Below are 45,718 nucleotides of genomic sequence, written 5' to 3'. Positions count from 1 at the left end.
CCCGTCGTTCGCGCGGGCGGTTTCACGACGGGTACGCGAGTTTCGCCAAGGTGGGCGGCCGGATCTGTCGGACCTCCGGTCGAAACTGGGCGCATGCTGCTGGACCTGATCCTGCCGCTGGAGTGCGGCGGCTGCGGTGCGCCCTCGACGCGGTGGTGTCCGGCCTGCGCGGGGATGCTGGTCGCGGGCGCGGCCGAGCCACGCCTGGTGACACCGCGCCTGGACCCCGGGGTGCCGGTGCTGTCGCTGGGCCGGTACGCCGCCGCGCGCCGGCAGGCGATCGTCGCGGTCAAGGAACACGGCCGGGCCGATCTGATCGCGCCACTGGCCGGCGCCCTGCACACCGGCCTGGCCCGACTGCTGGACTGGGGACTGCTCGGCGCACCGCTGACGGTGGTGCCCGCCCCGACCCGGCGGATGGCCGCGCGCCGACGCGGCGGTGACCCGGTGACCCGGATGGCACTCGCGGCGACCGTGGATCTCCCCRGCATCACGGTGGTGCGTGCACTGCGGCTGACCGGTTTCGCCCGGGACTCCGTGGGGCTGTCCAGCGCGGACCGGCAACGCAATCTGGCGGGGCGGGTGCGGCTGACACGGCCGGTCACCGGACCGGCGGTGGTGGTCGACGACGTCGTCACCACCGGCGCGACCGCCTGTGAGTCGGTGCGCGCCCTGCAAACAGCGGGTGTGGACGTGCACGCGGTGCTGGCGCTGACCGATGCATGAAACGGCCGGGAAATCAGCCTGCTCTATTGCTGGCAGATGAAGACTTCAAAACAGGTCTGCGAAATTGGTGGCACAGTCAGGTGAACACGGACTACCGTCGGGTCCAACAACCCGTGTTTCTCACGGCGGCACCCGGTACGGGCGCCCGTGCGATACCGGGACTGCCTAGTGCGGTTGGAGGTGATTACTCGACACCTGACGCCGGCGGGCGCAGCGACATGCAACGTCCCGACGGCGTATTTGTGACGATCCGGGCACGTGATGCGCGTGCGACTTCCGACAGAAACGAGTTGTCAAGCATGTCAACGAATTCCGTGGAAACCAACAGCTCCACCATGGTCCTCGACGACCACGACCGATCGACCGATGCGCCGGTGCTCAACGCCGACGTCGTCGTCAAGGGACGCAACGTCGAGGTTCCCGACCACTTCCGGGTCTATGTCTCGGAGAAGTTGTCGCGGCTGGAGCGTTTCGACAGAACCATCTACCTGTTCGACGTCGAACTCGATCATGAGAAGAACCGGCGCCAGCGCAAGAACTGTCAACACGTCGAGATCACCGCACGCGGGCGCGGCCCGGTGGTGCGTGGCGAGGCGTGCGCAGACAGCTTCTACGCGGCCCTGGAGTCGGCGGCAAGCAAACTCGAAGCACGACTGCGCCGCAGCAAGGATCGTCGCAAGATCCACTACGGGGACAAGACACCCGTCTCGGTACACGAGGCCACCGCGGAGCTGGCAGCAGTCGACGAACCCGCACCGCACGACCCGTTCGCCGTCGAACCCGCCCACGAACCCGGGCGCATCGTGCGCACCAAGGACCATGAAGCCACGCCCATGAGCATCGACGACGCTCTCTACGAGATGGAACTCGTCGGGCACGACTTCTTCCTGTTCCACGACAAGGAGACCGACCGGCCGTCGGTGGTCTACCGCCGGCACGCCTACGACTACGGACTCATCCGGCTGGCCTGAGCCGCCGCCCATGCACGAGCCCTCGGCTGCGAAGCCGGGGGCTCGTCGCATGTCCTGGCGCGCCCGCAGCAGACTTTCAGGCAGCGATTTCGGCGGGTCGCCTACGATGGATTAGCGGCAGGTAGGTGTGCAGCGACCACGTTCGGTCCGTTGCGTCGACCCGCCGACACTATTCATCAACCCACAGGGGAAATAGCGTGCTCGATAAGTTGCTCCGTCTCGGTGAAGGCCGCATGGTCAAGCGGCTGAAGAAGGTGGCTGACTACGTCAACACCTTGTCCGACGATGTCGAGAAGCTGTCAGACGCCGAACTGCGCGCCAAGACCGACGAGTTCCGCAAGCGGGTCGACGGCGGCGAGGACCTCGACGACCTGCTGCCCGAGGCATTCGCGGTGGCCCGCGAGGCGGCCTGGCGGGTGCTCGGCCAGAAACCCTTCGACGTCCAGCTGATGGGCGGCGCGGCGCTGCACTTCGGCAATGTCGCCGAGATGAAGACCGGCGAGGGCAAGACCCTGACCGCCGTGCTGCCCGCCTACCTGAACGCCCTGTCCGGCAAGGGCGTGCACCTGGTCACCGTCAACGACTACCTGGCCAAACGCGACAGCGAGCAGATGGGCCGTATCCACCGGTTCCTGGGCCTGGAGGTCGGCGTCATCCTGTCCGGCCTGACCCCCGACGAGCGTCGCGTCGCCTACGCCGCCGACATCACCTACGGCACCAACAACGAATTCGGCTTCGACTACCTGCGCGACAACATGGCCCACTCCGTGCAGGAGATGGTGCAGCGCGGCCACAACTACGGCATCGTCGACGAGGTCGACTCGATCCTCATCGACGAGGCCCGTACCCCGCTGATCATCTCGGGCCCGGCCGACGGCGCCTCGCACTGGTACAGCGAGTTCGCCCGGCTGGCCCCGCTGATGGAGAAGGACGTCCATTACGAGGTGGACCTGCGCAAGCGCACCATCGGCGTGCACGAGCTGGGCGTGGAGTTCGTCGAGGATCAGCTCGGCATCGAGAACCTCTACGAGGCCGCCAACTCGCCGCTGGTCAGCTACCTGAACAACTGCCTCAAGGCCAAGGAACTCTTCCTGCGCGACAAGGACTACATCGTCCGCAACGGGGAGGTCGTCATCGTCGACGAGTTCACCGGCCGCGTGCTGGTGGGCCGGCGCTACAACGAGGGCATGCACCAGGCCATCGAGGCCAAGGAGCACGTCGAGATCAAGGCCGAGAACCAGACGCTGGCCACGATCACGCTGCAGAACTACTTCCGGCTCTACGAGAAGCTCGCCGGGATGACCGGTACCGCCCAGACCGAGGCCTCCGAGCTGCACGAGATCTACAAGCTCGGTGTGGTGTCCATCCCCACCAACCGGCCGATGATCCGCCAGGACCAGTCCGACCTGATCTACAAGACCGAGGAAGCCAAGTACATCGCGGTCGTCGACGACGTGGTGGAACGCTACGAGAAGGGCCAGCCGGTCCTGATCGGCACCACCTCGGTGGAGCGGTCGGAGTACCTGTCCCGCCAGTTCGCCAAGCGCAAGGTGCCGCACAACGTCCTCAACGCCAAGTACCACGAGTCCGAGGCCAACATCATCGCCGAGGCCGGGCGGCGCGGCGCCATCACCGTCGCCACCAACATGGCCGGCCGCGGTACCGACATCGTGCTCGGCGGCAACGTCGAGTTCCTCGCCGACCTGCGGCTCAAGGAGCAGGGTCTGGATCCGGTGGCGACGCCGGAAGAGTACGAAACCGCCTGGGAACCGACGGTCAGCAAGATCAAGGCCGAGGCCAAGGCGGAGGCCCAGGAGGTCATCGCCGCCGGCGGTCTGTACGTGCTGGGCACCGAGCGTCACGAGTCCCGGCGTATCGACAACCAGTTGCGCGGCCGCTCCGGCCGCCAGGGCGATCCGGGCGAGTCCCGCTTCTACCTGTCGCTGGGCGATGAATTGATGCGGCGTTTCAACGGCGCGACCCTGGAGACGCTGCTGACCCGGCTGAACCTGCCCGAGGATGTGCCGATCGAGGCCAAGATGGTCACCCGGGCCATCAAGAGCGCGCAGACCCAGGTCGAGCAGCAGAACTTCGAGGTCCGCAAGAACGTCCTGAAATACGACGAGGTGATGAACCGTCAGCGCACGGTGGTCTACAAAGAGCGCCGGATGATCCTCGAGGGCGAGAACCTGGCGCAGCAGGCCCACGACATGATGGTCGACGTCATCACCGCTTACGTGAACGGTGCGACGGCCGAGGGCTACTCCGAGGACTGGGACCTGGAGAAGCTGTGGGAGGCGCTCAAGACGCTGTACCCGGTCGGTATCGATCACAACGACCTGATCGACTCCGATGCCGTCGGTGAGCCGGGCGAACTGACCCGCGACGAGCTGCTCGACGCGCTGGTCAAGGACGCCGAGCGGGCCTACGCCGCCCGCGAGGAGCAGATCGACGCGATCGGCGGCGACGGTGCGATGCGCCAGCTGGAGCGCAACGTGCTGCTCAATGTGATCGATCGCAAGTGGCGTGAACATCTCTACGAGATGGACTACCTCAAGGAGGGCATCGGCCTGCGCGCGATGGCCCAGCGCGATCCGCTGGTCGAGTACCAGCGCGAGGGCTACGACATGTTCGTCGCGATGCTCGACGGCCTCAAGGAGGAGTCGGTCGGCTTCCTGTTCAACGTCGCAGTCGAGGCCGCGCCGCAGACGGCTCCGGTGGTCGCGCCCATGTCGCAGGGACTGGCCGAGTTCGCCGCCGCTGCAGCGCAGAAGGCCGAAAGCCAGGTGGCCACCAAGGAACGCCCGACGGGCGTGCAGGCCAAGGGCATCGGCGGCAGCGGCAAGCCCGCGCTGACGTACTCCGGTCCTGCCGAGGACGGATCCGCCGAGGTGAAGCGCTCCGGCGGAGCCGCCGCAGCCACCACCGGCGGGACCCGCAAGGAACGCCGCGAGGCGGCGCGCAAGGGCCGCAAGCGCTAGCCGATCTGTAGCGCCACCACCTGCCACCGTCCCGCGACGAGTTCGACGCGGGCGGCGATGGCCCGCACCCGAGGCCCGCGCGTATAGGTGGCGAACACCTCGGCGGCGTTCACCTCCCCGTCCGCCGGCGCACCGACGCTGCGCAGCCGGATCCGGCGCAGCACCGCCGCGCCGCCGGCCTGCGGGACCCGCGCCAGCGTTTGCGCCATGTCGATCAACGACGGTGCCAGCAAGCCGCGCAGCTGGGTCACCGGACGGCGCCGGTCCACCACCTCCAGCACGCGGCGCAGGGTGGCATCGGCGAACATCACCGCCGCGGGCGGCGCCGCAACCTCACCGACAACCGCGGGCAGTCGCGGCTGCCGGGGCGGGCGCGGGCGCAGGGTGGGTGGATGCGGCGCCGGGCGTCCGGCACCGCGCACCGGGGGCTCGCAGTCGATGATCGGCGATGTCACCGCGGGATGCGCGGCGGCGGCTACCTGGCGGATGGGGTTGCTGACATGTGACACGGGCTCTCCAGCGGGCACGGAAACGGACGGGACGGCTGCTGGAGAGGCACAGTCATATTGATGATCGCACGGCTGGACGGGGCTCCCGTGCACCCGTGATGCGCGCAGTGGACGATGGCGGATACGGTGACGGGGAATCCGCACCGGGTGAGGGGAGGACGCTGTCGCGATGGTGACGAGACTGTCGGCATCCGACTCGGCGTTCTACCGCTTGGAGAACAGTTCGACCCCCATGTACGTCGGGTCGCTGTCGATCGTGCGCAAGCCGCGCGGCGGGCTGAGCTACGAGTCGGTACTGGCCACCGTCGAACGGCGGTTGCCGCAAATTCCGCGCTACCGGCAGAAGGTTCGCGAGGTCAGCCTGGGGTTGGCCCGTCCGGTCTGGATCGACGACACCGAGTTCGACATCACCTATCACGTCCGGCGTTCGGCGCTGCCCTCGCCGGGAAGCGATGCGCAACTGCATGATCTGATCGCCCGGATCGGCTCCCGGCCGATGGACAAGTCCCGCCCGCTGTGGGAGATGTACATCGTCGAAGGCCTGACCCGCAACCGGATCGCCATCTACACCAAGTCGCATCAGGCACTCGTCAACGGCATGTCGGCACTGGAGATCGGGCACGTCATCGCCGACCGCACCCCGAAGGCGCCGGAATTCGGTGAGGACATCTGGATCCCCGCGCGCGAACCCAGCGATTCGCAGCTGTTCGTGGCCGCACTCGGGGAGTGGGTCACCCGGCCCACCGCGCAGGCCGCCGCGGTGCGCGCGTCGGTGCAGGAGATGGCCACCAACGCCGGCGCGCTCGTCGACGCCGGGCGCCGTATCGCGGACGTGGCGCGCACGGTGGCCCGCGGCACCGCGCCGAGCAGCCCGCTGAACGCCACGGTGTCCCGCAACCGCCGGTTCACGGTTGCTGCGCACCCGCTGGAGGATTACCGCGCGCTGCGGGCGCGCTACGAGTGCGATGTCAACGATGTGGTGCTGGCGGTGGTGGCCGGCGCGCTGCGCAACTGGCTGCTGTCGCGCGGCGAGCCGGTGACCGCGACGTCGACGGTCCGCGCGATGGCCCCGAACTCGGTGTATCCCGATGCCGAGATCGACTCGGCCGGGCCGGGTCAGGCCATCAGCGAGGTGTCGCCGTTCCTGGTCGATCTGCCGATCGGGGAGGGCAACGCGGTGGTGCGGCTGTCCCAGATCGCGCATGCCACCGAATCGCATTCCACCGCTGCAAGTTTGGTCGACGCCCGCACCATCGTGACGCTGTCCGGATTCGCGCCGCCGACCCTGCACGCCATGGGTATCCGGGTGGCGACCAGTTTCTCGGCCCGCCAGTTCAATTTGCTGATCACCAACGTCCCCGGCGCGCAGAAGCAGATGTACATTGCCGGGACCAAGCTGCTGGAGTCCTACGCGGTACCGCCGCTGCTGACCAACCAGGTGCTGGCGATAGCGGTGACCTCCTACAACGGCATGCTGTACTTCGGTATCAACGCCGATCGGGACGCCATGAGCGACGTGGATGTGTTGCCGGCATTGCTGCGCGAATCTCTGGACGAATTGCTGGAATCAACGCGCTGACGCCCGGCGCGGAAGTTGACTCGGTCCGCCGATCGCGATGTGATGGATCGACCATGTCTATTAATTCGCCTAGCGAAGAAGCCGATGTCAAGCCCGAGCTTGACGTCATACCGCACCCGATTCTCGACGTGCCGATCGACGAGGAGGCGCTGGCCAAAGAGGGCCGCCTGGACCTCGTGGTCTTCGGTGTCACGGCGGCCATCGCCGTCGGATTCCTGGTCTGGGGGTTCCTCGACACCGCGTCGCTGGCCTCCGCATCCGGTAACGCCCTCGGGTGGGTGATGTCCAACACCGGGTGGCTGTTCACCCTGATGGCGTCGGCGTTCGTGCTGTTCGTGCTGTGGATCGCGCTCGGTAAGTTCGGCAACATCCCGCTCGGCCGCGACGACGAGGAACCCGAGTTCCGCACGGTGTCCTGGATCGCCATGATGTTCAGCGCCGGTATGGGTATCGGTCTGATGTTCTTCGGTGTCTCCGAACCGCTTTCGCATCTGGTGTCACCCCCGCCGGGTACCGGCGCGGAGGGCAACCCCGAGGCCGTCCAGAAGGCAATGGCCACCACGCTGTACCACTGGACGCTGCACCCGTGGGCGATCTATGCGGTGGTCGGGCTGGCCATCGCCTACGGCGTGTACCGCAAGGGCCGGTTCCAGTTGATCAGCGCGGCGTTCGAGCCGCTGATCGGCGATCGCGCGCACGGCGGCTGGGGCAAGGTCATCGACATGCTGGCGATATTCGCCACGCTGTTCGGGTCGGCGGCGTCACTGGGCTTGGGCGCGTTGCAGATTCGCAGCGGCCTGCAGATCGTCGGCGGCATCGGCGAGGCCGGCAACGCGGTCCTGATCGGCATCATCGCGGTGCTCACCTGTGCGTTCGTGCTGTCCGCGGTCTCCGGTGTCGCGCGCGGCATCCAGTGGCTGTCCAACTTCAACATGGTGCTGGCCCTGCTGCTGGCGACGTTCGTATTCATCATCGGGCCAACGGTTTTCATCCTCAACCTGATTCCGACGTCGATCGGCAGCTACTTCCAGGACCTGGCGATGATGTCGGCCCGTACCGGTGCCGAAGGCGCCGAGACGGAGGCCTGGCTGGGTTCGTGGACCGTCTTCTACTGGGCCTGGTGGATCTCCTGGACGCCGTTCGTCGGCATGTTCATCGCGCGGATCTCGCGTGGGCGCACCATCAGGCAGTTCGTGACCGGGGTGCTGCTGGTGCCCAGCCTGGTGTCGCTGGTGTGGTTCTGCGTGTTCGGCGGCGCGGCGATGAAGGCTCAGCAGGAAGGGGCCGACCTGGCCGGTGAGGGCACTGTCGAGGGCCAGCTGTTCGGGTTGCTCGCCGAGTATCCGCTGGCCACCGTCTCGACCGTGGTGGTGATGTTGCTGGTCGCGGTGTTCTTCGTCTCCGGCGCCGACGCCGCGTCCATCGTGATGGGATCGCTGTCCGAACGCGGCACCATCGAGCCCCACAAGAAGACCGTCGTCTTCTGGGGTGTCGCCACCGGTGCCGTCGCCGCGGTCATGCTGCTGGTGGGTGGCTCCGACGCGCTGACCGGGCTGCAGACCATCACCATCGTGGCGGCGCTGCCGTTCGTGCTCGTGATGATCGGGCTGGCGGTGGCGTTGGTGAAGGACCTGCGCCAGGACCCGATGATGGTGCGCCGCCAGTACGCCGCGGCCGCGGTGAACTCGGCGGTGATCGCCGGTGTCACCGCGCACGGTGACGACTTCGTCATCTCGGTGGAGAAGGATCCCGACGCCGACCCGGACGCCGAGGACGCCGAGACGACCGTGGCTCCGAAGGAGCGCGCCGACGGCTAACCTCGCCTGGTGCGTGTCTACATACCGGCCACCCTGGCGATGCTGGCGCAGTTGGTGGCCGACGGGCTGATCCATGCCCGCAGCGGCACCGCGTTCGCGGTCACCCCGGCGCTGCGCGAGTCCTATGCCGAAGGCGATGACGACGAGCTGGCCGAGGTGGCCCTGCGTGAGGCCGCGCTGGCCTCGCTGCGCCTGCTGGCCGCCGAGGGGGAGTCGAGTCTGCCGCCCCGGCGTGCGGTGCTCGTCGTCGATGTCGCCGAGGCGACGGCCCGGCCCGATCTCGACGACGCGGTGGTGCGCCTGGCCGGTCCGGTGCCCGTGGCCGACGTCGTCGCCGCCTATGTGGACAACGCCGCGGCGGAGCCCGCGGTGCTGACCGCCGTCGGGGTGGTCGACGAAGCCGACCTCGGAGACGAGGATGCGGAGCTTGCTGTGGGTGACGCTCAGGACCACGACCTGGCTTGGTACGCCCCGCAGGAGTTGCCATTCCTGCTCGAGCTGCTGTGACGTAAGTCGCATCCAACCTGGGCATAAATTCACTACGCGTGCGTAAGTTACGGTACCGTAGGTTGCGTGGCCAAGAGTGAAATAAAGGTCTCGGCGAAAGTTGCCGACACCGTCCGCCCCACCATCGCGGGGGCCGATCGTCACCGCGGTTGGCATGCGMTGCGCACCATCGCCGGCCGCATCACGACGCCGCTGCTGCCGGATGACTACCTCAAGCTCGCCAACCCGCTGTGGTCGGCACGCGAACTGCGTGGCCGGGTCATCGAGGTGCGCCGCGAGACCGAGGACTCGGCGACGCTGGTCATCAAGCCGGGCTGGGGCTTCTCGCTGGACTACGAGCCCGGCCAGTACGTCGGTATCGGCCTGCTGGTCGACGGCCGCTGGCGCTGGCGTTCCTATTCGCTGACCTCGACCCCGCTGCGCGGCGGTCAGGACAAGCGCGGTGCACGCACCATCACCATCACCGTGAAGGCCATGCCGGAAGGCTTCCTGTCCACCCACCTGGTCGGTGGCGTGGAGCCCGGCACGATCGTGCGGCTGGCCGCACCGCAGGGCAACTTCGTCATGCCCGACCCGGCGCCGGCTTCGGTGCTGTTCCTGACCGCGGGGTCGGGCATCACCCCGGTCATGTCGATGCTGCGCACCCTGCAGCGCCACGACCAGATCACCGACATCGTGCACGTGCACTCCGCGCCCACTGAGTCCGACGTGATGTTCGCCGACGAGCTCAAGCAACTGCACGACGCGCACCCGGGCTACCGGATGGAACTGCGCACCACGCGCACCCAGGGCAGGCTGGATTTGTCCCGCCTGGACGAGGTGGTGCCCGACTGGCGTGACCGCCAGGCCTGGGCGTGCGGCCCGGAGGCCATGCTCAACGACGCCGAGAGGGTCTGGACCGAGGCGGGTCTGCCCACGCATCTGCACCTGGAGCGTTTCGCGGTCACCCGCGCCGCACCGCACGGCACCGGCGGCACCGTCACCTTCGAGCGCAGCGGCAAGAGCGTGACGGCCGACGCCGCGACATCGCTGATGGAAGCCGGCGAGGGCGCGGGCATCCAGATGCCGTTCGGCTGCCGGATGGGTATCTGCCAGTCGTGTGTGGTGGGTCTGGTCGAGGGCCATGTGCGTGACCTGCGGACCGGCGTCGAACACGAACCGGGGACCAGGGTGCAGACCTGCATCTCCGCGGCATCCGGCGACTGCAAGCTGGACGCATAGACTTTACTGGCAGGTAACCTACGGTTGCGTAGGTTACGGTATCGTAGGAACGGAAGGAGGGCCGATAAGTGGCTATTACCGACGTACCGGCGTTCACGCATCTCACCGATGCGGACATCGAAACGCTGGGTGCTGAGCTCGACGCGATCCGTCAGGACATCGAAGATTCGCGGGGCGCCAACGATGCGCGCTACATCCGCCGGACGATCGCGGGTCAGCGTGCGCTGGAGATCGCAGGCCGCCTGCTCCTTGCCGGAAGCTCGAACCGGGCCGCCTGGTGGGCGGGGGCGTCGACCCTGGGCGTGGCCAAGATCATCGAGAACATGGAGATCAGCCACAACGTCATGCACGGTCAGTGGGATTGGATGAACGATCCCGAGATCCACTCCTCGACCTGGGAGTGGGATACCACCGGGGCATCGAAGCACTGGCGTTTCACCCACAACTTCATGCACCACAAGTACACCAACATTCTTGGCATGGACGACGATGTGGGCTACGGCGTCATCCGGGTTACCCGCGACGCGCGGTGGAAGCCGATGAACCTGGGAAACCTGTTCTACAACACCATGCTCGCGGTGCTGTTCGAGTGGGGTATCGGTCTGCAGCACCTGGAGCTCGGCAAGATCTTCATGGGCCGCGACGACCGCAAGGCGACGATGGTCCGGGTCAAAGAGTTCGGTGTGAAGGCCGGCCACCAGGTGGCCAAGGACTACGTGCTGTGGCCCGCGCTGACCTCGCTGTCGCCGGGAGCAACCTACAAGTCCACGCTGAAGGCCAACGTCGTGGCCAACATCATCCGCAACATCTGGACCAACGCGATCATCTTCTGCGGCCATTTCCCGGACGGCGCAGAGAAATTCACCAAGACCGACATGGTCGGCGAAAGCCGCGGCCAGTGGTACCTGCGCCAGATGCTGGGCAGCGCCAACATCAGTGGCGGCCGGGTGCTGGRCTTCATGAGCGGCAACCTGTCCTACCAGATCGAGCACCACCTGTTCCCGGACCTGCCGAGCAACCGGTACCGAGACATCTCGATCAAGGTGCGCGCGCTGTGCGACAAGTACGACCTGCCCTACACCACGGGGCCGTTCCTCGTGCAGTACGGCAAGAGTTGGCGCACCATCGCCAAGCTGTCGCTGCCGGACAAGTTCCTCACCGACACCCGCGACAACGCGCCGGAGACCCGCAGCGAGCGGATGTTCGACGAGTTGGAAGGTTTCGGTGTCACCGATCCCGCCACCGGTAAGCGCCGCGGTCTGAAGACCGCGATCGCCACCGTGCGGGGCTGGCGGCAGGGCAAGATCGCCGCATAAATTATCTACCCTTACCGCGAGCGTGCGTGTCTGTTCCAGATATGCCGCTCGCGGTTCGGCGTTTACGCACCCTCGCGATCAATAACCGGCCTCGTTGAGGGTGGCGAGCAGCAGCCGGGCCGCGGCGACACGTCCCGCGGCGGGCCCGGTCAACGTGTCCAGCGCGCATTCCGGATCGGCCGGCGGGCCCAGATGCCCACAGCCGCGCGGACATTCGTCGACGGCCTCGGCCAGGTCGGAGAAGGCCTGCACCACGTCATCGGCGCTCACATGAGCCAGGCCGAACGACCGGATGCCCGGCGTGTCGATCACCCAGCCGGATTCCAGCAGCGGTAACGCCACCGACTGGCTCGACGTGTGCTTGCCCTTGCCGACTCCGGACACGTCCCCGGTGGCCCGTTCCGCTGCGGGCACAAGACGATTCACCAGGGTGGACTTACCCACCCCGGAATGCCCCAGCAGCACGGTCACTTTCCCGGTCAGCAACGGCGCCACCACGTCGAGCGGGTCGTCGCGCCCGGCCGTCACCACCTGGAGATCCAGGTCGGCGAACTGCGCCGCGAACGGTTCCGGGTCGGCCAGATCGGATTTCGTCAGGCACAGGATCGGTGCCAGCCCACCGGTGTACGCGGCGATCAGCGCTCGCTCCACGAACCCGGTGCGCGGCGGCGGATCGGCCAGCGCCACCACGATCAACAGTTGATCGGCGTTGGCCACCACCACCCGCTCGGCGGGGTCGGTGTCATCGGCGGTGCGGCGCAACACCGTTCGGCGCTCGCCGCGGCGCACGATGCGGGCCAGGGTGTCCGGCTTGCCGGACAGGTCACCGACGATGCTCACCTCGTCGCCGACGACGATGGGGGTGCGGCCCAGCTCCCGGGCACGCATCGCCGTCACATGGCGTTCCGGGTCGCCGCCCAGCGCGCAGCCCCACCGGCCGCGGTCCACGGTGACGACCATCGCCTCGGCCGCGTCGGCATGGTCGGGCCGGGTCTTGGTGCGCGGACGCGACCCCTTGCCCGGGCGGACCCGGACATCGGACTCGTCGTACTCGCGAGATTTCAAATCGTGCCCAGCATGTCGGTCCACATCCCCGGGAAGTCGGGCAGTGTCTTGGACGTCGTCGCTATGTCCTCGACTTCCACACCGGCGACCCGCAGCCCCACGATCGCGCCGGCGGTGGCCATCCGGTGATCGGCGTAGGACCGCCACACCCCGGCGTGCAACGGTGTCGCGGTGATCTGCAGACCGTCCGGCGTCTCCACGCAGTGCCCGCCCAGCCCGTTGATCTCGGCGCTCAGCGCCGCCAGCCGATCGGTCTCGTGACCGCGCAGGTGGGCGATACCGCGCAGCGTGGACACCGAACCGGCAGTGGCGAGCGCGGCCAGCGCGGCGACCGCCGGGGCCAGCTCGCCGATATCGTGCAGGTCGATGTCGATGCCGCCGTAACTCGGTGCGCCCTGCACCTGCAGGTACGAATCGGTGTGCTCGGCAACGATATTCACCCGGGACAGCAGATCCAGGATCGCCCCTGAGGGCTGGATGCTGTTCGCGGGCCAGCGGCTGATCCGCACGGTGCCCGCGGTGACGGCGGCGGCCGCCAGGAACGGCACCGCGTTGGACAGGTCGGGTTCGATGTCCCAGTGCCGGGCGGCGACAACGCCCGGGGCGACCCGCCAGCGGTTGGGCGTGCCGTCGTCGACGGTGACACCGGCACTGCGCAGCATCGACACCGTCATCGCGACGTGCGGCGCCGACGGCACCGACTCGCCGGTGTGCACGACGCTCAGGCCGTCACGGAAGGTGGTCCCGGCCAACAACAGTCCCGAGACGAACTGCGATGACGCCGACGCGTCGATGCGGACCTCACCGCCGGGCACCGAACCGTCACCGCGCACCTCGAACGGCAACCCGTCGCCGTCGATGCGGACCCCGAGGCCGCGCAGCGCGTCGAGCAGCGGGGCGATCGGGCGGGCCCGGGCCTGCTCGTCGCCGTCGAAGACGACGGTCCCGGTGCTCAGCGCGGCGACGGCGGGCAGGAACCGCAGCACGGTGCCGGCCAGCCCGCAGTCGATGCGGGTGCCCGCGGCCGGGGAGATGGCGCCGCCGGCGGTCAACTCGGTGCCGTCACCGGTCACGCTCACCCCGAGCGCCCGGACCGCATCGATCATCAGGTCGGTGTCGCGGCTGCGCAATGCGCCGCTGATGGTGGTCGTCCCCTGGGTGGTGGCCAGCGCGGCCAGCACCAGAGCGCGGTTGGTCAGCGATTTCGACCCGGGTACCGCCACCGTGGCGTTCACGGGTCCGGTCGTCGTGGGTGCCGGCCAGTTGTTCACGGCCTCTATCCTGCCTGGTATGTGTGGGCGATTTGCGGTGACCACCGACCCGGCGTTGTTGGCGGAGAAGATCAAGGCGCTCGACGAGACCGTCGAGGCGGTCAAGGACGGCGGACCCAACTTCAACGTGGCCCCGACCACGACCATCAGCACCGTGGTCAGACGGCACGATCATTCCTCCCCGTCGCTTCGCTCGCCTCAGGGCGAACCCGATGGCGAGGCGACCCGCCGGCTACGTTCGATGCGCTGGGGCCTGATTCCGCCCTGGGTCAAGACCGGCGAGGACGGCGGCCCCGACACCAAGAAGGGCCCGCTGCTGATCAACGCGCGCTCCGAGACGCTGACCACCTCACCGGCGTTCCGAGGGTCGGCCAAGAGCAAGCGGTGCCTGGTCCCGATGGACGGCTGGTACGAGTGGAAGCCCCACCCCGCCGGGGACGGCAAGAAGGCGTCCAAGACGCCGTTCTACATGTTCGCCGCCGACGGCGAGCCGCTGTTCATGGCGGGGCTGTGGTCCACCTGGCGGCCCAAGGACTCCGACAAGGACGTGCCGCCGCTGGTGAGCTGCACCATCATCACCACCGACTCGGCCGCGCAGCTCTCCGATATCCACGACCGGATGCCACTGACCATCAGCGCGCCGGACTGGGACCGTTGGCTGGATCCCGATGCCCCGATCGACGAGGGCCTGTTGCGCGGGCACGGCGATCTGGACCGCATCGAGATCCGGGAGGTGTCGCGGTTGGTGAACAGCGTCCGCAACAACGGCCCGGAACTGATCGAGGCTGTCGAGCCCGAAGCGGGACTGTTTTGACCCTCGGCCCGGTGGTGCTCGACGCCCTGGGCGCCGATCTGCGGGCGGCCGGTTACACCGTGGACGGTGTCGCCGAACTACTCGGCGCCGACGTGCACGCCGCTCTGGGCCGGGGTGTGTGGTGGCCGGCGTTGCGGGCGACCGGGACGGACCCGTTGTCGACGCTGGTGCGGCTGTTCCTGCTCGGCGCCGAGGTGCCCAGGGGGCATCTGCACGAGGTCTTCACCCGGGTACCGCTGGACGCGTTGGTGGCCGGTGGCGTGCTGGAGGTGGCCGACGGCACCGTGCGGGCGGCACTGGACATCCGCCCGCATTCCGACGGCGCCCGCGACTTCCTGGTCGTCTCCGATCAGGACGCCGCCCTGCGCGGCGCACCGCTGCGGCGCGACCACGTGCTCGGGATCGGCGGCGCCTCGATGTCGCTGGCCCGCGCCGTCATCCGCACGCCGGTGCGCCGCGCCCTGGATCTGGGCACCGGCTGCGGAATTCAGGCCCTGCACCTGGACGGGCACTGCGACGAGATCGTCGGCACCGATACCAACGAGCGGGCGCTGAAGCTGGCCGCGGCCACCGCACGCCTCAACGGGATGTCCTGGGATCTACGGTCCGGCAGTCTGTTCGAGCCGGTGGCGGGGGAGCGTTTCGACCTCATCGTGTCCAACCCGCCGTTCGTGATCGGCTCCGGTGTCAGCGACTACATCTACCGCGATTCCGGTGTGGCCGGGGACGGTTTGTGTCGCAGTCTGATCGAACAGGTCGGTGACTACCTCAACCCCGGTGGCACGGCTCAGATCATGGCGAACTGGATTGTCCGCGAGGGTGATTGGCGCGACCGTGTGCGGGACTGGCTGGCGGACACCGGCCTGCACGCCTGGGTGGTGCAGCGCGAGCTGGCCGACCCGGTGAGTTACGTGTCGTTGTGGCTGGCCGATGCCGGGGAGAGCCCGGACCAGACGGCGCGGCGCGGCGGTGCCTGGCTGGACTGGTTCGCCGAACAGGGCATCACCGGGATCGGCATGGGCCTGATCTCGCTGCGGAGGCCCCGCGACGGCGAGGCGCCCGAGCAGATCCTCGAAGAGATCACCGGTGCAGACGAACTCGTCACCGGCACCGAGGTGGAGGCCTTCTTCGCCCGCCGCGACTACCTACGCGACACCGGCGACGAGGCCCTGCTGGCGGCACGGTTGTCCACGGCGCCGGTCTTTTTGGAGCAGCAGTTCCTGCCGGGGCCCGAGGGCTGGCAGCAGGTCGGCGCCGCGGTGCGGCGACCGGGTGGGCCCGGCGCGGTGATTGGTGTCGACGAGGTGCTCAGCGCACTGCTGGCGGGCTGCCGCGGGGAAGTGCCGTTGGGCACCCTCATCGCCCTGCTCGCCGCGCACCACGGCGTGGACGCCGACGCGCTCGCCGAGGCGGCGCTGCCCGAGGTCCGCGACGCGATCGGTCGCGGGATCCTCCATCAGGCGCAGTGATCAGCGGCGCCGCGCCGCCACCACCGCATAGGACGCGTCGAAGGTGACTCCGTCGGCGGTGGCGTAACGCTCGAACGCCGCGGTGAACGCCTCGGTCAGTCGCACGCAGGTTTCCTCGTCGGAGCGGGTGAACAGGTCCACGTGCATCGGGGACTCATCGGTGACGAACACGACGGCGTCCTGCACCGAGCCGAATTCCCACGCGTGCTTGCCGTTTTCGATGAAGATCTCGTCGAAATCATCGCTCAGCCGGGTGGTGACGATATCGGGTTCGCCCCACTGATCGGGGCTGTACTGCGCGGCCGGCGGCGTACCCAGCACATCGATGATCGGGTTGAAGAACGGATTGTCGGTGTCGCGCACCCAGGTGGAGAACCCGAGAAAGCCACCCGGGCGCAGCAGCCGCGCGATCTCGGCGACCTGGCTGACCGGTTCCACGAAGATGATGCCCATGTTGGACACCACCGCATCGAAACCCGCGTCGGGCAACCCGGTGGCCGAAGCGTCCGCGGCGACCCACTGCACCGCGTCGCCGCCGGCCTTGTCGGCGGCGATGGCCAGCAGCTCGGGGGTCAGGTCCACACCGGTCACCTGCGCGCCCGCCGCGACCGCGGCCAGCGCGGCGTTACCGGTACCGCAGGCCAGATCGGCGACGACGGCACCGTCGAGCGGGCGCAACCGGTCCACGGTCTCGATCAGCTGGGCGGAGATGGGAGCGATGCGTTGGGCGACGGCCTCATACCGTCCCGCAGACCAGATTGACACCCGGCCAGCCTATGCCACGATGACGGAGTGGCCGGTCTTTCCGTCGTCGCACCACCGCTGCCGCGGCCGGTGCTGGTCGGCCAGTTCTGGGGTGATCTGACCTTCCTGCATTGGCCGGTACGCCCGGATGCCGTGGCGCACCTGTTTCCGGAGGGGACACGTCCGGACGTCTTCGACGACGGTTTCACCTACGTCGGGCTCATCCCGTTCGTCATGCGCCGCACCGCACTGGGGGACCGGGTGCCGCTGCCGTATTTCGGCGCCTTCGCCGAGACCAACGTCCGGTTGTACTCGGTGGATGACGCCGGGCGGCATGGCGTGCTGTTCCGCTCGCTGGAGACCCAGCGGCTGGCTGTGGTGCCGCTGACGCGGATCGGGCTGGGGGTGCCCTACACATGGGCCAAGATGCGGGTGACCCGCACCGGTGACCGGATCAGCTACGCGAGCGTGCGACGTTGGCCGCGAAGGGGATTGCGCAGCACGCTGAACGTGACCATCGGTGCGCCGCTGCAGCCGACGCCGCTGCAGGTGTGGCTGACCGCGCGGTGGGGTGCGCACACCCGCAAGGCGGGGCGCACCTGGTGGGTGCCCAACGACCATCCCGAGTGGCCGCTGTACGAGGCCGAGATCGACCATCTGCGTGACGATCTGGTCGTTGCGAGCGGTGCCGGGCCGGCCGGTGCCCGACTGCCGGCGATGTTCTCACCCGGGGTGGCGGCCCGGTTCGGTAAGCCCGTGCCGGTGCGCTAGGAGTTCTCCAGCAGTTCCAGCACGGCCGGGGTCACCTCGTCGGCGCCGGCCGCGAACTCGTCGTGCTTTTCGATGAACTTCGCCACGAACGGGCATACCGGCACGATGCGCAGGCCGGCGTTCGACGTCTCGGTCAGGGCGGTCTGGATCAGCTTGCTGGCCAGTCCCTTTCCGCCGAACTTCTCGCCGATCTCGGTGTGGTGGAAGATGCGCTGCCGGTCGTGGTCGACGTATTCGGCGAAGCCGGCGATCTCGTCGCCCTCATAGATCTCGAAGCGGTTCAGCGCCGGTGCGTTCCTGACGATGTCGGTCATGGTGTCCTCACGGCCCGGTGTAGCCGGGCGGGTTGGGGGTGTCCACCCACAGGTCGACACCGAGCTCGGAGCCGGGCACACAGTCGTACACCGACAGGTCGGTGACCCCGGCGTCGAGCAGCACGTCCTCGCACAGCAGGCTCTGGCCGGTGTATTCACGCGCCGGACGGGTGAACACGGCGTAGGCGGCATCGGCGTACACGTCGGGCTTGCGGGCCCGGCCCATCGCCTCGTCGCCGCCGAGCAGGTTCTGCACCGCCGCGGTGGCCACCAGGGTCCGCGGCCACAGCGTGTTGGAGGCGATCCCGGCCTCGCGCATCTCCTCGGCGATGCCGAGCGCGCACAACGTCATCCCGAACTTGGCCATCATGTAGGCGGTCGGCGTGAGCCATTCGGACTCCAGCCTGATCGGCGGGGACAGCGTGAGGATGTGCGGGTTGGTGCGACCCTTCATGTGCGGGATACAGGCCTGCGAGACGGCGTACGTGCCGCGGATCTGGATCCCGTTCATCAGGTCGAAGCGCTTGAGGGGCACCTCCTCGATCGAGCCCAGGTTGATGGCCGAGKCGTTGTTCACGCACAGGTCGATACCGCCGAATTGAGCCACGGCTTGATCTACTGCGGAGGCCACCGAGTCACCGTCACGCACATCACCGACGATGGGGAGCGCCTGACCGCCGGCGTCCTCGATCTCCTTGGCCGCGGTGTAGACGGTGCCTTCCAGCTTGGGGTGCGGTTCTGCCGTCTTGGCCAGCAGCGCGATATTGGCGCCGTCGGCGGCCACCCGCTTGGCGATGGCCAGACCGATGCCCCGGCTGGCCCCGGAGATGAACATGGTCTTTCCTGACAGCGGAGCTTCACCCATGGCCCAACCTTAGATCGCCCGGATATCTGCCACGACGCCTTCGGTGAGCCGGACGAGGTCACCGGGCGCCAGCGCGACATCCCAGCCACGCTTGCCCGCGCTGCACAGCACCCGGTCCCATTCCAGCGCCGAGGAGTCGATCACCGTCGGCAGCGCGCGGCGCTGGCCCAGCGGAGAGATGCCGCCGAGCACATAGCCGGTGGACCGTTCGGCCGCGGCCCGGTCGGCCATGGCGGCCTTCGGCACGCCGAGGGCGGCGGCCGCGGCCTTCAGCGACAGTTTCGAGGGCACCGGCAGCACCGCCACCGCCAGCCCGTGCGGGACGGCCAGCACCAGCGTCTTGAAGATCTGTGCGGGGGCGAGGCCATGTGCCGCGGCCAGTTCGGCGACCGCCTCGTCGCCGAAGGACGCGGCGCGCGGGTCGTGCTGGTAGCGCAGGATCTCGTGGTCCGCGCCGTCGACGAGCAGCGCGGCGATCGCGGGGGTCGCTGCTCCTGCCACCCGGCCAGACTAGTGCGGGAATGCAGACCCACCGGGCCGCCGTTGTTGCTTGCATCGACGGAGTCGGGCGCCCTGCGCCCGGGCGATGTCGGTCATTGCCTTTAGGATCGTCAGATAGGGGATTTTGGTGCCAACGGCCTGCCTGGATCGTCCGGTGTTCACACTGGAGCTGTTCGGTGATGCCGCAACAGAAGGGACGGTGTCTCCCGCGATGACCGATATCGATGAGGCGGCTCGTGCCGCAGAGACAGATGCCGAGCTGACCGCCCGGTTCGAACGCGATGCCATCCCACTGCTCGACCAGCTCTACGGCGGTGCCCTGCGGATGACCCGCAATCCGGCCGACGCCGAGGATCTGCTGCAGGAGACGATGGTCAAGGCCTATGCCGGCTTCCGATCGTTCCGCGCCGGCACGAACCTCAAGGCGTGGCTGTACCGGATTCTGACCAACACCTACATCAACAGCTACCGCAAGAAACAGCGGCAGCCTGCCGAGTACCCGACCGAGGAGATCACCGACTGGCAGCTGGCGGCCAACGCCGAGCACTCGTCGACCGGTCTGCGTTCGGCCGAGGTGGAGGCGCTGGAGGCGCTGCCCGACACCGAGATCAAGGCGGCGCTGCAGGCCCTGCCCGAAGAGTTCCGGATGGCGGTGTACTACGCCGACGTCGAGGGATTCCCGTACAAGGAGATCGCCGAGATCATGGACACGCCGATCGGCACCGTGATGTCGCGGCTACACCGCGGTAGAAAGCAGTTGCGTGAGTTGCTGGCCGATGTGGCCAGGGACCGTGGATTCATCCGAGACCCACAGCTCGGTGCGCCCGAGGAGGTTTCGTCATGACCCAGTCACCCGAGGATGAGCGCTGGTCGCCGCCGGTCGGCCCGGTCGATCCCGAGCACCCCGAATGTGCCGCGGTGATCGCCGAGGTGTGGACGCTGCTGGACGGCGAATGCACCGCCGAGAGCCGTGACAAGCTCAAGCAGCACCTCGAAGAATGCCCGACCTGCCTGCGCGTCTACGGAGTGGAGGAGCGGGTGAAGAACCTGATCGCCAGCAAGTGCCGTGGTGAGCGGGCACCCGAGGGCCTGCGGGCACGGCTGCAGATCGAGATCAGCCGRACCACCATCATTCGGGGCTGAGCGCCCCGTACACAGCACAAAACAACCGCCCGGGCTCTCTTGTGAGAGCTCGGGCGGTTTGTTGCGTGCAGCCCCGTGGGGGCCATGACAACGCGTCAGGCGTTGGGACGACGGCCGTGGTTGGCCTTCGAGTGCTTGCGGTCGCGCTTCTTGCGGCCTCGCTTGGCCATGGTGAACCTCCGGATCAGATGAATACTTGAGGCCCAGTATCTCATGCCGCAGGGACTGCTTTTCCCGCGTGGTATTCGATGCGTCTTTTCCGGTTGTGGTTCGATATAGGCCGGTAGGCGGAACAGCAGCCAGCCAAAGCGACGTGAGTGGGGTGAAGATGGCCGAGGATGTTCGCGCAGAGATCGTGGCCAGCGTGCTGGAGGTCGTTGTGCAGAAGGGCGACCAGATCGGTGCGGGCGACACCCTGGTGCTGCTGGAGTCCATGAAGATGGAGATCCCGGTGCTGGCAGAGGTCGCGGGCACCATCACCGAGGTGAGCGTCTCGGTGGGTGACGTCATCCAGGCCGGCGACCTCATCGCGGTGATCAGCTAGCTCGGCTGCGGTAACGGCTCATGTCGACTCTCGGCGATCTGCTCGCCGAGCACACCGTCCTTCCCGGTAACGCCGTCGACCATCTGCACGCCGTGGTCGGCGAGTGGCAACTGCTGGCCGACCTGTCCTTCGCCGACTACCTGATGTGGGTGCGCAGCGATGACGAGGTCCTCGTGTGCGTGGCGCAGGTGCGGCCCAACACCGCCTCCACCATGCTGCTGGCCGACGCCGTCGGCACCGCCACCGCCGCCGCGGAGATGCCGGTGGTGCGCGCCGCGTTCGACTCCGGTGCGATCGGCCGCGAGAGCGATGTCAGCCAGCCCCGCGGGGACGGCCAGTGGTTGAACGTGGAGGCCGTGCCGGTGCGGCACGCCGATCGCGTCGTCGCCGTGCTCACCCATCAGACCGCGCTGGCCGAGGGCCGGACGTCCAGTCCGCTGGAGCGCGCCTACCTCGACTGCGCCGCCGACCTGCTGCACATGCTCAGCGACGGCACCTTCCCGAACGTCGGTGACCTGCCGATGTCGCGGTCCAGCCCACGCGTCGGCGACGGCTTCATCCGGCTCGGGGTGGCCGGGGAGGTCGCGTTCGCCAGCCCCAACGCCATTTCCGCCTATCACCGGATGGGCTTCGCCGCCGAACTCGAGGGGCACAACCTCGTCACGGTCACCCGCCCGCTGATCTCCGATCCCTTCGAGGCCCAGGAACTGGCCGAACATGTGCGTGACTCGCTGGCGGGCGGATCGAGCATGCGCATGGAGGTCGACGCCGGCGGTGCCGCGGTGCTGCTGCGCACCATCCCGCTGCAGGTGGGCGGCGCGGCCGCCGGCGCGGCGGTGCTGATCCGTGATGTCACCGAGGTCAAACGGCGCGACCGCGCCCTGTTGTCCAAGGACGCGACGATCCGCGAGATCCACCACCGGGTGAAGAACAACCTGCAGACCGTCGCCGCGCTGCTGCGCCTGCAGGCCCGCCGGACCAACAACGCCGAGGGGCGGGAGGCGCTCATCGAGTCGGTGCGCCGGGTGTCGTCCATCGCGCTGGTGCACGATGCGCTGTCCATGTCGGTCGACGAAGAGGTCAACCTCGACCAGGTGGTGGACCGGATCCTGCCGATCATGAACGACGTCGCCTCGGTGGACACCCCGATTCGGATCACCCGCGACGGCGACCTCGGCGTGCTCGACGCCGACCGGGCCACCGCGCTGATCATGGTGATCACCGAACTGGTGCAGAACGCGTTGGAACACGCCTTCGACGGCGATGTGAAGAAGGGGTCGGTGACCATCCGGGCCGAGCGTTCGGCGCGCTGGCTCGACGTCGTCGTGCATGACGACGGCCGCGGGCTACCGGAGGGTTTCAGCCTGGAGAAGTCCGACCGGCTCGGCCTGCAGATCGTGCGCACGCTGGTCTCGGCGGAACTGGACGGCTCGCTCGGCATGCACGATGTGGACTCCGGCGGTACCGATGTGGTGCTGCGGGTGCCGATCGGGCGGCACCGCAGAGCCGCGATCTAGTGGCTTAGCGCCGCGAATTGTGATGCGGCGCACAATGTCTGGTGGCTCACAATCGGGCCCATACGCAAAAAGACTGCGGCCCCGACAGTTGCTGTCGGGGCCGCAGTCGATGTCTTGCGGGGGACCTAGACGCTGGTGCGTGCCTTGGTCCGCGCGTTGCGACGCTTGAGCGCGCGACGCTCGTCCTCGCTCATGCCACCCCACACGCCGGCATCCTGACCGGACTCGAGTGCCCAGCTCAGGCACTCGGTGGTTACCGGGCAACGGTTGCAGACGAGCTTCGCATCGGCGATCTGGGCGAGTGCCGGGCCGCTGTTTCCCACCGGGAAGAACAGTTCCGGATCCTCATCGCGACAGACCGCCTTGTGACGCCAATCCATGCTTCCATCTCCTAATCAAGTCGTTACAGTGGCGCTACAAAGACACCCTGAGTTTTTTCGGCTGTTAACGCGCACACATCAAATGTTTCTGCGCTGTTGCGTCCAATGCTTTCACAGGCTGAACAGATGTCAATAGAAGTGCGTTAACACGTGGGCAATGTCACTGCGGTACCGGGTTACCAGTCCGCTCGCTCGTTTGTACTACACTCAACTCACTTGCGCTCTAAATTTATGCTGCTCACAGCGAATTCGCAGGTCAAGCGGTTTCGGCAGTGGGCGCCACCACGCACAGCGCGTCCGGAACCGCAGTAAAAGTCATCGCATCACGTAATCCGATGTAGTCGCCGTCGATCTGGCAAGCCACCGGTGTGTCACTGGTCACCCGCAGCCACGCCAGGTCGTCTTCCCGGATCAGATGGGGTGCTTCGATATTCGGTTTGGCCGACAGCATCCGGCGCACCAGGCCGAGATTGCGCCATACATTCATATTGGTGATCGCGAATACCCCGAGCCCGGTCTCGAAGGTCGTCCCCGGGTTCGTCCACACCGGCCGGGCGTTCGCGTACGTCCACGGGCTGGAATTCGACACGAACGCGAAGTGCACGCCGGACTGGGCCTCGCGGCCGGGCAGTTCGACGGTCAGCAGCGGCTCTCTGCGCGCACTGGCCAGCATTTCGCGAATCGCCACCTTGATGTACCGGGATGCGGTCACGGTGCGGCCCTTGGCCCGCTGAGCCTCCACCGCGGCCACCACGTCGCCGTCGACGCCCATTCCCGCGGTGAACACGCCCCACCGCTCACCGCAGTTCATCAGGCCGATGCGGCGCCACGGCGCCCCACGGCGGTAATCGCCGAGCAGATCGACGAGCTGGTTGGTGGCCACGACGGGGTCCGGGCTGATGCCCAGCGAGCGGGCGAAGACGTTGGCCGATCCGCCCGGCACCACCCCGACCGCGGGGGTGCGTTCGGAAGGCTCCTGCAGCACGCCGTTGACCACTTCGTTCACCGTGCCGTCGCCGCCGTGCACGATCAGCACGTCGATCCCGTCGCGGGTGGCTTGGTGGCCGATCTCGATGGCATGGCCCCGGTGATCGGTGTGGACCACGGTCAGATCGACGCGGCTTTCCAGCGCGTGAGCCAGCAGGTCACGTCCCGCCGGGGTCGTCGATGTCGCGTTCGGGTTGACGATCAGCACGGCACGCACGGGGACCCAGCCTAACCGCGAATCCGCCGGGGGCGAATCGGCCTGCGCAACACCGGGTGAGCAGTCGGCGCATTTCCGGTGATCATCGGGTGAATATCCGGGTCCCCGATACCGTTGGCGTTCAAGCCCGTTCGGTGACCCGGGTCAGTGCGCGCCCGCGGCGTCGGGCAGCAGTGCCGGGCAGGCGCCGAATAGATCGGTGGTCAGTTCGAAATGCCACGTCTCGTTGGCGTAGATCTGGCACAGCCCGAACCGCGGCCCGTTGGCGATCATCCACTGGTCGGCGCCGGGTCCGCCGATGTCCACCGCCGCGCCCACCACATGCCGCGACTGTTCGGGAGTCTGCACGTACTGCCGGGCCGCGGGGTAACTGCCGTAGGTCACGATGGCGTCGTCGAGCAGCTGCTGCTGGAACTCCGGCGAGCGCCACCCGGACGTCACGGTCACCGTGACGCCCTCGGCCGCGGCCGCCGAGGTGGCGTTCTGCACCGCCACCAGCAGGGTGGGGTCCAGCCGGCCGATGGCGGGATCGGCCACGTCGAAGGCGGTCAGCGGCGCGCTGTCCGTCGCGGTCTCACCGGCCGGTTCGGCATGAGACAGCGGCGCCGACAGCACGGCTGCGACGGCCATGGCCGCCACGATCAGCACGAAACGCATCAGGCCAGTTTACGGACCGCGCCCGATTTCCCCGTCCACATAGCGCCAGCAACCGTCGCGGCCCCGGCGGAAACGGCTGCGTTCGTGCAGGATGTGCCGCTTTCCGTCCTGCAGGTACTGGGCGCGGAATTCGACGATCCCGGTGTCGTCGTCGGCGCCACCGGCCTCGGTGTCCACGATCTGCAGGCGTCGCCAGGTGATCTGGTCGTCGAGGTCCAGCCGCGTGGGCCGGGTGCCGGAGTGCCAGCTGCTCAGCAGGTAGTCGGCGCGACCGCGCGCGAAAGCGCTGAACCGCGAACGCATCAGCGCCTCGGCGGTTCTGGCGACCACCGTCCCGTCGTGTAGCGGTCCGCAACAGTCGCGGTAGGCCTGCCCGGATCCGCAGGGGCAGTGGCCGGTATCAGCCGCGGACATCCGAAGTCCCTACCGCAGCGGCGATCTCGTCGACCAGAGCCTCGATCCGAGCCGGGTCGTCCAGCCGGTCCGGCACCCAGGCCAGCGCGATCCTGACCGGGGCCCAGGTGCTTTCGTCGATCGGGATCAGTTTGAACTCCGGGGGCGAGAAGATCCRGCCGATCGCCGATGCCGGCGCGTAGGTCACCATCGCGACCAGATGGCGGTTGAACACCTGGGTCGCCATCTCCAACTCGCCGCCGAGTTGGTTGGTGGTCCGCACGATTCGGTGCACTCCGCGGGCCTGCAGGCCGCGGGTCAGCCCGGCCAGCACCACCGGGTTGGGGCGCGCGAAGTCGATCACCACATCACGGTCGCGCAGCGCATCGATGGTCACGCTGTCATCGGCGGCCAACGGATCATCGAAGCGGACTGCGATCGCGCCCGGATAGCTGGTCACCACCCGGTGCCGTAATCGCTTGTCGGAGTAGGGCAGATGGATCAGGCCCAGATCGAGGCGCCCGGACACCAGTTTGGCGGTGACCTCCGCCGCGGATCCGGGAACGCTGAACTCGGCCGGTGACGTCAGCGCGGCGACCGTCGTCTCCAGCTGTGCCAGAAAGTCCGACGGCGCGTACGCGGTGGCGCCGATGCGGACCGGCTTGACGCCGTTGGTGATTCGCGACGCCATCGCCTTGAGGTCATCGACCCGGTCGAGGATGTCGCGGGCCGGGCCCAGCAGCTTCTGCCCGAGTGGGGTGAGCCGGACGTTGTGGTAGTCGCGTTCGAAGAGCCGGCCGCCGAGCTCGTTCTCCAGCAGCTTGATCTGCTTGCTCAGTGGCGGCGGGGTGATCATCAGCCGGTCGGCGGCACGTTTGAAGTGCAGTTCCTCGGCGACCGCGACGAAATAGCGGAGCCTGGTGAAGTCCACTTGCATGCGGGCACGTCCGAAACGGGTCGAGGCGGATGTTGGCTTCCGGATCTTAAGCCGCTCCCGCGAACAGGCGGTCAGCGAGGCAGTGAGGCCGCCTCGAGCACGGACTCCAGCACGCCGCGGGCCATCAGGTCGTCGATGTCGGCCTGGCTCAGTCCCAGCAGTTCAGCGGCCAGCTCGCGGGTCTGCTCACCGAGCAGCGGCGCCTGCCCGAGCGGTGGGTCGGCGATGCGGTCGGAGTGGATCTGGACGTTCTCCAGGATGTAGGGCTCGCGGCCGTGCGGGTGCAGCTCCTCCCGGAAGGCGCGGCGGTCGATGTAGTACGCCCAGCCGGGCACGTCGGCGGCGTGTAGCACCGCACCGGCGGGTACTCCTGCCGCCTGCAGCAGGTCCATCGCCTCGGCGGGACTGTGGCCGGCGGTCCATTCGGCCAGCGGGCGCTCGCCGATGACGGTGCGCAGGGCCCGGTGGTCGGCGTCGTCGCGGACGGTCACCGCGACCCACGCGTCCTCGCCCCGGGCCGGGAACAGGCCCCACGGGTGCTCGGCCGGCTGCTCGGGCAGGCCGAGCACCTTGCCGGCGATCTCGGCGGCCAGGTGGCTGATCATCACCTCGGACTGCGCAACGCTGGCCGCCCCGCCGGCTCCGGTGCGTTCCCGGCGCAGCAGCAGGGCAAGTGCGGCGAGCGCGCCGATCCGGGCAGCGACATGATCGGGGTAGACGGTGACGGCATCGCAGAAGGTTGGGTGGGGCGAGCGAAGCGACGGGGGATGATCTTGCTCGCCGGGGTAGGCCCACTGGGCGGTGAAGCCCGCGGCGGCCCGGACCAGCGGTCCGTAGCCGAGCCGGTTCGCCCATGGCCCGGTCGGCCCGAACGCCGAACTGTCCACGACGACGATGCCGGGGTTGATCCGGCGCAGCGTGTCGTGGTCCATCCCCAGGGAGGCGGCGACACCGGGCTTGAAGTTGGTGAGGACCACATCGGCGGACTCGACGAGCCGGTGCGCCAGCGCCTGTCCTTCGGCGATGCGCAAATCGATGCTGATGGACTTCTTGTTGCGGTGTCCGGCGGCGTAGGTGTGCGATATCGATGCCAGGTTGCCGCGCAATCCGTCCGGAAACGCCGAGTTCTCGATCTTGACGACATCGGCGCCGAGGTCGCCGAACAACCGGCCGGTATCGCTGCCCACCACGATGACACCGAGATCCAGCACCCGCACGCCCTCCAGCGGCAGGCCCTGGTCGCGGCGGGTGCGCCCGGCCAGGATGGGCGCGCGCTCCGGTCGCCCGGCCGGCATTGCAGGGGAGTTCAGCGTGCTGGCCCGGTGACCGTCGATCTCCACGACTCCCACCGGAACCGGCACCGTCACGCCCGTGCCGAGTTCGACGTCGCGAAAGAAGCCGCGCTCGGTGACGTGTTCGCTGCGCAGTGCCTCGTCGAGGGTGAGCACCGCCGCGGTCGGTACCCGGTGGCGTTGACCCTGCTGCTCCAGTTCGGCGCGGGTCTTGCCCGCGCAGAACCGTCCGATCGCGCCCAGCAACTCGACCGAGGTGAGGCGTTCGCGCAGGCTGTAGTACTTCGGGTCGGCGAATTCGGCTGGGCGGCCCATCCATTCGAACATGCCCTCCCACTGCCGCTTTGCCAGCAGGCAGATCCGCACGTGCCCGTCACGACAGGCGATGATGGGATAGCGCAGCTGCTCGGCGGCCCAGTTGCGTTTCTGCGCGCTGAGCGCCACCCCCGCCGAGGCGGTGCCTGCGGTGCCGTACGGCGGATCGAGGGTCTGCATGGCGCCTTCGAGCACGGCGAAGTCGATGAGATCGCCTGCGCCGGTGCGCAATCGGTCCAGCAGCACGCTGACGGTGAACACCGCCGCCTGTGCGGCGGCCACCTGGTAGGGCAGGTGGCGTCCGGGCGGCACCAGGGGTTCGCGCCCGGGGATCCCGGACCGGGACAGCTCACTGGTGAGCGCGTGCAGCACCGGGGTGGTGGCCTGCCAGGTCCGGAATCGGGTGTCGCGACCGAAATCGCTGATGGACAGGACGACCAGCGCCGGGTGCGCGGTCCGGATCGCGCGGACGGCCAGTGCGGCTTCGGCATCCGAGCCGGGCGCGGTGTTCTCGATGAGGATGTCCGCGCCGGACAGCATGCCGGCCCAGCTGTCGGGGTCGTCGACGGTCACCGTTTCCAGGCCGTGCCGGTTCATCGCGGTGTCGAGCGGCACCGGTCCGACCTGGGAGCTGACGCCGCGCAGCACCACGGGACTGACGTCGGCCCCCAGATCGGCCAGCAGGCGTCCGACGGCGGTCATCGGTCCGGTGGTCAGATCGAGGACCCGTACGCCGGACAGTGGTGGGTCGTAGTCGTTTTCGCGGTTCATCGGGCTCAGTTGCTCCGGGCCTGGCGGAACGGGATGTCGCGGTCGACTTCGGGTTCCTTGGGCAGTCCGAGCACCCGCTCACCGATGATGTTGCGCTGGATCTGGTCGGTGCCGCCGCCGATCGAGGTGAAGAACGCGTTCAGGGTCAGGAAGTTGACGTCGTCGGATTCGGGGTTGTCGGGGCCGGCCAGGAGGGCCTGCGCGCCGATGATGTCGGTTTTCAATCGCGCTTCGGCGTGCAGGATGCCCGACATGGCCAGCTTGCCCAGTGACATGACCGGACTCGAGGTGCCCTGCTTTGCCTCGGCTTTCGCGCGGGCATTGTTGAGGCCGTTGAGCTCTCGCAGGGCCAGCACATCGGCCAGCGACCTGCGCACCGCGGCGTCGTCGAGTCGTCCGTGCTCACGGGCCAGTTCGACCAGGCTGTTGGCGCGGGACTGGTTTCGTCCGGAGCGGCCGGCGGCGCCCATCAGGGACCGCTCGTAGGCGAGCGCGGTCTGCAGCACCCGCCAGCCGTTACCGGTACCGCCCACGACGTAGGCGTCGGGCGTCGTGGCGTCGGTGATGAACACCTCGTTGAAGTGCGACTCACCGGTGATCTGGTGCAGCGGTCGGACTTCGATGCCGGGTTGTTTCATCGGGATGATGAAGAAGGTGATGCCCTTGTGTTTGGGCGCATCCCAATCGGTGCGGGCGATCAGCAGCGCGTAGTCGGAGGTCAGGGCTCCCGATGTCCACACCTTCTGGCCGTTGACCACCCACTGGTCGCCCTCCTGCACGGCCGAGGTGCGGATGCCGGCCAGATCCGATCCGGCGCCCGGTTCGCTGTAGAGCAGGCAGGTGCGGGACTTCTCGGTCAGGAAGTCGCGCAACAGATCGTGTTTGATCTGCTCGGTGCCGAACGTCAGGACGGTGTTGGCCGGGATGCTGTACTTGTCCTGGCGGGCGCCTGGGGCGCGGACCGCGCGGAACTCCTGGTCGATGACATTGGCGAGTTGGTTCGGGTATTCGCGGCCGAACCACTCGGTGGGGTAGGTCGGTGTCGCGTACCCGGCGTCGAGGACCTTCTCCAGCCAGGCGATCCGTTCCGGGGAACTCGCCCACGGGTCATCGGATTTCGGCAGGCCGGTCCAGTTGGCGGCCAGCCAGTCACGGACCTCGGCGCGCAATTCGTCGGCAGCGGGCAGGGTGTGCGCGGTCATCTCAGGCGCCCTTCGCCAGCAGGTAGCGCTCGCGGTGGGCCCCGGAGTCGCCGAACAATTGCAGCCCGGAGCGGGCCCGGCGCAGGTACAGGTGCGCAGGATGCTCCCAGGTGAACCCGATGCCACCGTGCATCTGGATGGCCTGCATCGCGGTGTCGGCATACGCCTCGGCACACGCGAAACCCGCGAGTGCGACGGCGCCGGAACGCGTTTCGGGGTCGTCGTACCGGGCTGCCGCATGCTGGGCCGCCGAGGTGGCCGATTCCACCTGGAGCAGCAGATCGGCCGCCATGTGTTTGAGCGCTTGGAAACTGCCGATCGGGCGGCCGAACTGGATGCGGGTCTTGAGGTAGTCGACGGTGATGTCGAAGATCCGCCGGGCGCCGCCGGCCTGCTCGCCGGCCAGGGCGATCACCGTCAGATCCAGCGCCTGCTGCACCGCATCCCACCCGGCGGCACCGATGCGCCGGGCCGGGGTGGCGGCGAAGGTGTAGGTGGACAGCGGGGTGGTCGGATCGAAAACCGTTGCCGCGGTGCGCTGGAAGCCGGAAGCATCGGGGGCCACCTGGAAGACGGCGGGTCCGTCGGAGGTCTGGGCGATGACCAAGATGACATCGGCGACCTGCCCGAAGGTGACGTAGTGCGCGGTGCCGGTCAGGGTGCCGTCCGCCCCGGCCCGGATGTCGAGTGCGTCGGCGGTCCAGGTGCCCCGCGGTCCGGTGACGGCAACGGTGCCGATCGCGGTGCCGTCGGCCAGCCCGGGCAGCAGCCRCCGCTTGTCGGCATCGGTGCCGCCGGACTGGACGAGCGCGACGGTGAGCACCGCGCTGGACAGGAACGGGGCGGGCAGCAGGGCGGCCCCGGTCTCCTCGGCAACGGCCACGAGTTCCTGGGCGCCCAGACCGACACCGCCGTACTCGGGCTCCACCAGCAGTCCCGTGACGCCCTGCGCGGCGAGCCTGGCCCACAGGTCGCGGTCGAATCCGTCCGCGGAAGTCATCACCCGCCGCACGTCGGCCTCGCTGCATTCGTCGTGCAGCAGGTCGCGGACTGCGGATCGCAGCTCGGCCCGCTCGGTCACGCTGATCGTCATGGCGTCCATGCAACGCGGTGGCGCGGGCTGTGTAAATCACGCACGCCGACACCGGTACGTTTCCGATCGGGACATGTACCGGCCGCGGGTGGTTACTCGCCGAGAACCTCGGCGGCGATCCGGAACGCATTGTTGGCATCGGGGACCCCGCAGTAGATGGCGCTCTGCAGGATCACCTCCTTGATCTCGTCGGCGGTCAGTCCGTTGCGCAGCGCGGCCCGCACATGCATGGCGAATTCCTCGTGGTGGCCGCGGGCGATCAGCGCGGTCAGGGTGATCATCGAGCGCGATCTGCGGTCCAGGCCGGGCCGGGTCCAGATCTCGCCCCAGGCGTACCGGGTGATCAGGTCCTGGAAGTCGGCGGTGAATGCCGTGGTGGCGGCCACCGCGCGGTCGACGTGCGCATCGCCGAGGACTTCGCGGCGCACCGCCATACCGTCGTCATGTGTGGTCACAATTCTCCTTCGAGGTAGCGCCGGGCGCGGTGCACCGCGGCATCGACGAGATGGGCGGTGGCGCCGAGGTAGTCGGTGGGGCCGGTGTGCCCGGTCAGCGCCCGCATGGACTGTTGCTCGGCGTCGATGCCCGGGGCGGCGGCCAGGTTCGCGGCCGCCGTGGCGGTGTCGATGCGCAGCCCGCTCAGCAGATCGGAGGCCTGGGATGCGGCCACGACGGTGCGACGCGCCAAGGTCCGCAGGGTGGCCCATTCGGTGTGCCAGCCGCCGTCGGAGCGTTCGTCGACGCTGGCCGCCGACGCGGTGTGCAGGGTGGCACCCAACTGCGGCGCCGACATCGCGCTCCGGCGCAGCAGCACGGTGAGCACCGGATTGTTCTTGTGCGGCATGGTCGACGATCCGCCGCCGGAGCCTTCGGCGAGTTCCCCGACCCGGACACCGGCGGCGATGTCGTTGGCGACGTGGCCCCACGCGTCGGTGCAGGTGATCAGCGCGTCGCCGTGGCGGGTCAGCATTGAGCGGGTGGTGTGCCAGGGACGCGCGGTCTCCAGATCGAGCGCGTCGGCCAGCGCGTCGGCCAGTCGCAGTGCGGCCTCCGGTGACCCGGACAGTTCGGTCGCCGCCGCCATGGTGCCTGCCGCGCCGCCGCACTGCACCGGAAAGCCAAGGGCCGACAGGGGTTCGGCGGCGTCCAGGATGGCGGTGAGCCAGACGGCGAACTTGCCGCCGAAGGTGCCCGGCAGCGCAGCCTGAGTCAATGTCCGGGTGAGAACCGCTGCGTCACGGTGGGTTTCGATCAAGTCCACCAGGGTGCGCACCTGTGCGGTCAGTTGGGTACGCACGGCGGTCTGCGCGTCGCGCGCGCACAGCATCAGGGCGGTATCGAGCACGTCCTGACTGGTCAGCCCGCGGTGCAACCAGCTGGCGGTCGCGTCGCCGGCCCGCGCACGCAGCAGTGCCACCAGCGCGGTGACGGGATTGCCTTCCCGTTCGGCGGCGACGGCGATGTCCTCCAGGTCCGCCTCCGACACCAGCGCGGTCAGATCCGCGGTGGCCGTCGCCGGCGCGACACCGGCGTCGACAAGGACTGTCAGCCAGGCATTTTCGACGGCGGCGAGTGCCGCCAGCAGCGCGATATCCGACATCACCGCGCCGGCGCGGTGGTCACCCGGCCATAACAGGTCGCTCACTGGCCCGGGTACCGCAGGAAGACCGTCTCGCCGTCGCCCTGCAACCGGATGTCGAAGCGCAGGCCCTGCTCCTCGCGGGTGGCGATCAGGGTGTCGCGCCGGTCGGCGGGCAGCCCGGACAGCAGGGGATCGTCCGCGCAGGCCGGACCGGGGATGTAGGCCCGGGTGAACAGCCGGTTGAGCAGCCCGCGTCCGAACACGGTGATGGCGATGAACGGCGCGCGACCCGGTGTGCCGGGCGCGGGTTCGACGGTGCTGAAGCTGAAATGGCCCTCGTCGTCCGTGGATACCCGGCCCCACCCGGTGAACGTCCAGCCGTCGCGATGCAGCGATCCCGCGGTGTGGGGGACTCGGCCCTCGGCGTCGGCCTGCCAGATCTCCAGCAGCACATCGGGTACCGGCCGGCCCGCGCCGTCGGTGACGACGCCGTGGAAGCGGATGGCTCCCGGCGTGCCGGCGGGCACCAGCTCGCCGCCGCGTTCGAACGGCAGGGCGTAGCCGTAGAACGGGCCGATGGTCTGTCCCGGAGTTGCGGCCAGCATGGTCATCAGTGCTCCTCATCCTCATCGCGGGCGGCATTCTCGAAATGCGTGCGCTGCGAGCCGGTCAGCACGATGTCCCAACGGTAGCCGGTGGCCCATTCGTGGCTGGTGACATCGTGGTCGTAGGCGGCGACCAGCCGGTCACGCGCCTTCTGGTCGGTGATGGACTGGTAGATCGGGTCCAGGGCGAACAGCGGATCGCCGGGAAAATACATCTGGGTGATCATGCGCTGGGTGAAATCCGTTCCGAACAGCGAGAAATGGATGTGCGCAGGCCGCCACGCGTTGCGGTGGTTCTTCCACGGGTAGGGGCCGGGCTTGATGGTGGTGAAGCGGTAGTTGCCGTCGGCGTCGGTGAGGCAGCGCCCGACACCGGTGAAGTTGGGATCCAGCGGCGCGTGGTGCTGATCGCGCTTGTGGACGTACCGGCCTGCCGAATTGGCCTGCCAGATCTCCACCAACTGGTGGCGCACGGGCCGGCCGTCACCGTCCAGGACACGGCCGGTGATCACCATGCGTTCACCGATCGGGTCGCCGCTGTGCTGGATGGTCAGATCCGATTCCAGGCGGTGGACGTCGCGCTCACCGAACACCGGCGCCCACAACTCCAGGGCCTCCGGGTCGGCGTGGTGCAGATCCTTGGTGGGATGGCGCAGCAGACTGCTGCGGTAGGGGGCGTAGTCCAGCCGGGGCTGCAATTCTTCGATACCTGTTTGCAGGTAACCGGTTTCGATGGCGGCCATCTCGGCGTTGACCTCAGCCTGGCTCGCCGAAGCGCTATCGGGATTGGTATCCGTGATGGTGAGGTGCGGGGCTGTCATACGGACTGACGTTAGTCAGCAAGGGGGTGGCCACGGAAGAGTAGGCTTCCGCTCAGCGAAAGGATTCTGCGGTTGGCGGGGAACACGTCGGTACCGGGCACCACGGTGGCCTCCAGGTTGCTGGCGATCGTCGGCGCGTTTGATGAGCGCCACCGCGCACTGACGCTGACCGAACTCGCCCAGCGGGCCGGCCTGACGGTACCGACCGCATCGCGGCTGACCGGGGAACTGGTGGCGGGGGCGGCCCTGGAACGCCGCGCGGACGGGCGGTTCGTGATCGGCAGGCTGTTGTGGGAGGCCGGTCTGCAGGCACCGGTGGAAGGCCGGTTGAAGCAGGTCGCCGAGCCGTTTCTGTACGACGTGTACGCCGCCACCCTGGCCACGGTGCACCTCGCGGTGCGCGACGGCGCCCAGGTGCTCTACCTGGCCCGGATGTCGGGGCGGGCGTCGGTGCCGATCGTGAGCACGGTGGGCAGCCGGTTGCCGATGCACAGCACCGGGGTGGGTAAGGTCCTGCTCGCCCATGCGCCGGCCGACGTGCGCGGCGAGGTGTTTGCCGCGCTGGTGCGGGTCACCGCCAAGACGATCACGTCGCCGGCGGTGCTCGACGCGCAGCTGGAGCGGATCCGCCGCGATGGGGTGGCGGTCACGGTGGAGGAGATGTCGATCGGGGCGTGTTCGATGGCGGTGCCGGTGATCCGCGCCTCGGACAACGCCGTGGCGGCCGCGATCGGGGTGGTGGTGCCCACCCTGAAACGCGACCGCCAGCGGTTGTTGGGAGCTCTGCAGGTCGCCGCGCGGGGAATCGGGCGCCTGCTTTGAGCCTCAGTGCTTGACGAGTTGGCCCTCGGGTAGCACGCGATGACCCAGCTGTTCGGTGGGCACGTCCCGGGTTTCGCGGGCGGTCAGGGCCGACCCCGCGGCGATCAGACACACCACCGCGGTGAAGATGCTGATGACCACCCAGCCACCCTCGCGGACCCCACCCAGTGCGGTGACGATCGACGGCGCGAAACCTGCTACCAGGAAGCCCAATTGGGTGCCGATGGCCAGGCCCGAGAACCGCACCTGGGTGGAGAACATCTCACCGTAGAACGAGGGCCAGACCGCGTTGGCGGCGGCGTAACCGCACGAGAAGGTGGCGACCGCCAGGGCGAAGGTCAGCAGATGGTTGCCCTGGCTCATCGAGAGCATGTAGAAGGGCATCAGTGCCGCCGAGGACAGGGCGCCGTAGATGAACACCGGCTTGCGGCCGATGCGGTCGGCGAGCCTGCCGAAGAACGGCTGGGTGATCAGCGCACCGACGTTGGCGACCACGACGAGCCACAGGGTGAGGTCGGCTTCCAGGCCGACCGCTTTGCCGTAGGCGAGGGCCAGGTTTCCGAAAACCGTTGACACCGCGGCGATGAAGGCGCAGAGGATGACCCGCACCACATCGCGCCAGTGGTTGCGCAGCAACGGGATCAGCGGCATCCGGGCGATGGTGCCGGCCTTCTTGGCCTCGGTGAACTGCGGGGTCTCGTGCAGCTGGCGACGGATGAAGTAGGCGACCACCACGACGACGGCCGACAGCCAGAACGGGACACGCCAGCCCCAGCTGTACTTGGCTTCATCGGGTAGCGCCATGAAGGGGATCATCACCAGTGAGGCCAGGATGAGGCCGCCCTGGGTGCCGGTCAGCGTCCAGGATGTGTAGAAGGCCCGCTGGTTGTCCGGGGAGTGCTCCAAGGTCAGCGAACTGGCGCCGGCCTGCTCACCCGCGGCCGAAAGTCCCTGCAACAGCCGGCACAGCACCAGCAACCCGGGGGCGGCCCACCCGATGGTGTCGAAGCCGGGCAGGCAGCCGATCAGGAAGGTGGAGATGCCCATCAGGACCAGGGTGAACATCAGGACGCGCTGGCGGCCGATGCGGTCACCGAAGTGACCGAGGATGACGGCGCCGACGGGCCGGGCCACGTAGGCGAAGCCGAAGGTGGCGAACGACATCACCAGGGCGGCTTCGTCATTCGACGGGAAGAAGACGTGCGGGAAGATCAGTGCGGCGGCCGAGCCGAACAGGAAGAAGTCGTAGTACTCCACGGCACTTCCCATGAAGCTGGCCAGTGCGGCCTTGCGTGGCGTGCGGATCGGTGTTGATTCCGGAGGCTGCGCTTCGGTGGTGGTCATCCGGGTCTCCTTTGAACGGATCTGGCGGGTGGGTGGGGATCAGGTCAGGTGGGCGGGTTGGTCTCAGGCGACGAGCTTGCGGAAATGGGTGGACATGCGGGCGGCATCGGGGGTGATGCCGGTGATCAGTGCGAAGGCGTCGACGGCTTGGTAGACGGCCATGTGGCCGCCGTCGAGGGTGCGGCACCCGGCCGCGCGCGCCGCCTGCAGCAGCGCGGTGTCCAGCGGTCGGTAGACGATGTCGGCGACCCACAGCCCCGGGTGCAGCAGCGCGGCGTCGAAGGCGATGCCGGGGTGTTCGGCCATCCCGGTCGGGGTGGCGTGCACGACGCCGTCGGCGCCGGGCAGCAGCACCGAGAGTTTGTCGAAGGACGAGGCGTCGACACGGGCCAGCGGGTGCCGGCCGCCGAGTTCGTGCGCGAGTGCGGTCGCGCGGTCGATATCCAGGTCGACGATGCTCAGGTGCCCGACCCCGAGGCGCAACAGCGCGTCGGCGACCGCCGTGCCTGCTCCGCCGGCGCCGATCAGCACCACGGTGTCCAGTGCCGCGCCCGGCAGGGCCTCGGTGACACCGTGGGCGAATCCGGTGGTGTCGGTGTTGTAGCCGATGGCGCGGGCACCGTCGAAGACGACGGTGTTGACCGCGCCGAGCGTGGCGGCCACCTCGTCGATGTCGTCGAGGTGGGGGAGCACCAGCTGCTTGCACGGGTGGGTGATGTTGAGGCCGTTGTAGCCCAGGGTGCGGGCCCAGGTGAGGATCTCGCCGACCTGTTCGGGCGCCAGGCCCAACGTGCCCAGATCCAGGGTGCGGTAGACGTAGTCGAGGCCCTGGGCGCGGCCCTCGGCCATGTGCAGCGCGGGCGTCAGCGACGGACCGATGCCGTTGCCGATGAGCCCTACCAAATATGGCTGCGGATGGTTCATCTGCGTCCTGCCCTCTTAATGTACTAACTGGTACGTACGCAAAGTAGAGCACTGTGTCGCGGGTCGCGTCAAGGGGCGAGTGTGAACTGGGTCTCTGACCTGGGTTCGGGCCGGTGAGCCGGCTGGCGTGCGGAGCGGCGGCCGCGTCAGGGCTGGGTGGTGAGCCAGCCGACCACCATGTCGCCGAGCATCCGGCGTAGGTGGGCGCGCTGCGAAGTCTCGGTGAAGTCGACGTCGAACAGGTATCCGAAGGTGAAGCGATTGGCCACCTGGAACACGCAGTAGGAGCTGATCACCACGTGCACGTCGAGGGCCACGACATCATCGCGGAAGACGCCGGTCGCGCGCCCGTCGCGCAGGATCTCATCGAGCAGCGAGGTGGCCGGCCGGGACAGGTCGGGCAGTTCGCGCAGCTGCTGAATGAACTCACCACGGTGGATGTTCTCGATGGACACCAGCCGGATGAACGCGTCGTGGGCGATGTGGTGATCGAAGGTGACCTCGGCCAGCCGGCGGATCGCCACGACCGGGTTGTCGTGGTCGACGCGCAGCTTCTGCTCGGCCTGGCGGATGCCGCGGTACGCGTTCTCCAGGACGGCCAGATACAGCTGTTCCTTGCTGCCGAAGTAGTAGTAGATCATCCGCTTGGTGGTGCGGGTCCGCTCGGCGATCTCGTCCACCCGCGCACCGGAATAGCCGGATTCGGCGAAGACCTCGGTGGCCACCGCGAGCAGTTCCGCGCGCGTGCGCTCGGCATCGCGCTGCAGTTCGGCTTTGGGCTTGGCGGCCATGGGGGCAGAGCTTACTGGGGCCGACCCCTTCCCAGGCAATGAACTAACTAGTACATTAATTGGGCATGAAGACTTCGATCGCCACCGTGTCACTGTCGGGCTCGCTGGTCGAGAAGCTGCACGCGTGCGCCGCGGCCGGATTCGACGGCGTCGAGATCTTCGAACCCGACCTGATCGCCAGCGTCCATTCACCCGAGGAGATCCGGCACCTGGCCCACCGGCTGGGGCTGCGCCTGGACCTGTACCAGCCGTTGCGTGACCTCGAAGGCGTCGACGAGACCACCTTCGCCGACAACCTGCGGCGCGCCGATGCCACCTTCGCCACCGCCGAGCGCCTCGGTATCGACACCGTGCTGGTGTGCAGCAATGTCGCCACCGCGACCATCGACTCCGACGAGGTCTCCGCCGACCAGCTGCGCCGCATCGGTGACATCGCGCGGGCCCGCGGCATCCGGATCGCGTTCGAGGCGCTGGCGTGGGGCCGCTATATCGATGACTACCGCCGCGCCTGGCGCATCGTCGAGCTCGCCGATCACCCGAATGTCGGTGTCTGCCTTGACAGTTTCCATGTGCTCTCGCGCGGGCACGATCCGTCGGCGATCGAACAGATCACCGGTGAGAAGATCTTCTACCTGCAGCTGGCCGATGCCCCGGCACTGTCCATGGACGTGCTGTCCTGGAGCAGGCACCACCGGCTGTTCCCCGGGGAGGGCAGCTTCGATCTGGCCGCCTTCGTACGACACACCCTGGCCGCCGGGTACGACGGGCCGTGGTCGCTGGAGGTCTTCAACGACACCTTCCGCCAGACCGATCCGGGCCACACCGCGGTCCACGCACTGCGCTCGCTGCGCTGGCTGGGCGATCAGGTGCTGCACACGCTCACCGATGCCAAGCCGCCGACCGGCTTCGATTTCGTCGAGATCAAGGCCGAGGACACCAGCGAGGTCGAGGTACTGCTGGGCCAGCTGGGCTTCACGCCGCGCGGCAAGCACCGCACCAAGCCGGTGTCGCTGTGGTCCGCCGGTGATGCCCGGGTGGTGCTCAACGAACAGCAGGCCCGCGATCAGGTGCCGCACGTCGCCGCGGTCGGTCTGCAGGTACCGGACGCCGCGGCCACCTCGCAGCGCGCCGCCGAACTGATGGCGCCGGTGGCCTACCGCCGGACCTACGCGGCCGAGCAACCGCTGGGCGCCGCAGTGGCCCCCGACGGCACGGAGTTTTTCTGGACGGCGGCCCCCCGGTGGGTCGACGAATTCGAGGGCGGCCTCGCCGACGACGGCCGGGCCATGGCGATCGATCACGTCAACCTGACCCAGCCCTGGCAGACCGCCGACGACGCGGTGCTGTTCCTGACCAGCGTGTTCGGTCTGTCCGCCGGGGCGCCCGCCGAGGTGCCCGGCCCCACCGGACTGATCCGCAGCCAGGTCATGCACAACGCGGACCTGTCGGTGCGGCTGCCGCTCAATGTCGCCCCGCACATCCTGGACGGCGCAGGCTTGCCCCAGCACGTCGCCTTTGCCTGCGATGGCGTCATCGCACTGGCCCGCGCCGCCGCGGGCAACGGCCTGCCCTTCCTGCCGGTGCCCGACAACTACTACGACTACCTGTCCGGGCGGTTCGGGCTGCCCGATGAGCGGGTTGCCGAACTGAAGGCGCTCAACCTGCTCTACGACCGCAGCCCGCGGGGCGAGTTCATCCACTTCTACACCCGCACGGTCGGCACGGTGTTCTTCGAGTTCGTGCAGCGTATCGGCGGGTACGACGGCTACGGCACCGATAACGCGCCGGTGCGCCTTGCCGCCCAGCGCTAGTGCATCGGTACCGTATTTGCGTGACCCAACCCCGCCTGCTCCTCGTCAACGGGCCGAACCTCAATCTGCTCGGCACCCGCCAGCCTGAGGTCTACGGCGCCACCACGCTGGCCGAGATCGAGTCCGATGTCGCCGCCCAGGCCGCCGGATCCGGGTTCGAGGTGCGCGCCACCCAGAGCAACCACGAGGGCGCGCTCATCGACGCGATCCACGCCGCGCGCGGCGATTGTGTCGGCATCATCATCAACCCCGGCGCCTACAGCCACACCTCGATCGCCATCGCCGATGCCCTGCGATCGGTCGAATTGCCGGTCGTCGAAGTGCATTTGAGCAATGTGCACGCCCGTGAGGAATACCGCCGGCACTCGTTCGTGTCGGAGGTGGCCGACGTCGTGATCGCCGGTGCCGGGCCCGCCGGCTACGAGTACGCGGTGCGCTACTTCGCCGCCAAACTGTCGTGAACCTGCAGCCGCCGATCGTCCGCTATGTGGGGTTCCTGGTGGCGGCCGAAGGCGTGGCCGCGCTCGTCATGGCCGCGGTGCTGCTGGTCCGGGCCTTCGCCGGTGCCGATCAGCAGATCGTCAACGGCTACGGCACCGCGGTCTGGTTCCTGCTGATCGGCGGCGGCGTGCTGGCCGGTGGCTGGGCGCTGATCACCGCCCGGCGCTGGGGCCGCGGCATCGCGGTGCCCACCAACCTGCTGCTGCTGCCGATCGCCTGGTACGTCATCACCAGTCACCATGTGGTCTACGGCATCCTGGTCGGTCTGCTGGCGCTGACCGCGCTGGGCATGTTGTTCAGCCCGTCGGCGGTGCAGTGGATGGCGGGCCGGGACTAACCCGTTTCGCCGGCCAGTGCGGTGAGTTCCGGCCCGGACACCCGGTAGGTGGTCCATTCGGTCTGCGGTTTCCCGCCGACGGCGTCATACAGCGCGATGGCATTGACGTTCCAGTTGAGCACCGCCCAGCTCAGTCGCGTGTAGCCGTGGGTTTCGCACTCGGCGGCCAACGTGGACAACAACTTCCGGGCCAGACCGCGGCGGCGGAAATCCGGCCGCACGTAAAGGTCCTCGAGGTAGATCCCGGACACCCCGTCCCAGGTGGAAAAGTTCAGGAACCACACCGCCGTTGCCGCGGCCCGGCCGTCGATCTCGACAATATGGGCGTGCGCCGTCGGCTGATCGTTGAAAAGAGCGCTGTGCAGCGATGTTTCGGTCACCACGCATTCATCGGCGGCGTGTTCGAACTCGGCGAGCTCGCGGATCATGGCGACGATCTCGGCCTCGTCGCCCGGTCGTGCGCGGCGGATCACTTCGGTCATGTGCGTGCCCCCAGCCCTGTCAGGATCGTGCGGAATTTCGTGGTGGTCTCGTCGACCTCGTCATCGGGGTCGGATTCGGCGACGATGCCGCCGCCGGCATGGGCGAGTGCGCTGAGGCGGTCCGCGGCCAGCACCGCGCACCGGATCGACACCACCCAGCGGCCGTCGCCGCGCGCATCGCACCAGCCGACGGCGCCGGCGTAGAAACCGCGGCCGCCCTCCAACTCGGTGATCAACTCCGCGGCCAGGTCGGTGGGCACCCCGCCCACCGCCGGTGTCGGGTGCAGCGCGAGCGCCAGATCCAGGGCGGTGGTGTCCGCCGACCGCAACCGGCCGCGGATCGGGGTGCTCAGATGCCACAGCGCATCGGTGCCGTGCAGTTCCGGTTCCGCGGCGATCTCCAGATCGACGCACAGCGGTTCCAGGGCCGAACGCATCACGTCGACGACGAGCGCGTGCTCATGCCGGTTCTTGCCGGACGCCGCCAGCGCCGCCGCATTGCGCGCGTCGGCGTCGGGGTCGGCCGAGCGCGGCGCGGAACCGGCGAACGGCTGACAGACGACCGTGTCACCGTCGCGGGCCACGAGCAGTTCCGGACTGGCGCCCACGAGGAACTGTCCCAGATATTCGGGCCCGGCGGGGGACAGGTCGGCCAGGTAGACCGTGGCCGCGGGATCGGCACCGGCCAGCCGTCGCAGCACCGAGCGGGCATCCCACGGGGTGTCGGCGGCCAGTCGCAACGCGCGCGCCAGTACCACCTTCTGCAGCGGCGAGTCCGGCGCGCGCAGGCGGCGCACGGCCTCGGCCACCCGTTCCCGGTGCACGGGGCCCGGCGGCAGGGTGTCGCGGGTGTGGATCGCCGGTGCGGGAGTGTCCGGCCACTCCGGCAATCCGCCGGTCTGCTGCACGGTGCCGGGCACGTGCAGGGCGGCGGGGCCGTCGAGGTCAAAAGGCAACGCGCCCATGATGATCGGCGCGGCACCCGTGCGCAGCGCGTGCTGAGCCGCGGCCACCTCGGAGAAACCGGCGCGGCTGCCGTCGGCCACCAGGGTGCCCGACGGTCCGGACAGGACAAAGGTTGGGGTCACGCCGGGGGTAGGCACGGGTTGGTGTGCCCGGTCAGCCCGAGCGCGCTGATCTGACGGATGCCCTTCTCGAATCCGCACACCGCGATCGAGGCGGCGGCCATCGAGAACCGCACCCCTTCGGAGAGGGGCAGCTCGACCCACCGGCTCAGCACCGACCGGGAGAAATGGCCGTGGCCGACGAACACGACGTCCCGGGACTGCATGTGTTCCAAGGCCAGGGCGATGGCGGCGTCGGCGCGGTCGGACACCTGGATGGCCGTCTCGCCGCCGGGGGATTCGTGCGTCCACACCGTCCAGCCCGGAACCGTTTCGCGGATCTCGGGGGTGGTCAGGCCCTCGTAGTCGCCGTAATCCCATTCGGCCAGCAGGGGTGAGACCTCATCGACGGTCAATCCGGCGAGTTCGGCGGTCACCTGTGCGCGCTGTCGGGGGCTGCTGACCACCAGCGGGTTGCGCAATTGCAGGTCGCCGATGACCTCGGCGGCCAGCTTGGCCTGTTCGCGGCCGATGTCGAGGAGTTCGATGTCGGTGCGTCCGGTGTGCCTGCCACTGCGCGACCACTCGGTTTCGCCATGGCGCAGCAAGATCAGCCGATGCTGGTGGACGCTCACAGGTGCGATTCTGCCGCACGGAGCAGCCAACCGCCGCATCCGTGCTTGGATGGTGCTGTGACGCGAGTATTAGCGGTCGCCAATCAAAAGGGTGGGGTCGCCAAGACGACGACGGTGGCGTCGATCGGTGCGGCGATGGCGGAAAAGGGCCGGCGGGTACTGCTCGTCGATCTCGATCCGCAGGGTTCCCTGACGTTTTCGCTTGGCCACGACCCGGACACACTTGCGGTGTCGATCCACGAAGTGCTGCTCGGCGACGTCGAACCGGACACGGCGCTCGTCGAGACGCCCGAGGGCATGACGCTGTTGCCGGCCAATATCGACCTGGCCGGCGCGGAGGCGATGCTGCTGATGCGGGCCGGGCGCGAGTATGCGCTCAAGCGCGCGCTGTCGAAGCTTGGCGTCGGAGCCGCGGGAGCGGCGACATCGGACGAGGCTTTCGACGTGGTGGTGATCGACTGCCCGCCGTCGCTGGGTGTACTGACGCTCAATGGCCTGACCGCCGCCGACGAGGTGATCGTGCCGCTGCAGTGCGAGACGCTGGCGCATCGCGGTGTCGGGCAGTTCCTGCGGACCGTGAACGACGTCCAGCAGATCACCAACCCCGATCTCAAGATGCTCGGTGCACTGCCCACCCTCTACGACGCGCGCACCACGCACAGCCGCGACGTGCTGTTCGACGTGGCCGATCGTTATCAGCTGCCGGTGCTCGCGCCGCCGATTCCGCGCACCGTGCGGTTCGCCGAGGCCAGCGCCTCCGGATCGTCGGTGCTGGCGGGCCGCAAGAACAAGGGCGCGGTCGCCTATCGGGAACTGGCCGAGTCGCTGCTCAAGCACTGGAAATCGGGCAAGGCGCTGGCGACTTTCACTCCGGAGGTCTAGGAGTTCAGGGTCATCCCAGCGCAACCACGGTGTCTCCGCGCTGCTCGATCAGCGTGGAACCGGCCGCGGCCGGCACGACGGCCGTATCCGCCGGTGGGCGCTCCAGGTCGATATGCCTTACCCCGGTGCCGGTTTCGGCGTTGAACACGTCGTAGCCGTCGGTGACCGGGATCAGCAGTTCGCCGGCCATCATGGTGCCCGGCCCGGTCGGCGCACCGCCCGGTGCGGGCGCGACGGTGTACTTGTAGCGCAGCCCTGCCGCTTCGAAGACCAGCACCGAATCGCCGGTCCACCAGGTGATCAGGTCACCGGCCCGCGACATCGTGGCCGCCGCCGACGGCGCCCGGTCCAGCAGTGTGCTGGCAGTGACCGTACCGGTGTCGTCGACGATGTTGACCACCGGCTTCGGCGTCGGAAGGTACACCGCGGTGGTGGTGTCCGAGACCGCGATCACCCGGGCGTCGGCATCGGATGACACACCGGGCTGCTGCTCGTATTTGACCTCGGGGGTGTCTTCTTCGTCGGACGGGCGCAGCAGGGTCAGGCGCATCTCGGTCTGTTCCGGGCAGGACTCGAGCACCGACACCGCGGCCGAACTTGCCGCCGCCGACACCAGCCGGCACAGCGGTGACTGCGGCACATCGGGTTTCACGCGGGCGTCGAGGGTGCCCCAACCGAGCATGCGGACCATGTCCGAGCGCCACAGTTCCAGGCGGCTGTCGCCGGCCGAGAGCACCGTGCTGCCGTCCGAGGACAACTGCACCTCACGATCGGCGTAGGCGGTGCGAGCCGGGCCGCGCTTGCCGGTCCCGGCGTCGATGGTGCTTGCCTGCCCGCAGCCCCGTGCATCCGGGTAGACCGCCACGGCGTACTGGTACACCGAGGTCACCCCGCACAGCTCGAGATCGCGGGCATAGCGCCACAATTCGTTGCCGGAGACCGGATCACGGCCGATGACGCCGTCTCCGTCACCGGTCACCAGCGCACCTGCCACCACCAGGGGCATCGTGGTCTTGGCGCTCGGCGCCGACCACAGTTGCCTGAGACTGGTCGGCACCTGGGTCGCCGGCGTGAGGGTCGGCACCGGCTCGGCGGCCGGCGTGCTGATGGTGGCGCGGGCATCGCTGGTCCACCAGATCAGTGCCGCGGCCACGGCGACGACCAGGACGATGGCCGCGGCCGCGATCAGATCGCCGCGCGTGCGGCGTTCCGGTTGAACCACTTAGCCGGCGGCAGGAGTGCTGGTCTTGCGCGGACGACGGCGGCGGCGGCGCTTGGCCGGCGCGTCGGCACCCTCGGACTCCGAGCCCGCATCATTGGCCGGACCTTCGGTGCCGTCCTGCGGTGCGGGCGCAGCCTCACCCTCCGGATGGCCGGTCGCGGGCTGGCCGGCGCGGGTGCGCTGCCGGGTGCGGTTGCGGTTGCGGGCCGGGCGTTCGGTGCGCTCGACGCGTTCGGTGCGCTCCCCTTCGGTGCGGGGCTTGGACTTGCGCGGCGCGGCTGTCAGGGAACCGGTCACGTCGGCCGGGATCTTCAGCTCGGTGTACAGATGCGGTGAGCTGGAATAGGTTTCGACGGGATCGGGATTGTTCAGGCCCAGCGCCTTGTCGATCATCGTCCAGCGCGGCAGCTCATCCCAGTCGACGAGGGTGACCGCGATACCGGTCTTGCCCGCACGCCCGGTCCGGCCGATGCGGTGCACGTAGGCCTGCTCGTCCTCGGGGATCTGGTAGTTGATGACGTGGGTGATGTCGTCGATGTCGATACCGCGGGCAGCGACGTCGGTGGCGACCAGCACGTCGACCTCACCGGTGCGGAAAGCCTTGAGCGCCTTCTCGCGTGCGATCTGGCCGAGGTCACCGTGCACGGCGCCGACCTTGAAGCCGCGCTCGGCGAGCTCGTCGGCGACCTTCTGCGCGGTGCGCTTGGTGCGGGTGAAGATCATGGTGGCGCCGCGGCCCTCGGCCTGCAGGATCCGGCCGACCATCTCCACCTTGTCCAGCGCGTGGGCGCGGTAGGCGAACTGCTCGGTGGTGTCGTGGGTCTGCGAGGACTGCGGAGCCTCGGCCCGGATATGGGTGGGCTGGTTCATGAAGGTGCGCGCCAGCGTGATGATCGGGCCCGGCATGGTCGCCGAGAACAGCATCGACTGCCGGTCGTCGGGGGTCAGCCGCAGGATCCGCTCGATATCGGGCAGGAAGCCCAGATCGAGCATCTCGTCGGCCTCG

Annotated in this window: 48 protein-coding genes (1 of these 48 running past the window's edge); 20 read left to right on the top strand and 28 right to left on the bottom strand. The window is 68.5% G+C overall.

Annotated elements, in window-relative coordinates:
• Positions 1 to 96: 96 nt before the first annotated feature.
• The 3 genes from AC1DTF_RS07545 (at position 97) to secA (ending at position 4,678) form a co-directional block, all read left to right on the top strand.
• Complete coding sequence (locus AC1DTF_RS07545) at positions 97 to 726, top strand: ComF family protein (protein WP_477473625.1); 630 nt, start codon at positions 97 to 99, stop codon at positions 724 to 726.
• Positions 727 to 1,061: 335 nt separating this feature from the next.
• Complete coding sequence (gene hpf / locus AC1DTF_RS07540) at positions 1,062 to 1,697, top strand: ribosome hibernation-promoting factor, HPF/YfiA family (protein WP_200962132.1); 636 nt, start codon at positions 1,062 to 1,064, stop codon at positions 1,695 to 1,697.
• Positions 1,698 to 1,894: 197 nt separating this feature from the next.
• Positions 1,895 to 4,678: a preprotein translocase subunit SecA gene (gene secA, locus AC1DTF_RS07535; protein ID WP_057167172.1), complete on the top strand. Its 2,784-nt coding sequence runs from the start codon at positions 1,895 to 1,897 to the stop codon at positions 4,676 to 4,678.
• Here secA and AC1DTF_RS07530 read toward each other — a convergent pair.
• Positions 4,675 to 5,187, bottom strand: a complete 513-nt coding sequence (locus AC1DTF_RS07530; RefSeq protein ID WP_477473621.1) for an Rv3235 family protein — start codon at positions 5,185 to 5,187, stop codon at positions 4,675 to 4,677. The two genes, secA and AC1DTF_RS07530, sit on opposite strands and share 4 nt — an antisense overlap.
• A 169-nt stretch (positions 5,188 to 5,356) precedes the next feature.
• Here AC1DTF_RS07530 and AC1DTF_RS07525 point away from each other — a divergent pair, with 169 nt between their 5' ends.
• The 5 genes from AC1DTF_RS07525 to AC1DTF_RS07505 all read left to right on the top strand — a co-directional run bounded on the left by AC1DTF_RS07525 (position 5,357) and on the right by AC1DTF_RS07505 (position 11,627).
• The gene (locus AC1DTF_RS07525; RefSeq protein WP_477473620.1) at positions 5,357 to 6,766 is read left to right on the top strand and encodes a WS/DGAT/MGAT family O-acyltransferase; all 1,410 of its coding nucleotides are present in this window, start codon (positions 5,357 to 5,359) and stop codon (positions 6,764 to 6,766) included.
• 53 nt (positions 6,767 to 6,819) lie between these two features.
• Positions 6,820 to 8,583, top strand: a complete 1,764-nt coding sequence (locus AC1DTF_RS07520; RefSeq protein ID WP_477473619.1) for a BCCT family transporter — start codon at positions 6,820 to 6,822, stop codon at positions 8,581 to 8,583.
• Positions 8,584 to 8,589: 6 nt separating this feature from the next.
• Positions 8,590 to 9,090 carry a DUF6912 family protein gene (locus tag AC1DTF_RS07515; protein WP_200962131.1) on the top strand — a complete coding sequence of 167 codons (501 nt, stop codon included), beginning with the start codon at positions 8,590 to 8,592 and terminating at the stop codon, positions 9,088 to 9,090.
• A 66-nt stretch (positions 9,091 to 9,156) separates the two neighbouring features.
• On the top strand, positions 9,157 to 10,311 hold the full coding sequence (locus tag AC1DTF_RS07510; protein ID WP_477473618.1) for a ferredoxin reductase: 1,155 nt from the start codon (positions 9,157 to 9,159) through the stop codon (positions 10,309 to 10,311).
• Positions 10,312 to 10,379: 68 nt separating this feature from the next.
• A complete protein-coding gene (locus tag AC1DTF_RS07505; RefSeq protein WP_477473617.1) occupies positions 10,380 to 11,627 on the top strand; it encodes a fatty acid desaturase family protein in 1,248 nt (415 codons plus the stop codon).
• Positions 11,628 to 11,705: 78 nt separating this feature from the next.
• On the opposite strand, the gene rsgA is transcribed toward AC1DTF_RS07505, so the two are convergent.
• Together rsgA and aroA are read right to left on the bottom strand one after the other, a co-directional pair.
• Positions 11,706 to 12,692, bottom strand: a complete 987-nt coding sequence (rsgA, locus tag AC1DTF_RS07500) for a ribosome small subunit-dependent GTPase A (protein ID WP_057167165.1) — start codon at positions 12,690 to 12,692, stop codon at positions 11,706 to 11,708.
• The gene (gene aroA / locus AC1DTF_RS07495; protein WP_477473624.1) at positions 12,689 to 13,972 is read right to left on the bottom strand and encodes a 3-phosphoshikimate 1-carboxyvinyltransferase; all 1,284 of its coding nucleotides are present in this window, start codon (positions 13,970 to 13,972) and stop codon (positions 12,689 to 12,691) included. Before aroA ends, rsgA begins: the two co-directional genes overlap by 4 nt.
• Positions 13,973 to 13,982: 10 nt before the next feature.
• Between aroA and AC1DTF_RS07490 the strand changes: the two genes are divergently transcribed.
• Positions 13,983 to 14,777: an SOS response-associated peptidase gene (locus AC1DTF_RS07490; RefSeq protein ID WP_057167253.1), complete on the top strand. Its 795-nt coding sequence runs from the start codon at positions 13,983 to 13,985 to the stop codon at positions 14,775 to 14,777.
• An 11-nt stretch (positions 14,778 to 14,788) separates the two neighbouring features.
• Entirely contained in the window at positions 14,789 to 16,246 is a 1,458-nt protein-coding gene (locus tag AC1DTF_RS07485; RefSeq protein WP_477473616.1) for a DUF7782 domain-containing protein, read from the top strand.
• On the opposite strand, the gene AC1DTF_RS07480 is transcribed toward AC1DTF_RS07485, so the two are convergent.
• Entirely contained in the window at positions 16,247 to 17,011 is a 765-nt protein-coding gene (locus AC1DTF_RS07480; RefSeq protein WP_057167163.1) for a class I SAM-dependent methyltransferase, read from the bottom strand.
• A 27-nt stretch (positions 17,012 to 17,038) separates the two neighbouring features.
• Between AC1DTF_RS07480 and AC1DTF_RS07475 the strand changes: the two genes are divergently transcribed.
• Positions 17,039 to 17,761, top strand: a complete 723-nt coding sequence (locus AC1DTF_RS07475) for a YqjF family protein (RefSeq protein ID WP_477473615.1) — start codon at positions 17,039 to 17,041, stop codon at positions 17,759 to 17,761.
• Here the strand turns inward: AC1DTF_RS07475 and AC1DTF_RS07470 are convergent.
• From AC1DTF_RS07470 to AC1DTF_RS07460, 3 genes are read right to left on the bottom strand one after another with little or no spacing between them, the layout of a single operon-like run.
• Positions 17,758 to 18,075: a GNAT family N-acetyltransferase gene (locus AC1DTF_RS07470; RefSeq protein WP_057166704.1), complete on the bottom strand. Its 318-nt coding sequence runs from the start codon at positions 18,073 to 18,075 to the stop codon at positions 17,758 to 17,760. The two genes, AC1DTF_RS07475 and AC1DTF_RS07470, sit on opposite strands and share 4 nt — an antisense overlap.
• A 7-nt stretch (positions 18,076 to 18,082) precedes the next feature.
• Positions 18,083 to 18,940, bottom strand: coding sequence for an SDR family oxidoreductase (locus AC1DTF_RS07465; RefSeq protein ID WP_477473614.1), 858 nt, complete (start codon positions 18,938 to 18,940; stop codon positions 18,083 to 18,085).
• A gap of 9 nt (positions 18,941 to 18,949) precedes the next feature.
• A complete protein-coding gene (locus AC1DTF_RS07460) occupies positions 18,950 to 19,441 on the bottom strand; it encodes a YbaK/EbsC family protein (RefSeq protein WP_057166706.1) in 492 nt (163 codons plus the stop codon).
• A gap of 211 nt (positions 19,442 to 19,652) precedes the next feature.
• Here AC1DTF_RS07460 and AC1DTF_RS07455 point away from each other — a divergent pair, with 211 nt between their 5' ends.
• Positions 19,653 to 20,285 carry a sigma-70 family RNA polymerase sigma factor gene (locus AC1DTF_RS07455; RefSeq protein ID WP_162264207.1) on the top strand — a complete coding sequence of 211 codons (633 nt, stop codon included), beginning with the start codon at positions 19,653 to 19,655 and terminating at the stop codon, positions 20,283 to 20,285.
• On the top strand, positions 20,282 to 20,584 hold the full coding sequence (rsrA, locus tag AC1DTF_RS07450) for a mycothiol system anti-sigma-R factor (RefSeq protein ID WP_477473613.1): 303 nt from the start codon (positions 20,282 to 20,284) through the stop codon (positions 20,582 to 20,584). The genes AC1DTF_RS07455 and rsrA overlap by 4 nt, the downstream gene beginning before the upstream one ends.
• A 95-nt stretch (positions 20,585 to 20,679) precedes the next feature.
• Here rsrA and AC1DTF_RS07445 read toward each other — a convergent pair whose 3' ends face one another.
• On the bottom strand, positions 20,680 to 20,754 hold the full coding sequence (locus AC1DTF_RS07445) for a 50S ribosomal protein bL37 (RefSeq protein WP_085976028.1): 75 nt from the start codon (positions 20,752 to 20,754) through the stop codon (positions 20,680 to 20,682).
• Between the two features lie 158 nt (positions 20,755 to 20,912).
• Between AC1DTF_RS07445 and AC1DTF_RS07440 the strand changes: the two genes are divergently transcribed.
• Both AC1DTF_RS07440 and AC1DTF_RS07435 read left to right on the top strand, forming a co-directional pair.
• Complete coding sequence (locus tag AC1DTF_RS07440) at positions 20,913 to 21,128, top strand: biotin/lipoyl-binding carrier protein (protein ID WP_057166796.1); 216 nt, start codon at positions 20,913 to 20,915, stop codon at positions 21,126 to 21,128.
• Positions 21,129 to 21,148: 20 nt separating this feature from the next.
• Positions 21,149 to 22,645: a sensor histidine kinase gene (locus tag AC1DTF_RS07435; protein WP_057166709.1), complete on the top strand. Its 1,497-nt coding sequence runs from the start codon at positions 21,149 to 21,151 to the stop codon at positions 22,643 to 22,645.
• Between the two features lie 125 nt (positions 22,646 to 22,770).
• On the opposite strand, the gene whiB1 is transcribed toward AC1DTF_RS07435, so the two are convergent.
• The 12 genes from whiB1 to pcaH all read right to left on the bottom strand — a co-directional run bounded on the left by whiB1 (position 22,771) and on the right by pcaH (position 33,897).
• On the bottom strand, positions 22,771 to 23,025 hold the full coding sequence (gene whiB1, locus AC1DTF_RS07430) for a transcriptional regulator WhiB1 (RefSeq protein ID WP_029373613.1): 255 nt from the start codon (positions 23,023 to 23,025) through the stop codon (positions 22,771 to 22,773).
• Between the two features lie 256 nt (positions 23,026 to 23,281).
• Positions 23,282 to 24,229 carry a diacylglycerol/lipid kinase family protein gene (locus AC1DTF_RS07425; RefSeq protein WP_477473612.1) on the bottom strand — a complete coding sequence of 316 codons (948 nt, stop codon included), beginning with the start codon at positions 24,227 to 24,229 and terminating at the stop codon, positions 23,282 to 23,284.
• 144 nt (positions 24,230 to 24,373) lie between these two features.
• Complete coding sequence (locus AC1DTF_RS07420; protein WP_477473611.1) at positions 24,374 to 24,886, bottom strand: M15 family metallopeptidase; 513 nt, start codon at positions 24,884 to 24,886, stop codon at positions 24,374 to 24,376.
• A gap of 9 nt (positions 24,887 to 24,895) precedes the next feature.
• The gene (locus AC1DTF_RS07415) at positions 24,896 to 25,300 is read right to left on the bottom strand and encodes a YchJ family protein (RefSeq protein WP_477473610.1); all 405 of its coding nucleotides are present in this window, start codon (positions 25,298 to 25,300) and stop codon (positions 24,896 to 24,898) included.
• Positions 25,287 to 26,216, bottom strand: a complete 930-nt coding sequence (locus AC1DTF_RS07410) for a LysR family transcriptional regulator (RefSeq protein ID WP_477473609.1) — start codon at positions 26,214 to 26,216, stop codon at positions 25,287 to 25,289. The genes AC1DTF_RS07415 and AC1DTF_RS07410 overlap by 14 nt, the downstream gene beginning before the upstream one ends.
• Before the next feature lie 71 nt (positions 26,217 to 26,287).
• Complete coding sequence (locus AC1DTF_RS07405) at positions 26,288 to 28,594, bottom strand: CaiB/BaiF CoA-transferase family protein (RefSeq protein WP_477473608.1); 2,307 nt, start codon at positions 28,592 to 28,594, stop codon at positions 26,288 to 26,290.
• Positions 28,595 to 28,599: 5 nt separating this feature from the next.
• Positions 28,600 to 29,796 (bottom strand): acyl-CoA dehydrogenase family protein, encoded by a 1,197-nt coding sequence (locus tag AC1DTF_RS07400; protein ID WP_477473607.1) that lies wholly within the window; start codon positions 29,794 to 29,796, stop codon positions 28,600 to 28,602.
• A 1-nt stretch (position 29,797) separates the two neighbouring features.
• Positions 29,798 to 30,889 carry an acyl-CoA dehydrogenase family protein gene (locus AC1DTF_RS07395; protein ID WP_477473606.1) on the bottom strand — a complete coding sequence of 364 codons (1,092 nt, stop codon included), beginning with the start codon at positions 30,887 to 30,889 and terminating at the stop codon, positions 29,798 to 29,800.
• Positions 30,890 to 30,981: 92 nt separating this feature from the next.
• A complete protein-coding gene (gene pcaC, locus AC1DTF_RS07390; RefSeq protein ID WP_082614073.1) occupies positions 30,982 to 31,344 on the bottom strand; it encodes a 4-carboxymuconolactone decarboxylase in 363 nt (120 codons plus the stop codon).
• Complete coding sequence (locus AC1DTF_RS07385; protein ID WP_477473605.1) at positions 31,341 to 32,534, bottom strand: lyase family protein; 1,194 nt, start codon at positions 32,532 to 32,534, stop codon at positions 31,341 to 31,343. Before AC1DTF_RS07385 ends, pcaC begins: the two co-directional genes overlap by 4 nt.
• Positions 32,531 to 33,085 (bottom strand): protocatechuate 3,4-dioxygenase subunit alpha, encoded by a 555-nt coding sequence (gene pcaG, locus AC1DTF_RS07380; RefSeq protein ID WP_477473623.1) that lies wholly within the window; start codon positions 33,083 to 33,085, stop codon positions 32,531 to 32,533. The genes AC1DTF_RS07385 and pcaG overlap by 4 nt, the downstream gene beginning before the upstream one ends.
• The gene (gene pcaH, locus AC1DTF_RS07375) at positions 33,082 to 33,897 is read right to left on the bottom strand and encodes a protocatechuate 3,4-dioxygenase subunit beta (RefSeq protein WP_477473604.1); all 816 of its coding nucleotides are present in this window, start codon (positions 33,895 to 33,897) and stop codon (positions 33,082 to 33,084) included. The genes pcaG and pcaH overlap by 4 nt, the downstream gene beginning before the upstream one ends.
• Before the next feature lie 72 nt (positions 33,898 to 33,969).
• Here pcaH and AC1DTF_RS07370 point away from each other — a divergent pair, with 72 nt between their 5' ends.
• A complete protein-coding gene (locus AC1DTF_RS07370) occupies positions 33,970 to 34,719 on the top strand; it encodes an IclR family transcriptional regulator (RefSeq protein ID WP_057166719.1) in 750 nt (249 codons plus the stop codon).
• A 3-nt stretch (positions 34,720 to 34,722) separates the two neighbouring features.
• Here the strand turns inward: AC1DTF_RS07370 and AC1DTF_RS07365 are convergent, their stop codons facing one another.
• The 3 genes from AC1DTF_RS07365 to AC1DTF_RS07355 form a co-directional block, all read right to left on the bottom strand.
• A complete protein-coding gene (locus AC1DTF_RS07365; protein ID WP_057166720.1) occupies positions 34,723 to 36,063 on the bottom strand; it encodes an MFS transporter in 1,341 nt (446 codons plus the stop codon).
• 63 nt (positions 36,064 to 36,126) lie between these two features.
• Positions 36,127 to 36,987 (bottom strand): shikimate dehydrogenase, encoded by an 861-nt coding sequence (locus tag AC1DTF_RS07360; protein ID WP_477473603.1) that lies wholly within the window; start codon positions 36,985 to 36,987, stop codon positions 36,127 to 36,129.
• A 146-nt stretch (positions 36,988 to 37,133) separates the two neighbouring features.
• A complete protein-coding gene (locus AC1DTF_RS07355) occupies positions 37,134 to 37,778 on the bottom strand; it encodes a TetR/AcrR family transcriptional regulator (protein ID WP_057166722.1) in 645 nt (214 codons plus the stop codon).
• A gap of 65 nt (positions 37,779 to 37,843) precedes the next feature.
• On the opposite strand from AC1DTF_RS07355, the gene AC1DTF_RS07350 reads away from it, so the two are divergent.
• The 3 genes from AC1DTF_RS07350 to AC1DTF_RS07340 are packed head-to-tail and all read left to right on the top strand — an operon-like array spanning position 37,844 to position 40,427.
• Positions 37,844 to 39,589: a bifunctional sugar phosphate isomerase/epimerase/4-hydroxyphenylpyruvate dioxygenase family protein gene (locus AC1DTF_RS07350; protein WP_477473602.1), complete on the top strand. Its 1,746-nt coding sequence runs from the start codon at positions 37,844 to 37,846 to the stop codon at positions 39,587 to 39,589.
• Positions 39,590 to 39,609: 20 nt separating this feature from the next.
• Positions 39,610 to 40,050 carry a type II 3-dehydroquinate dehydratase gene (gene aroQ, locus AC1DTF_RS07345; RefSeq protein WP_057166724.1) on the top strand — a complete coding sequence of 147 codons (441 nt, stop codon included), beginning with the start codon at positions 39,610 to 39,612 and terminating at the stop codon, positions 40,048 to 40,050.
• Positions 40,047 to 40,427 carry a hypothetical protein gene (locus AC1DTF_RS07340; RefSeq protein WP_477473601.1) on the top strand — a complete coding sequence of 127 codons (381 nt, stop codon included), beginning with the start codon at positions 40,047 to 40,049 and terminating at the stop codon, positions 40,425 to 40,427. The genes aroQ and AC1DTF_RS07340 overlap by 4 nt, the downstream gene beginning before the upstream one ends.
• Here AC1DTF_RS07340 and AC1DTF_RS07335 read toward each other — a convergent pair.
• The 3 genes from AC1DTF_RS07335 to AC1DTF_RS07325 are packed head-to-tail and all read right to left on the bottom strand — an operon-like array spanning position 40,424 to position 42,608.
• Positions 40,424 to 40,909 carry an N-acetyltransferase family protein gene (locus AC1DTF_RS07335; protein WP_477473600.1) on the bottom strand — a complete coding sequence of 162 codons (486 nt, stop codon included), beginning with the start codon at positions 40,907 to 40,909 and terminating at the stop codon, positions 40,424 to 40,426. The genes AC1DTF_RS07340 and AC1DTF_RS07335 overlap by 4 nt on opposite strands.
• Complete coding sequence (locus AC1DTF_RS07330) at positions 40,906 to 41,997, bottom strand: isochorismate synthase (RefSeq protein WP_477473599.1); 1,092 nt, start codon at positions 41,995 to 41,997, stop codon at positions 40,906 to 40,908. Before AC1DTF_RS07330 ends, AC1DTF_RS07335 begins: the two co-directional genes overlap by 4 nt.
• Positions 41,994 to 42,608 (bottom strand): acid phosphatase, encoded by a 615-nt coding sequence (locus AC1DTF_RS07325; protein ID WP_057166728.1) that lies wholly within the window; start codon positions 42,606 to 42,608, stop codon positions 41,994 to 41,996. The genes AC1DTF_RS07330 and AC1DTF_RS07325 overlap by 4 nt, the downstream gene beginning before the upstream one ends.
• A 57-nt stretch (positions 42,609 to 42,665) precedes the next feature.
• On the opposite strand from AC1DTF_RS07325, the gene AC1DTF_RS07320 reads away from it, so the two are divergent.
• Positions 42,666 to 43,490 (top strand): ParA family protein, encoded by an 825-nt coding sequence (locus tag AC1DTF_RS07320; protein ID WP_082614076.1) that lies wholly within the window; start codon positions 42,666 to 42,668, stop codon positions 43,488 to 43,490.
• Positions 43,491 to 43,500: 10 nt separating this feature from the next.
• Here AC1DTF_RS07320 and AC1DTF_RS07315 read toward each other — a convergent pair whose 3' ends face one another.
• Positions 43,501 to 44,712: an Rv3212 family protein gene (locus AC1DTF_RS07315; protein ID WP_477473598.1), complete on the bottom strand. Its 1,212-nt coding sequence runs from the start codon at positions 44,710 to 44,712 to the stop codon at positions 43,501 to 43,503.
• Positions 44,713 to 45,718: the 3' portion of a DEAD/DEAH box helicase gene (locus tag AC1DTF_RS07310; RefSeq protein ID WP_082614077.1), read on the bottom strand. The gene runs 563 nt beyond the window's last position; the window shows 1,006 of its 1,569 coding nt (coding positions 564–1,569); its start codon lies beyond the right edge, outside the window — the gene reads right to left on this strand; its stop codon occupies positions 44,713 to 44,715. It lies immediately after the preceding gene.

It is taken from the genome of Mycobacterium sp. P4_H6 (genome assembly GCF_056400845.1).
Note: the sequence above shows the minus strand (reverse complement) of the source record. Positions and strands in the feature narration are given on the sequence as shown.

Excerpts from the sequence above, each read along its gene's own strand:
- hpf (WP_200962132.1), top strand. The coding sequence starts at position 1,062 with ATGGTCCTCGACGACCACGACCGATCGACCGATGCGCCGGTGCTCAAC.
- AC1DTF_RS07525 (WP_477473620.1), top strand. The coding sequence starts at position 5,357 with ATGGTGACGAGACTGTCGGCATCCGACTCGGCGTTCTACCGCTTGGAG.
- AC1DTF_RS07520 (WP_477473619.1), top strand. The coding sequence starts at position 6,820 with ATGTCTATTAATTCGCCTAGCGAAGAAGCCGATGTCAAGCCCGAGCTT.
- AC1DTF_RS07490 (WP_057167253.1), top strand. The coding sequence starts at position 13,983 with ATGTGTGGGCGATTTGCGGTGACCACCGACCCGGCGTTGTTGGCGGAG.
- AC1DTF_RS07470 (WP_057166704.1), bottom strand. The coding sequence starts at position 18,075 with ATGACCGACATCGTCAGGAACGCACCGGCGCTGAACCGCTTCGAGATC.
- AC1DTF_RS07455 (WP_162264207.1), top strand. The coding sequence starts at position 19,653 with ATGACCGATATCGATGAGGCGGCTCGTGCCGCAGAGACAGATGCCGAG.
- AC1DTF_RS07440 (WP_057166796.1), top strand. The coding sequence starts at position 20,913 with ATGGCCGAGGATGTTCGCGCAGAGATCGTGGCCAGCGTGCTGGAGGTC.
- AC1DTF_RS07435 (WP_057166709.1), top strand. The coding sequence starts at position 21,149 with ATGTCGACTCTCGGCGATCTGCTCGCCGAGCACACCGTCCTTCCCGGT.
- whiB1 (WP_029373613.1), bottom strand. The coding sequence starts at position 23,025 with ATGGATTGGCGTCACAAGGCGGTCTGTCGCGATGAGGATCCGGAACTG.
- AC1DTF_RS07420 (WP_477473611.1), bottom strand. The coding sequence starts at position 24,886 with ATGCGTTTCGTGCTGATCGTGGCGGCCATGGCCGTCGCAGCCGTGCTG.
- AC1DTF_RS07415 (WP_477473610.1), bottom strand. The coding sequence starts at position 25,300 with ATGTCCGCGGCTGATACCGGCCACTGCCCCTGCGGATCCGGGCAGGCC.
- AC1DTF_RS07405 (WP_477473608.1), bottom strand. The coding sequence starts at position 28,594 with ATGAACCGCGAAAACGACTACGACCCACCACTGTCCGGCGTACGGGTC.
- AC1DTF_RS07400 (WP_477473607.1), bottom strand. The coding sequence starts at position 29,796 with ATGACCGCGCACACCCTGCCCGCTGCCGACGAATTGCGCGCCGAGGTC.
- pcaH (WP_477473604.1), bottom strand. The coding sequence starts at position 33,897 with ATGACAGCCCCGCACCTCACCATCACGGATACCAATCCCGATAGCGCT.
- AC1DTF_RS07365 (WP_057166720.1), bottom strand. The coding sequence starts at position 36,063 with ATGACCACCACCGAAGCGCAGCCTCCGGAATCAACACCGATCCGCACG.
- AC1DTF_RS07360 (WP_477473603.1), bottom strand. The coding sequence starts at position 36,987 with ATGAACCATCCGCAGCCATATTTGGTAGGGCTCATCGGCAACGGCATC.
- AC1DTF_RS07355 (WP_057166722.1), bottom strand. The coding sequence starts at position 37,778 with ATGGCCGCCAAGCCCAAAGCCGAACTGCAGCGCGATGCCGAGCGCACG.
- AC1DTF_RS07350 (WP_477473602.1), top strand. The coding sequence starts at position 37,844 with ATGAAGACTTCGATCGCCACCGTGTCACTGTCGGGCTCGCTGGTCGAG.
- AC1DTF_RS07335 (WP_477473600.1), bottom strand. The coding sequence starts at position 40,909 with ATGACCGAAGTGATCCGCCGCGCACGACCGGGCGACGAGGCCGAGATC.